The organism is Kosakonia sp. MH5, from assembly GCF_009935945.1.
Lineage (GTDB): Bacteria > Pseudomonadota > Gammaproteobacteria > Enterobacterales > Enterobacteriaceae > Kosakonia > Kosakonia radicincitans.
This window is the reverse complement of the sequence record NZ_QODH01000006.1, coordinates 288,358-346,028: the sequence shown is the minus strand read 5'-3', so window position 1 is coordinate 346,028 and position 57,671 is coordinate 288,358. Positions and strand designations below refer to the sequence as shown.

Sequence of the window (57,671 nt, the reverse complement as noted above, 5' to 3'; positions counted from 1 at the left end):
TTCAAAATCCAGCACACGGTCTACCAGTAAGAACGGGTAACGGTGCGGCAGAAGTTCCAGAATCTCTTCAATGTGCAGAGTATGAGTGTCAGTAGTCAAAATACTCTTCCTGTCTAAATATACTAAAAGGCAATAATAACACGGCCCGCGGCAATCATCAGAAAGCCAACAGGCCGGGAAGTATACACACTTTAGGCTTCTCGTCGCAGAAGCGTTTTGTCGCTTCTCTGATGCCGGGAGGCTTCTGTGTACAAGCGTTATGCAGGTGAATTATTCGTCTTGTTGATTAACCTTGCGCTCGACGGCTTTCAGGCGCTTGCTCATATCATCAATATTCATCACCAGGGCTGCGGTTTTTCGCCACACTTTATTTGGCTGTAGTGGGATACCTGAGGAGTAGACTCCTGGCTCAGTGATAGGACGCATGACCATCCCCATCCCCGTTACGGTAACCTTGTCGCAAATTTCCATATGCCCATTGATTACGCTGGCGCCGCCGATCATGCAATAGCGGCCAATTTTCAGGCTGCCCGCCATGATTACGCCACCGGCAACCGCCGTATTGTCGCCAATCACAACGTTATGTGCAATCTGGCACTGGTTATCAATGATTACGCCGTTGCCAATGCGGGTATCGTCAAGCGCGCCGCGATCGATTGTAGTACAGGCGCCAATCTCAACATTGTTGCCAATGATAACGCGGCCAAGCTGCGGGATTTTAACCCAATTTCCACGATCGTTGGCGTAACCGAAACCATCAGAACCGATCACCGTTCCTGATTGCACCAGGCAATTTTCACCGATCTCAATCTCGTGGTAAACGGTCACATTTGCCCACAAACGCGAACCCGCACCAATTTTCGTCTTTTTCCCAACAAAGCAACCCGCGCCGATAATAACGTTATCGCCCAGGACAACGCCGGATTCGATCACCGCATTTGCGCCGATTGCTACATTGCTACCCAGAGTGGCCGTTGCGTCAATCACCGCGCCAGGCGCGATGCTGCTCGCCGGCTGCGGCGTGGTATCAAGAATTTGGGCCATACGCGCGTAGGTCAGGTACGGATTTTTTACGACCAGCGCTGCGCTTTTGGCAAAAGGAAGATCGTCTTGCGTCATAACGACAGCAGACGCCTGACATCCGGTCAGGTGTTCACGGTACTTGGGGTTGACCATGAAAGTGATATGACCTGCTTCGGCAGATTGCATGGACGCAACGCCGGTGATGACGATATCGCCATCACCGTGTAATTCTGCATCCAACTGCTGAGCTAAATCAGCCAGTCGAATTGAAGGCATTACTTATTTAACCTGTTTCAGTACATCAGCAGTGATGTCTTTTACATCGTTGCTGTTGTAAATAACGGCGTTGGAAGGAATAACCAGATCAACACCCTGATCGGCAGCGACTTTTTTCACTGCAGTCTGAATGCGAGTCACCAGCTTGCCACGTTCTTCGTTAGAACGACGAGCTTGATCCTGCTCGAAAGCCTGTGCTTTCTGAGCAAATGCCTGACGACCTGACGCGATGTCTTTTTCCAGCTTGCTGCGATCGCTCGCCTTCATGGTAGAGCCATCACGTTGCAGACGCTGAGCTTTGGCTTGCAGGTCGGATTCCATGCTCTGCAGTTCGCTTGCGCGACCGCCGAATTCGTTTTTCATCGTCTGAGAAACGCCGGAACTCTGCGCAACCTGTTGCAACAGGCTACCCATATCAACAATTGCAATCTTGTCAGCGGCTTGCGCTGACGCTGCCATTGCTAAACCGAAACCTGCAGCTAATAACAACTTTTTCACAATTAACTCCTTACCATCCCGTTTGTACCCGGAGGTACAGCTCTTTGCGTGGCCGGGCTTCCGGTTGAAAGCCTCAGCCATCACTACACTGCGAATGCATTCCGTTGCTGTGCGGAATTACCAGGTTTTACCAATGTTAAACTGGAACTGTTCCGCTTTGTCTCCATCGTACTTTTTAAACGGCTGGGCGTAGGAGAATACCAACGGCCCCAATGGGGACATCCATTGTAATGCGATACCAGCAGACATGCGGATATTACTCGGATCGCTATAATCCGGAATACCCAGCGCTTTCATTTCTGCTGTATTTTGCCAATTTGTATCCCATACGCTACCAGCATCCCAGAAGAATGAGGTACGTACAGAGTTAGCATATTTGTCGCTGATAAACGGCGTCGGCGTGATGAACTCAACGCTGGCCACGCCCATGGCATTACCACCTACTGCATCATCAGACTTACAGTATTTCGAAGTCGTTGTATTACAGTTATCCAACCCACTGCCGCCGTAATAAACGGCTTTCGGACCGATGTTGTTGGACTGGAAGCCACGAACAGTGCTGGAACCACCGGCGTAGAAGTTCTCATAGAATGGCATCTCTTTGCCACCTAAACCGTCACCATAGCCCCAACGAGTACGACCCAGAATCACCCATTTGTGATCGGCGTCAATCGGGAAATAGGAGGCGGTATCCACCGTCACTTTGTAGAACTCGTTATCGGAGCCAGGAACCGTAACTTTACCGTTCAGGTTTACACGCGAGCCCTTCGTCGGGAAGTACCCACGGTCGAGGTTGTTATACGTCCAACCATAGTTGAAGGTGAAATCGTCCGCCGAGTAACCGTTGTTATCACTCGTGGTGCTGGCATTCTGACCTACGGAATCCAGATAACGCCACATCGCCACCTGAGGTTCCATTTTCGACAGGCTGTTATGAACGTAACCTAAGCCTGCACGCAAGGTGTTGTACTCGTTGATCGGGAACCCGAGGGTACCATCCAGACCGTAGCTCTTGTTGGTATAAGAAGAAAGGTCTGCATCGTCAGCTTTAAAGTCGTTATAGAAGATACGACCACCGAGGCTAACGCCGTCAACCGTGAAGTACGGGTTAGTAACGGAGAATTCAGAGTAGGTCTGGTAGTCGTTTTTGGTCCCACTGATACCCACAGAGTAGCCGGTGCCTAACCAGTTATCCTGCTGTACGCCGACCTGGAAGCTGACGCCGCTCTCAGTACCATAGCCAACACCGAAGTTGAAGCTACCGGTATTACGCTCTTTCACTTTATAGACGACATCAACTTGATCCGGGCTTCCCGGAACACGCTGCGTTTCGGTATCTACCGTCTCGAAATAGCCCAGACGGTTCAGACGCTCTTTACCCTGATCGACCAAATCGCTGCCCAACCACGCCCCTTCCATCTGGCGCATTTCGCGACGCAGAACGGCATCTTTTGAGGTGTCATTGCCTTCAAAGCGGATCTTGCGAACATAAAAACGGTTGCCAGCATCCACATTGATATGCAGCTTAACGGTTTTGTCCGTATCGTTGATTTCAGGTTGAGACTGAACGCGCGGATAAGCGTAACCATAGCGACCAAGAAGCTTTTTAATATCATCTTCCATTTTGGTTACTTTGGTGCCGTTATACAGCTCGCCCGGTTCGATCTTCGTCAGGCTTTCTATCTCTGCGGAGTGACCAGCAAGGTTACCGCTCACCTGCACGCTGGAGAGCTTGTACTGCTCGCCCTCGGTCACGTTGATGGTAATGTAGATGCCTTTTTTATCCGGCGTCAGGCTAACCTGAGTCGAATCAATGTTAAAGCGGGCATAACCACGATCCAGATAGTAGCTGCGCAAACTTTCCAGATCGCCAGCCAGTTTCTGTTTCTGGTATTTGCGATCGCCAATCACGTTCCACCATGGCACTTCATCGCGCAGCTGGAAGCTGGAGATGAGTTGTTCGGTGGTAAATGCGTGGTTACCGACGATATTAATCTGTTGGATTTGCGCGGAAACGCCTTCCTGGAATACCAGTTTCAGGTCAACGCGGTTGCGCGGCAGCGGGGTCACGACAGCTTTAACGCTGGCGCTGTATTTACCTACGCTGTAGTAGAAATCTTCCAGCCCCTTTTCGATATCGGACAGAGTTGTGCGGTCCAGTGATTCACCCACACGCACGCCAGAAGCTTCGAGGTTCTGTTTCAGCATGTCATCTTTCACCGACTTGTTACCGGAGAAAGTAATGCTGGCGATTGTCGGGCGTTCTTTCACCTGGACAAGTAAGGTATCACCATCACGCAGGACGCGAACATCCTCGAAGTTGCCGGTGGCAAACAACGCGCGAATGGTGTTACTGATATCTTCATCATTCACCGTATCGCCAGGGCGTACTGGCATACTGAGGAGGGCCGCACCAACGGCGACACGCTGTAGGCCTTCGAAATGAATGTCTTTCACTACGAACCCTTCAGCACCGTATACGGTGGCGCTGCTAAACAGCAGCGACGCTATGAGCAACTTTTTCATCGCCATCGTTATTATGCGTTCTTCCTAACAAACTCTCTTACAACCGAGAGAAATCATTGAAAAGTGCAAGCCCCATTAACAGCACCAGCAAAATAGAGCCAATGCGATAACTAAAGTCTTGAACTCGCTCGGATACCGGTCCGCCCTTCAGCTTCTCAATCGCCAAAAACAGCAGATGCCCACCATCAAGGACGGGTAATGGGAACAGGTTAATAATGCCTAAGTTCACGCTTATCAATGCGAGGAACATCAGGTAGTAAATCAACCCGAACTCCGCTGACATCCCAGCCCCCTGAGCAATTGAGATTGGCCCACTGAGGTTGTTCAGTTTTACATCACCGGTGATCAATTTCCCCAACATACTGACCGTCAGCTTCATCAATTGCCACGTTTTATCTGTGGCTTCAACAATAGCGCTAAATGGCCCGTACTGGCGTACTGTCTTATATTCATCTGGCAGCGGAATAACTTTAGGCACAACGCCCGCGAAACCCTCTGCTTTGCTACCGGGTTTTGTATCCGGTATCAGTGTTAAAGACAAGGGAGCCCCCTGTCTTTCTACTTCCAACGCTAACGGCGTTCCCGGATTATCCCGCACCAGAGTAACGAACGTCATCCACTGAGTTAACTGCTGACCATCGACTTTAACGATCCTGTCGCCAGCTTGCAAACCTGCTTTACTGGCCGCTGACCCCACCTGCACCTCCGCGAGGATAGGCTCAAGCTGCGCAGCACGTGGTCGAATACCCAGCGCTGCTACCGGATCGTCTTTATCAGGTTGAAAAGCCCAGTGACGTAAATCCACGACCTTTTCCTGACGATTGTTGCTACCGAACGGCGCTACGCTGACCGTCATCTGGCTATCGCCGATTTTTGACACCAACTGTAAGCGCACAGCATCCCAATCAGGCGTTTCGATGCCATCAATCGATTTAAGTTCCATTCCGGGTGCAATTTGCGCGTTTGCGGCAATGGAGTTGGGTGTTATTTCACCAACAACCGGGCGAACACCGGGGACACCGATGATAAACACCAGCCAGTAGGCGAAGATGGCAAAGATAAAATTAGCGATTGGACCTGCGGCAATAACGGCAGCGCGCTGGCCAACCGTTTTATTGTTGAAGGCGTAATGGCGCATTTCCGGAGCAACCGGTTCAACGCGCTCATCCAGCATTTTGACGTAACCACCCAGTGGAATCAGGGCAATCACAAATTCGGTCCCGTGCTTGTCTGTACGACGACAGAGCGCTTTGCCAAAGCCGATGGAAAACCGCTCTACCCGTACGCCACAGCGACGAGCAACCCAGAAATGGCCAAATTCATGCACGGTGATCAACACACCCAGCGCAACTATGAACGCCGCCAGATTCCAGAGAATGCTCAGCATAAAACCTTCCGTCAAATCGTCCTGAAAACCAGCAATAACAGGCAGGCAAATACGGGTACTGCCGCTGTCAGGCTGTCAATGCGATCCAGTATACCGCCATGACCCGGAATAAGATGACCACTATCTTTAATACCGGCTTCACGCTTGAACATACTTTCGGTTAAATCGCCCAGCACGGAGGCCAGTGCAGCCACCACAGAGCAAATCAGCAAAGTAGATGGTGTTATCTCGAGATTCGCCCAAGCGCCGTAACCCCAGGAGATCACCCCGGCAGTCAGCAGGCCGCCGAGAAAACCTTGCCAGGTTTTTCCCGGAGAGACTTTTGGTGCCAGCTTATGTTTGCCGAATAATTTACCAAACATGTATGCGCCGGAATCAGCTCCCCAGACGAGGATCATGACATACAGTAACCACAGCGCGCCATCATAGTGGTTATCGTTGTAGTGCCAGGCGCGCAGTGCCAGCATGCCCCAAAAAAAAGGCACAATCGTTAATATGCCAAACACAAGACGCAAAACTCTGGAGTTGCGCCACAACGCGGCAGACGCCGGGTAACTCAATACCAACAACAGCGCACCCACCCACCAGGCCAGCGAGGCCCAAAGCGAGAGTTCCACCAGCGGTTGATGGATATTATTGTGATATTGCGGCAACAGCAGCAACATGAGCGCCAACAGCAGCCCGCACAATACCGCCAGCCAAACCCGCTGAGAACGGGACGAAAAACCGCTTAGTTGCCCCCACTCCCACGCAGCAAGCATACAAACAGCGAGCGTAACGATCGCAAAACCCACCAGCGGCAACCAAAAAAGGGCTGCGATAACTATGGGAATTAATACAAAAGCAGAAATCAGGCGATACTTCAGCAAAAGCTACCCCCATCAGGCGTTTTCGCCACCAGGCTCGGTGCCGCCGAAACGACGCTCTCGATTGGCAAAGGCATGCAGCGCACCTTCAAAGTCTTGTTCATCAAAATCGGGCCAAAGAACATCAGTAAAGTAAAGTTCGGCATAGGCAATTTGCCAAAGTAAAAAGTTACTTATGCGATGTTCTCCACCAGTCCTAATCACTAAATCAACGGGAGCCAGCTCATGCATGCAGACTTGCTTATTAAGCGTTCCTTCATCAATTTGATCCGGGCGTAACAGCCCTTCCTGCACTTGCACGGCTAATTGCCGGACTCCCTGAACGATATCCCAGCGACCACCATAGTTCGCTGCGATATTCAGCGTCAGCCCGGTATTCTGGGCGGTCAACGCTTCTGCTTTGCGGATACGCTCCTGCAAACGCATATTAAAACGACTGGTATCACCAATGATGCGCAAGCGCACATTGTGGCGGTGCAGGCTTTTTACTTCGCTATCCAGCGCCCACACAAACAGCTCCATCAGCGCGCTAACTTCCTGCGCCGGGCGATTCCAGTTTTCACTACTAAAAGCATAAAGCGTCAGTGCATCGATACCATTGTTGGCGGCAAATGAGACCGCGCGGCGAACAGACTTTGCTCCAGCTCTGTGACCAAAGGCGCGGAGTTTCCCCTGTCTTTTTGCCCAGCGACCATTGCCATCCATGATTATCGCAACATGGCGGCAGCCATGTGTTGGCAAATTTTCGCTTATCGGTTGGTTAACTGACAACATAACGCGTTTTAGTCCCTGAAAAGGATTTAGCGGTACTCAGGAATACAAAGCCCTTACGCAAAAAAGCCGCGTAAACCACGGCTTACACAATCCGCCATATCACAAACTGGCAATTTTGTGGCGCAGACTATATCACCGAAGCCTAACGCTAACAAATAGCACCGTTGCTCATGACTGTAATATCACTAGCTTGCGAGACGCATCACTTGTTTTTGCGCAGCCTCACGAGCTTGCGCATCGACAGCAAGTACATCATCAATACTCTGCGGCTCTCGCAAATCCATCTGCTCAAGCACAGACAGATTAAGGGCTGCGATATCTGTGAAACGGATTGCAGATGCCAGGAATGCCGAGACAGTCACCTCGTTTGCTGCGTTCAGCGCCGTTGTCGCTGCCTGCCCTTCATCGGAGGCATCAATAGCCAGCTTCAGACAAGGATAGCGAGCGAAATCAGGCTCTGCGAAACTTAATGAACTCAGTTTGCAAAAATCGAGGGCATTGACGCCAGACGGCACGCGCTCAGGCCACGCCATCGTATGTGCAATGGGTGTACGCATATCCGGCTCACCCAACTGCGCCAAAACACTGCCATCCTGATAGCGAACCATAGAGTGGATCACCGATTGCGGGTGAATCAGCACTTCCATCTGGCGGGCAGAGGCATTAAACAACCAGCGTGCTTCAATGTATTCCAGACCTTTATTCATCATGGTGGCGGAATCAACGGAGATTTTACGTCCCATTGACCAGTTCGGATGACGACATGCCTGATCCGGCGTCATTGCTGCCAAATCAGACAGCGGCGTCTCCCGGAACGGGCCACCAGACCCGGTAAGCAGAATAGACGAAACCCCATTCAGCTCAAGATCAGCGTACCCCAGGTTCTGCTGAATTGTTTCCGGTAAACTCTGAAAAATCGCGTTATGCTCGCTATCAACCGGCAAAAGCCGCGCGCCGCTCTCTTTCACCGCCTCCATAAACAGACGCCCGCAGGTTACCAGCGCCTCTTTATTAGCAAGCAAAACGGTTTTACCGGCGCGAATGGCAGCCAGTGTAGGCACCAGTCCGGCGGCACCGACAATCGCTGCCATCACCTGATCGACGCCATTTAGCGCGGCCATTTCGCAGGCGGCTTGTTGGCCACTGAGGACTTCCGTACGGCAGCCATGCTCACGCAGCGCCAGTTTCACTTGCTGTGCGCTGTGCGCGTCGTCCATTACGGCGAAACGAGGAGAGAATTCGAGACACTGCTCAATCATAAGGGCAACGTTCTTACCCGCGACAAGCGCAGTAACGGAAAAGCGTTCAGGGTTATGGCGAACCACATCAAGCGTGCTGCAACCAATAGAACCCGTTGAGCCCAGAAGGGTTAAATGCTTCATTAAACGCTCACAATGTTGCGAGGATAAAAAGCAAAACGCCGCCAGCAAAGCCACCGGAATGGCTCTCTGTACGGCGTTTTAGTCGGTTTTTTCGAATCAGAACTGCATCAGTTCTGCTTCTTTGTCCGCCAGCGCCGCTTCCACTTTTTTAATCGCGGCGTCGGTCAGCTTCTGCACGTCTTCTTGTGAACGACGATCGTCATCTTCACTGATTTCTTTATCTTTCAGCAGCGCTTTTACTTTATCGTTCGCGTCACGGCGGACGTTACGTACCGCAACACGCGCCTGTTCAGCTTCGCCGCGCACGACTTTAATCAGATCTTTACGACGTTCTTCCGTCAGCGCCGGCAGCGGAACGCGGATATCGCTACCCGCAGAGCTTGGATTCAGGCCCAGGTCAGAGGTCAGAATCGCTTTCTCAACAGCAGGGCTCATAGAACGATCGAACACGTTGATTTTCAGAGTACGGGAGTCTTCTACCGTCACGCTGGCCAGCTGACGCAGCGGAGTCGGCGTACCGTAATATTCCACAACGATGCCATCCAGCAGGCTCGGGGAAGCGCGGCCAGTGCGCACTTTGCTGATTTGGGTTTTGAACGCTTCAACGCATTTTTCCATGCGTACTTCAGCATCTTTTCTGATATCACTAATCACGTTACGGATCCTTGAAATCTTGTCGCAGACAGGCCATACGGCGGGTGTGCTAAGTATAGCCTGTTCAATTAATGGCACCGCGAAGATGCCAGAAAGGACTGCTTAATAAATTAAAGCGGAATCTTACCTTTATTTATTGCTTACGGGAATTATTCCGTAATCAATGTGCCTTCTTTTTCGCCCATGACAACGCGACGCAGCGCGCCAGGTTTGTTCATGTTAAATACGCGAATCGGCAATTTGTGGTCGCGAGCCAGCGTAAAGGCTGCCAGATCCATCACTTTCAGTTCTTTGTCCAGCACTTCGGTATAGGTCAGTTGCTCACACAGGGTGGCGGTCGGATCCTGTACCGGATCGGCAGTGAATACACCGTCAACTTTCGTCGCTTTCAATACCACATCAGCTTCGATTTCGATGCCGCGCAGACACGCGGCAGAATCGGTGGTAAAGAACGGGTTACCCGTACCTGCACTAAAAATCACAACGCGATTATTACGCAGCAGGCTGATCGCTTCTGCCCAACTGTAATTATCACAGACGCCATTCAGCGGAAAAGCAGACATCAAACGCGCGTTCACATAGGCACGATGCAACGCATCACGCATTGCCAGGCCGTTCATAACCGTCGCCAGCATACCCATGTGGTCGCCCACAACACGGTTCATCCCCGCTTTCGCCAGACCTGCCCCACGGAACAGGTTACCACCGCCAATCACTACGCCAACCTGAACACCCAGTTCAACCAGCTCTTTAATTTCCTGCGCCATACGGTCGAGAATACTTGCGTCGATACCGAAGCCTTCTGATCCCTGGAGCGCTTCGCCGCTAAGCTTAAGCAGAATGCGTTTGTAGACGGGTTTTGCATTGGTAGCCATGTTTCTTTCCTGAGACTGTCAACAATTGGACGGGTTTAATACTGGCGTATGATACGTCGCCTGCCAGCGCAAACACTAGTGTGCTGGCTGATTTTCAGATGAAGGGCATAAAAAGAAGCCGCCCTCAGGCGGCTCCTTTTAATGATTAAGACTGCTTGGACATGGCAGCAACTTCTGCTGCGAAGTCAGTCTCAACTTTCTCGATGCCTTCACCCACTTCGAAGCGAATGAAGCCAGTCACGTCAGCGTTGTGCTCTTTCAGCAGCTGACCAACGGTTTTGCTCGGTTCCATAACGAAAGGCTGGCCGGTCAGAGAAACTTCGCCGGTGAATTTCTTCATGCGGCCTTCAACCATTTTCTCTGCGATTTCTTTCGGCTTGCCAGACTGCATGGCGATATCCAGCTGAACCTGGTACTCTTTTTCTACCACTTCAGCGGACACGTCTTCCGGCTTAACGAATTCCGGCTTGCTTGCAGCGATGTGCATAGCCAGCTGTTTAACCAGCTCTTCGTCAGCATTTTTAGCCGCAACCAGAACACCGATACGTGCGCCGTGCTGGTAAGAGCCCAGAACATCACCTTCCAGAGAAGATACGCGACGGATGTTGATGTTCTCACCGATTTTAGCAACCAGCGCTACACGCTCTTCTTCGAACTGTGCTTTCAGAACTTCAACGTCAGTGATTTTGCCAGCAACAGCTGCGTCCAGAACTTTGTTCGCAAATGCCTGGAAACCGCCATCTTTAGCAACGAAGTCAGTCTGGCAGTTAACTTCCAGAATGATGCCGTAGGTGCCATCGATTTTAGTGATGATCACGCCGTCAGCAGCAACGTTGCCTGCTTTTTTGGCAGCTTTGATCGCACCAGATTTACGCATGTTCTCGATCGCCAGCTCGATGTCGCCGTTCGCTTCAGTCAGCGCTTTTTTGCAATCCATCATGCCTGCGCCAGTACGTTCACGCAGCTCTTTTACCAGGGATGCGGTAATTTCAGCCATTCTTTAATCCTCGGGAGAGATATGACCTGCACGGTTACAGGAACCAAACAGGCTTAAAAGTGAAAAAGGGGGCCATAAACAGGCCCCCTAACCAAACTCGGTACTACCTGCTCAATAAGGGGCTCAGAGAGCGTGCCTTATTATTCAGCTTCTACGAAGCTTTCTTCCGCCTGAGTAGCCAGATCCGAAGAACGGCCTTCACGAACGGTAGCAGCAACGGCATTCAGGTACAGGCTAACAGCACGGATTGCGTCGTCGTTACCCGGGATAACGAAGTCAACGCCGTCCGGATCGGAGTTGGTATCAACGATAGCAAATACCGGAATACCCAGGTTGTTTGCTTCTTTGATTGCGATGTGCTCGTGGTCGGCGTCGATAACGAACAGAGCGTCCGGCAGACCGCCCATGTCTTTGATACCGCCCAGGCTGTTTTCCAGCTTGTCCAGCTCACGAGTGCGCATCAGCGCTTCTTTCTTGGTCAGCTTGTCGAAGGTACCGTCCTGAGACTGAGTTTCCAGGTCTTTCAGACGTTTGATGGACTGACGAACGGTTTTCCAGTTAGTCAGCATACCGCCCAGCCAGCGATGGTTCACGAAGAACTGGTCGCAGTTCAGAGCAGATTCTTTCACCGCTTCGCTTGCAGCGCGTTTAGTACCAACGAACAAAATTTTGCCTTTACGGGCAGCAATTTTTTTCAGCTCATCCAGAGCTTCGTTGAACATCGGTACAGTTTTCTCAAGGTTGATGATGTGAACTTTGTTACGAGCACCGAAGATGAACGGCTTCATTTTCGGGTTCCAGTAACGGGTCTGGTGACCAAAGTGAACACCAGCCTTGAGCATGTCGCGCATGGAAACAGTTGCCATGATTAAAACCTCTATATAAAAGTTGGGGTTATGCCTCCACGTATCCCATATTACCGACCCCGAAGGGCACCCCGGAATATGTGCCGATACGTGTGTGTTATTACACAAAGTGAGATTTGTGGCTCACGTCCCAAAACAGGAACGGAGTCCGGCGCGCTTTATACCACAAAATGCCGCAGGAAACCAATAGTTGTTGACGCAGAGTGCGGTTACTGATTCTCAATTTGGCACAAGCCTCGCCTGACTGTTACCATTGACAGCACTAACCTGGTATAGTCGAAAAATTCGACGCTGACGGACCCATTCCATGGCTATCTCTATTAAAACTCCTGAAGAAATCGAAAAAATGCGCGTCGCCGGCCGTCTCGCCGCCGAAGTGCTCGAAATGATCGCACCGCACATCAAACCGGGCGTCACCACCGGCGAACTGGATCGCATCTGCAACGACTACATCGTTAACGAGCAGCATGCAATCTCTGCCTGCCTCGGTTATCACGGCTTCCCGAAATCCGTGTGCATTTCTATTAATGAAGTGGTTTGCCACGGCATTCCGGATGACGAAAAACACCTGAAAGATGGCGATATCGTCAATATCGACGTGACCGTCATCAAAGACGAATACCACGGCGATACGTCCAAAATGTTTATTGTCGGCAAACCGACCATCCTGGGCGAGCGCCTGTGCCACGTCACTCAAGAGAGCCTTTACCTGGCGCTGCGCATGGTGAAACCGGGTATCCGCCTGCGCACGCTGGGCGCTGCGATCCAAAAATACGTTGAAGCGCAGGGCTTTTCCGTGGTGCGTGAATATTGTGGTCACGGTATTGGCCGTGGCTTCCACGAAGAGCCGCAGGTTCTGCACTATGATGCAGACGACGGCGGCGTTGTGTTGCAGGCCGGTATGACTTTCACGATCGAACCGATGGTCAACGCTGGTGATTATCGTATTCGCACCATGAAAGATGGCTGGACGGTAAAAACCAAAGACCGCAGCCTGTCGGCGCAATATGAACATACCATTGTGGTGACCGAAACCGGCTGCGAGATCCTGACACTGCGTAAAGATGACACCATCGACGCGGTGCTGACCGCCGCCTGAGTCGGTGCGCTTCAGCTACCTCAACGGTCCGCTCTGCGGGCCGTTTTTTTTTGCCCTTTTTGCGCCAGCGTCATAGATATAAACGACTTTTCATTTCTTACCATCTCTTTTAATTTGTCTCTACATAACCCCGCATGCCGAATGGGTGGCGATAATGAGTAATCTCTCTTCCGAACAGTTTGTCAGTACAGTACAACCCACCCTTCCCGGCCAGCCGGCGTATCCTGGTGCCTGGTCTCAGGACGAATTGCAGTGCGCCAACATTAAAGCGCACATTGACGCCTTTCAGCAGTGGTTGGGGCACGTTTTCGACGCAGGCATTTCCGCGGAACAACTGATTGAAGCCCGCACCGAATTTATCGATCAGCTTTTGCAGCGCTTATGGCTGGGGTACGGTTTCGGTGAAGTCGGCGATATCGCGCTGGTTGCGGTAGGCGGTTACGGTCGGGGTGAACTGCACCCCTTATCGGATATCGATCTGTTGATTCTCAGCCGTAACAAACTTCCCGATGAGCAGGCCCAGAAAATCGGCGAGCTACTGACGCTGCTGTGGGATGTGAAACTGGAAGTCGGCCACAGCGTACGCACTCTGAATGAGTGTTTGCAGGAGGGGCTATCGGATCTCACGGTCGCCACGAACCTGATTGAATCGCGGCTATTGATTGGCGATGTCGCGCTGTTTCTGGAATTGCAAAAACACATCTTTAGCGATGACTTCTGGCCTTCCGAAACCTTCTTCCCGGCCAAAGTGGTGGAGCAAAATGAACGCCACCAGCGCTATCATGGCACCAGCTATAATCTTGAACCGGATATAAAAAGTAGCCCCGGAGGGCTGCGCGACATCCATACATTGCAGTGGGTCGCTCGCCGTCATTTTGGCGCAACATCGCTGGACGAAATGGTCGGTTTCGGCTTTTTGACCGAAGCCGAACGCAATGAGCTGAATGAGTGTTTGCACCTGCTGTGGCGGATCCGCTTTGCGCTGCATCTGGAGCTAAATCGCTACGACAACCGCCTGCTTTTTGATCGGCAGCTCAGCGTTGCCCAACGTCTGAATTATGTAGGCGAAGGCAATCAGCCGGTTGAACATATGATGAAAGATTTCTTCCGCGTCACGCGGCGCGTCAGCGAACTGAATCAGATGCTGCTGCAACTCTTTGACGAAGCTATTCTGGCGCTGACTGACGATGAAAGGCCGCGCGCGATTGATGATGAGTTCCAGTTGCGCGGTACGCTGATCGACCTGCGCGATGAGACGCTCTTCATTCGCGAGCCGCAGGCGATTTTGCGCATGTTTTATATCATGGTGCGTAACAGCACGATCACCGGGATTTACTCCACCACCCTGCGCCATCTGCGTCACGCGCGTCGCCATCTGACGCAGCCGCTGTGCTATATCCCGGAAGCGCGCTCAATTTTCCTCAGCATGCTTCGCCACCCCGGCGCGGTCAGCCGCGGGCTACTGCCGATGCATCGCCACAGCGTACTGTGGGCTTATATGCCGCAGTGGTCGCACATTGTTGGTCAGATGCAGTTTGACCTGTTCCACGCCTACACCGTGGACGAACACACCATCCGCGTGCTGCTGAAGCTGGAGAGCTTCGGCAAAGAAGAGACGCGCAATAAGCACCCATTGTGCGTGGAGCTGTGGCCGCGCCTGACGCACCCGGAGTTGATACTGATTGCAGCATTGTTCCATGATATCGCCAAAGGTCGCGGCGGCGATCACTCGGTGCTCGGCGCGCAGGATGTATTGAAATTTGCGGAATTACATGGGCTGAACTCGCGGGAAACCCAGCTCGTTGCCTGGCTGGTACGTCATCACTTGCTGATGTCGGTCACCGCCCAGCGCCGCGATATTCAGGATCCGGAAGTGATCAAACAGTTCGCCGAAGAGGTACAAACGGAGAACCGTCTGCGCTTCCTCGTCTGCCTGACCGTCGCGGACATTTGCGCCACCAATGAAACCCTGTGGAATAGCTGGAAACAGAGCCTGTTGCGCGAACTCTATTTCGCCACCGAAAAACAGCTGCGCCGCGGCATGCAAAACACACCAGATATGCGCGAACGTGTGCGCCACCATCAGTTGCAAGCGCTGGCGCTACTGCGGATGGACAATATTGATGAAGAGCAACTGCATCAGATCTGGGCGCGCTGCCGCGCCAACTATTTTGTTCGCCACAGCCCAAATCAGCTTGCCTGGCATGCGCGACACTTATTGCAGCACGATCTGAGCAAACCGATGATCCTGCTGAGCCCGCAGGCAACGCGCGGCGGTACCGAGATCTTTATCTGGAGCCCGGATCGACCGTACCTGTTTGCCGCCGTCTGCGCCGAACTCGACAGACGCAACCTCAGCGTCCATGACGCGCAAATCTTTACCACGCGCGACGGCATGGCGATGGATACCTTCATCGTGCTGGAACCGGACGGCAGCCCGCTCTCCGCCGATCGTCACGATGCTATCTGCTTTGGGCTGGAACAGGCGATTACCCAGCACAGCTGGCAGCCGCCGCAACCGCGTCGCCAGCCAGCTAAATTACGCCACTTTACGGTGGATACTGAGGTGAATTTCCTGCCGACACACACCGACAGAAAATCATTCCTGGAATTGATTGCTCTTGATCAGCCAGGCCTGCTGGCGCGGGTCGGTCAGGTGTTCGCGGATCTGGGAATTTCGCTGCATGGCGCCCGAATTACAACCATTGGTGAGCGAGTAGAAGATTTATTCATAATCGCAACTGCCGACCGGCGTGGCCTTAATAATGCGCTGCAAAAGGAGGTACAACAACGGTTGACAGAGGCCCTCAATCCAAACGATAAAGGGTGATTGATTTTTTACACTGATGGAAAGAGTAAACAATGCAGCAGTTACAGAACGTTATTGAAGCGGCTTTCGAGCGTCGCGCAGAGATCACCCCGGCAAATGTGGATACCGTAACTCGCGAAGCGGTAAATCAGGTTATTGCCCTGCTCGATTCCGGCGCACTGCGTGTCGCAGAAAAAATCGAAGGCCAGTGGGTCACTCATCAATGGCTGAAAAAGGCCGTTCTGCTCTCTTTCCGCATTAACGATAACCAGGTTATCGACGGTGCGGAAAGCCGCTACTTCGATAAAGTACCGATGAAATTTGCCGACTATGACCAGGCGCGCTTTCAGAAAGAAGGTTTCCGCGTGGTTCCGCCAGCAGCGGTTCGTCAGGGCGCATTTATTGCCCGCAATACTGTGCTGATGCCGTCTTATGTGAACATCGGCGCATATGTTGATGAAGGTACGATGGTGGATACATGGGCGACCGTAGGTTCCTGCGCGCAGATTGGTAAGAATGTTCACCTCTCCGGCGGCGTCGGTATTGGCGGTGTTCTGGAGCCATTACAGGCAAACCCGACTATCATTGAAGATAACTGCTTTATCGGTGCGCGTTCAGAAGTAGTGGAAGGCGTTATTGTTGAAGAAGGTTCGGTTATCTCGATGGGCGTTTATATCGGCCAGAGCACGCGAATTTACGATCGTGAAACTGGCGAAGTGCATTACGGCCGAGTGCCGGCTGGCTCCGTGGTTGTTTCCGGCAATCTGCCATCTAAAGATGGCAAATACAGCCTGTACTGCGCTGTAATCGTGAAGAAAGTTGATGCCAAAACCCGTGGCAAAGTAGGTATTAACGAACTGCTGCGCACCATCGACTAAGTCTTTCCCTCTCCCTGTTTGGGAGAGGGTGATATATCCCGCCTTTTTTGCATTTTCATGTGGCAAAAATAGATTTTTTCGTTAATTATTCATAGGTTATGTTGAGCTTAAGGGTACCGCTATGTACGATAATCTGAAAAGTTTAGGCATCACCAATCCTGATGAAATCGATCGCTATAGCCTCCGCCAGGAAGCGAACAACGATATTCTGAAAATCTATTTTCATAAGGACAAAGGCGAGTTTTTTGCCAAGAGCGTCAAATTCAAATACCCCCGCCAGCGTAAAACAGTCGTCGCCGACGGTGTAGGACAAGGCTATAAAGAGGTGCAGGAGATCAGTCCTAACCTGCGTTATGTGATTGATGAACTGGATCAAATCTGCCAGCGCGATCGCACTGAAGTCGATCTGAAACGTAAGATCCTTGACGATCTACGCCATCTTGAAAGCGTAGTGACCAATAAGATTAATGAAATCGAATCCGATCTTGAGAAACTGACCCGCAATAAATAAGTCCATTTTGCCGGGTGGGGTCTTCCCTCTCCCGGCAAAATATCAGTGTTGTTCATCCAGTTGCAGCGCCACGTACAGCAGCAACCTGTCATCGAAATTGCCTAAATCCAGCCCCGTCAGTTCAGAGATACGATTCAGACGATATTCCAGCGTGTTTCGGTGAATAAACAGCGCTTTCGATGTTGCCAGCGGTTGCACATTATGACGAAACCAGGCCGCCAGCGTACGGCGCAGTAACCCGTTGTTGTCCATCGCTTTTAAACGAGACAATGGACGCGCCAGTTCATTGGCCTGCCAGCCGCCACGCAAACTGTCGAGCAGCACCGGCAGCATTAAATCCTGGTAAAAGTAACTGCGGTTTTCCGGCATACGCTGTTTACCCACCATCATGGTGGTACGCGCCGTACGATACGATCGGGCAATGCTGCCCGGCCCGGTAAAATAGTTGCCCAGCGCGACACGAAAGCGCAGCTGGCCATTCTCTTTCATACGGGTAATCAATTGTTCTACACGTTTGCGGTGATCTTCCGCATCCCAGCGACCAAACTGATTGAGCGCCGGTTTCAGCACCACCATTTCAGTCAGTGAGACAATCGCAATCAGGTTGTTGCGTTCCGGTGTCGTCAGCGCATTTTGTAGCTGTTGTAGCTCAGCCATTGCGCTATCCACACCCAACTGGCCGCTGTCCACTTCCACCACCGCAACGACACGCGGCTGATTTAAATCTATGCCGAGGCGCTGCGCCCACTCAGTTAACGCCGGAGTGTGCTCTTCAGCCTGGATCAGATTCATCACCAATTCTTCACGCAGGCGGCTATCCTGCGCCAGCAGATGCATCAGACGAGACTGTTCCAGCATCATTTCGGCAGTCATACAGACCAGTTCGCCATATTTACGTAACGTTTCCGGTTCGCCGGTCAGACCGATAACGCCAACAATTTCCCCTTCAAGGCGCAGCGGCAAGTTGATGCCCTGGCGTACGCCATGCAGATGGCGGGCAACCGCGTCATCAATATCGACAACACGCCCCTGGGAGAGAACCAATAGCGCGCCTTCGTGCAATTCACCAATTCGTTCACGATCGCCACTACCGATGATGCGACCGCGTGCATCCATGACGTTAATGTTCGTATCGATGATGCGCATCGTCCGCGCCACGATATCCTGTGCCATTTTAGTATCAAGATGCCAGCCAGCCATGTAACCCTCCCCTGTGCAGAGCCCAAGCATATGGGAGAAAGTCCTGGCAATCACTGTGCAAATGCACAAAGCAACATTCGGAAGTATGGAGTTGTGGAAGGCTTCACAAAACGGGAGGAGAGCCCTCTTCCCCGACATGGAGGAAGAGGGTCTGGCAGATTACTGCATCAACAGGTAGATGGAAGTATCACCACGCTGAATGTTCAACGCCAGTACGGAAGGTTTGCTGTCGAGAATTTTGCGCAACTCGGCGATATTTTTCACCGGCTGTTGGTTCGCGCCAACAATGACATCACCTTTTTTCAGGCCAATCTGCGCCGCCTGGGAGTTGGCTTTCACCGAATTCACCACCACGCCGCCATCTTTGCCTTTATTGCTCATTTCCGCGCCATCAATTCCGCTGAAAATAGTGCTGGAATCAACCTGGTTCTGGCTGCTCTGCTGCAGTTCCAGCGTAATGTTCACCGGTTTGCCGTCACGCAACATGCCCAGTTCAACTTTGCTGCCAATCGGCATTGAACCCACTTCAGCACGCAGTGCGGCAAAGCTGCTGATAGGCTTGCCATTAAGCGAAGTAATCACGTCGCCCGCTTTCACACCCGCTTTCGCGGCGGCAGAATTCGGCATCACCTGGCTAACAAACGCCCCGCGCTGCGCATCGACTTTCATCGCTTTTGCCAGCTCAGAGTTCAGCTCGGTGCCCATAATACCCAGTTCTCCACGGCGAACCTGACCGTACTGAACCATCTGCCCGGTAAGGTTTTTCACCATATTACTTGGGATGGCGAAGCCGATACCGATGTTGCCGCCGTCCGGCGCAAGGATCGCGGTGTTGATACCAATCAGCTCACCGTTCAGGTTCACCAGCGCGCCGCCGGAGTTCCCGCGGTTGATCGCCGCATCGGTCTGGATAAAGTTTTCATAGTTCTCCGCATTCAGACCGCTACGGCCCAGCGCGGAAACAATCCCGGAGGTCACGGTTTCGCCCAGACCGAACGGGTTACCAATCGCCACGGTGTAATCGCCCACGCGCAACGCATCAGAGTCGGCAATCTTAATCGCCGTCAGGTTTTTCGGATCCTGGATTTGAATCAGCGCGATATCAGAACGCGGATCTTTACCCACGACTTTGGCGTCAAATTTGCGCCCATCGCTCAGTTGTACCTTGATAGTATTCGCGTTATCCACGACGTGGTTGTTAGTAACGACATAGCCTTTCGCTGCGTCAATAATCACTCCGGAACCCAACGCCATAAATTTCTGCTGCTGGCTATCGGCGCCGCCCTGACCATCCTGGCCGCCGCCCTGGCAGAACGGCGAGCCCTGGAACGGTGATCCATCCTGGCAGAACGGTGAATTATCACCGAAGAACTGCTGGAAGTTGCGCGGCATACGCGGTGTGTTTACCGTGGTGCTGCCTTCAACATTGATACTCACGACCGATGGCATAACTTTTTCCAGCATCGGCGCGAGGCTTGGCATTTGCTGCGATGTGGTCGCTGAAGATGCTGTTTCCGCTGCCATAGCCGACAGAGGGGACAGCGCTAAACTTAAACTCAGAGCCAATGCACTCATTGCTAACGTGGTTTTTTTCATGTCTCTCAATCTCATTACCGATTAACGCAAACTGCTGTGTATGTGTCACTCAGAGTCGATTTATAGCCTGAAGTTCAGGAATCAAGTGTCTGGAAAAAGTAAAAATTTATTGGCTGTCTTTACAATTCAAACACGTTATTCCACGGCCATCATCCGTCTATATTCATCCCATGAATATAGATCTGTCATACCGCTAATATAGTCCTGGATTAATCGACAACGGTGATAATACTCCAGCACCGGATACGCCAAAGCATCGGGCGATAATTTGCTGACCGCCTCGACATACGCGAGCCGGTGGCGCGTCGAAAGTTTATGAAACAGGCGCGATTCAATCGGGAAACGACGCAAACGTTCTTTTTCCACCAGCTCGGTAAAATCCGCCAGTGATAATTGCAACAACGGGCGGTAAATTTCCAGCAGCCCGCTAATCACGCGATAACCCTGTAATTCCAGTTGCTCGACGTCCGGGTGGCTGAACACCTGTTTAATGGCGACATTTTTATATAATTCAAGTAGCTGGCTGAAGTCGCTATCATCTTCCAGCAAAGCATGGTTGAATTCTCCGCTGAAAATCTGCGGCAGATTATCAATAAATCGTTGTGCGGCGTAGGGCACCAGTTTATTCAGCGTGTTCACACGCAAATACATGAAGAACTGATCTTCTGCGCTGCGGCTCATAGAATTAACACGGGATTTGTCCCACGCATTTTCGACAACCTGAGCAAACAGCGATCCTTTTTCATGCTCGCCCCAGGCATCATAAAGATGCTGATAAAGTTGCTCGGCAGTGAAAATACGTTTCTCAACGGCATCTTCCAGATCGGCGACACAATAAGAGATATCGTCGGCAGCCTCCATTATCCACGTCAAAGGGAAGCGGCTGTAAATATCGAGATCTAATTCTTTACGTAAGCGCGCAACATACGCTTCCTCGGAAAAATAATAACCCGGTTTTTTCATTAAATAGCTGTGCGAAGCTGGCGGTTCTCCAACCCACCACGCCGGACGGGTATATTTTAAAATACAGCCAACCTGTGCCCAGGTCAGATTCATGCGCATTAATGTATGCACCAGACGAATACCCTGCGCATTACCTTCAAAATGGCTTAAATCGTGACGAACCTTGCAGCGCAGCGCGTTAAGTTCATCTTCCCCTTCGCGCAGACGTAATGCCACCACTTCGCAGCGATCGTCGGATGATGGCTGTCCGACAGCGTCATCCGGTGATAAACGCTGACGGAACCAGTCATTAATGGCCGCTTCGCCAAAATGACCGAATGGCGGGTTGCCGATATCGTGCATCAGACAGGCCATTTCGACGATGCTCTCGAAGGGCCCGGTCAGTTCATCCAGGCCATAAGTTTCCAGCAGGCGCTGCTCTTTCAAACGGCTGAGGATCTCTTTGGCGATATAGCGCCCCACTTGCTGTACTTCCAGCGAGTGCGTCAACCGCGTACGAACCGCCGCATTTCGCTCCAGCGGGAAAACCTGAGTTTTTTGCTGCAAACGCCGGATAGCGGGAGAGTTGATGATCCGCCCGCGATCGCTTTCAAAAATACGCAGAATTTCACGTTCGGTTTTCACGCCCTGCGGCGAACGATAGCGGCGGCGCCAGTTTATCTTGTTGCGAAAATCGATCTCTGCCATTTCCTCTCCTGTGCGAAGCGTCACGGGATATCATTACAATCCTGTATGCCATGATAGACTATGCCCTGGAAACGTAATTCTGTCCTATCACATTAGCGAGTATCTCCATGAAAATTGGCATTATTGGTGCAATGGAAGAAGAAGTTACGCTGCTGCGTGACAAAATCGAAAACCGTCAAACGCTCAACGTTGGCGGCAGCGAAATCTACACCGGTACGCTGAATGGTACAGACGTCGCGCTGCTGAAATCAGGCATTGGTAAAGTTGCCGCGGCGATGGGCGCGACCCTGCTGCTGGAGCGTTGCCAGCCGGACGTGATTATCAATACCGGTTCCGCTGGTGGCCTTGCACCGACGCTGAAAGTGGGCGATATCGTGGTGTCTGACGAAGCGCGTTATCACGATGCCGATGTCACCGCATTCGGTTATGAGTATGGCCAGCTTCCTGGCTGCCCGGCCGGGTTTAAAGCCGATGGCAAACTGATTGCGGCGGCAGAAGCCTGCATTAATGAACTGGATCTGCATGCTGTGCGCGGGCTGATTGTCAGCGGCGATGCCTTTATTAATGGCTCTGTTGGCCTGGCGAAAATCCGTCACAACTTCCCGCAGGCGATTGCCGTAGAAATGGAAGCCACCGCCATTGCTCACGTTTGCCACAACTATGGCATTCCGTTTGTTGTTGTTCGCGCCATCTCAGACGTTGCCGATCAGCAGTCCCACCTCAGCTTTGATGAGTTCCTGGCCGTGGCGGCGAAGCAGTCCAGCCTGATGGTTGAAACTCTGGTGCAGAAACTGGCTCGTGGTTAATCATTTTTTCAGGGTGCTTGCCGCCCTGCTTGTTCTGATGCCGGCGTGGTTGTTCGCCGCGCCGCGCGTCATCTCCCTCTCCCCGGCCAATACAGAACTGGCATTTGCCGCAGGCATCACTCCCGTTGCCGTCAGCAGCTATTCTGATTACCCGCCCGCAGCGGCAAAAATTGAGCAGGTTGCCAGTTGGCAAGGCATCAACCTCGAACGCATTGTCGCACTAAAGCCCGATTTGGTACTGGCATGGTGCGGCGGCAATACGGAGCGTCAGGTCAACCAGCTAAAACAGTTCGGTATCACCGTAATGTGGGTGGATAGCATTACCATTGAGCAGGTGGCGGATACGCTGCATAAACTGGCTCCCTACAGCCCAAGACCGCAACAGGCTGAACAAGCGGCTCAACATCTGCTTGCCGAATACCAGACGCTAAAATCCCGCTATGCCAGCCGGCCCAAAAAACGGGTCTTTCTGCAATTTGGCGCGCAACCGCTGTTTACCAGTGGAAAAGGGTCAATTCAGAACGAGGTTCTGGAGCTTTGCGGCGGGGAAAATATTTTCGCCGCCAGCCGCGTGCCGTGGCCGCAGGTAAGCCGTGAACAGGTGCTTGCGCGGCAGCCGCAGGCGATTGTTGTGGCAGGAGAAGCGGACGAAATCCCCAAAATTGAACAGTTCTGGCAAAAACAGCTGAATGTACCGATTATTTCTCTGCACGGTGACTGGTTTGAACGGGCAAGCCCGCGTATTATCCTCGCCGCTCAACAACTCTGTACTGCCCTTGCGCAGGTGAAATAACTGGGGAATCAACCATGCTGGTTTACTGGCTGGATATTATTGGCACCGCCGTATTTGCGATCTCGGGCGTTTTGCTGGCCGGGAAATTGCGTATGGACCCTTTCGGCGTGCTGGTACTTGGCGTCGTGACAGCCGTTGGCGGCGGGACCATCCGTGATATGGCATTGGCGCACGGGCCAGTATTCTGGGTGAAAGATCCAACCGATCTCGTCGTCGCCATGGTGACCTGCATGCTGACGATTGTGCTGGTTCGTCAGCCCCGGCGTTTGCCCAAATGGATCCTGCCGGTACTGGATGCGGTGGGATTAGCAGTTTTTGTCGGTATCGGCGTCAACAAAGCGTTTATCGCCGAAACCGGGCCGCTTATCGCTATCTGTATGGGCGTATTGACCGGCGTCGGCGGCGGGATCATTCGCGATGTACTGGCGCGCGAAGTGCCGATGATCCTGCGCACCGAAATTTACGCGACGGCCTGTATCGCCGGGGGGATTGTTCACGCCACGGCGTTTTACTTCTTTGCTGTGCCGCTGGAAACCGCCAGTATGCTGGGCATGGTGGTGACGCTGGTTATTCGCCTGGCCGCAATTCGCTGGCATCTGAAGTTACCGACCTTTGCACTGGATGATTCCGGGCGCTAATCGGCAACCCGGATTAGCGCCTCAGGTGCAGATTGTTCTGCTGTTGATGATCGGCCTGTATTTCAAAGCAGGCTGTGAATATAAAAATATTTAATTAGTTCGCCATTATTACGCAAATTCAGTTTTTTCATTGCATTCATTTTTTGGGTAGCTACGGTACTTATCGCCCGACAACGCTTTTCGGCAATCTCAAGTAGGCTGTATCCCTCAGAGAACATTTTTATCACTTCCCACTCTTTCTTTGACAACCTCTCATATTTACCGCTATACAATTGCTGCGTAATATACGCTGAAATATATTTCTGCTGTATTTCCGGATTTAATACGTGCTCAATTACCCGTTTTAGTTCAGCCGAACTATCGCTCATGCTAATAATTGCATCAACATTCATCTTTACCAGTTGGTCAATGATATGCGCATCGGCTTCCAGCAGAATCAACAGGACCTTGCAGCCAGAGGCAAGCGCATCGTCTGTTGTTTGCCGTAAACTCTGACTTGTATTGCTGATGATTGTAAACCATGTACTGAGGTCGAGAATAATGAGATCAACAGGCTGCGCGCTGGTGATTTGCAAAAGCGCATCGTAATGCTTAAATACGCTAAACGTAATGTCAATATTCTTATTGTCAGGCACGCATTCTATCAGCAGTTTGTTTAGTATGTTGAATTTATTTAGCAGCGCTATATTAATATTTTGAAGACAATTATGCATCCATGCCTCACTAAAGTTCCTTCCTGGTTAAATGTTACTATCGCGGATTTGCCTGCGGATAACAAAAGCAGATACTAACACTTCCCAAAAAGTTGTCGCTGAAATAATCACTGCCACTTTGAAATTAAGAAAATTATATCGTTAAAATTAATTTTTATATTTCTATAGCAAAAATAAAAACAGTTTATATCCATGACATTAATTAGCATGATGCGACATTATACTAATGCTCATAGCCAACGATAAGCACATCAGAATCGGTGAAAACAAAAAAGCCGCGTCGATAAACGCGGCTTTTTTACAGGCAGCAAACGGTTCTCAGATGCTGAAAGAGGAACCACAACCGCAGGTGCTGGTCGCATTCGGGTTAGTTACCACGAAGCGGGAACCTTCCAGGCCTTCGGTATAATCTACCGAGCCGCCTACCAGATATTGCAGGCTCATCGGATCAACCACCAGGCCAACGCCCTGTTTCTCAATGGTCATATCACCATCGTTGATTTGATCGTCAAAGGTAAAACCGTACTGGAAGCCGCTGCAACCACCACCGGTGATGTAGACACGCAGCTTCAGATTCGGGTTATCTTCGTCCGCAATCAGGTTCTTTACTTTGTTGGCTGCTGCGTCGGTAAACTCCAGCGGCAGCGCTACGTCATCACTCATGTCTTGCTCCCAATTGATACTGCGATCTGGGCAAATATTAACCCGATCTTTTCGGCTATTATCCAGTATGCAACTAAATCGTTCAAGTATTCTCCCGCTCCATATGACGATCCTCGCTGGCAGATTGCCTGGCAAGCGTACGTGCCAGAATAGCGGAATAGAGCGGTTTACCTCCAAGAAACTGCGCTAACAGTGTCGCACCAAGGCAGGTAATGATCATTGGCAATATAAGCTGATAATTGTCTGTCATTTCCAGAACCAGCACGATCCCGGTCAGCGGCGCGCGTAACGACGCCGCCAGCAACGCCCCCATTCCGGCAATGGCAAACGTCCCGGCATCTAACTGATAATGCGGGAAGAGAATAGCGCTCGCACTGCCGAACGCCATCCCCAGGACTGTACCCAGCGCCAGCATCGGCGCAAAAATTCCGCCCGGCGCACCGGAACTAAAACAGAGCAAGGTGGTAACAACGCGGGCAAGGAAAATGAACAACAGCATGCCCACGGTATAATTGCCCGCCGTCGCTATCGGGATGAGAGCAAAACCGCCGCCGGAGAGCGCTGGCGCAACCAGTCCTAAAACGCCGCATGCGCCGCCAACGATGCCGCCAATCAGCACCCACTTCCCGGTGTGCCCGCCGTGAAGTCGCTGAAACAGATCCTGGGTACGCAGCACTAACGCATTAAACAGTGGGCCGACACAACCAAACACCATTCCCAGCAGCAGATAGAGCCACAGCGTGTTCACTGGCGCATTGCTGAGTTTGCCGACATCGATCACCGCCGCCTCGCCGTTAAACAACCGGAACACAATGCTCGACATAATCACGCCGGTAAACACCGCTTTAATTGAGATCAGGTTGTAGTGAAACTGTGAGCGCATCTCTTCAATGATGAACAGGATCCCCGCCAGCGGCGCGTTAAATGCCGCTGAAAGCCCGGCCGCTGCACCGGTCGCCAGCAGCGTATGGCGGGCTTCACTGCTGCGCAGGCGAAACAGATCGCCCACCATTCGCCCGATATTGCCGCCGATCTGCACCGTCGGCCCTTCACGCCCCAGCACCATACCCGCCCCCAGCGTTCCCATGCCGCCGATGAATTTCACCGGCAGTACGCGCCACCAGCGCACCGGGCGGAGTTCTTCCAGTGCGCCTTCAATTTCAGGGATACCGGAACCGCCCGCCTCTGGCGCAAAGCGCCGCACCAGCCAGTAGCCAATCATCGCCAGACACGCCGAACCGATAAACGCCAGCGGCCAGACCAGCGCGCTGTTCGCCACCTGTCCCAGTGCGCCGATACGCGCGTTCAACACCGCGTTGACCGCTTTCTCAAACGCCACGCCAACCAAACCCGTCAGCGCACCGGCTATTGCAGCCACCACTAAAATTGCCAGCGGCGTTTTATCGCGTTGCAGCATCTGACGCACGATATTCCGTCGGCGGCGTTGCTCAACCTGTTGTTGTTCGAATGAGGGAGTCTCTGCTTGCATCTGATTTTCTATAGGTCATACAAAAGAGGTATTGTAACCAGCGACTGCCGCCGCGTCGCGGGGGAATGTCCTGCAAAATATGTCGTTTCACCAGGGCAAAACTTTCATAACATTCGTGTAATCACATAGAATGACCGGCATTGAATTTTCCACGAACCAGGTAATGAAAGATGAGTAAGTCTGAAGAACTCTATAACGCAGCGCGCGAACTGATCCCCGGCGGTGTCAATTCACCGGTACGCGCCTTTACCGGCGTCGGTGGTACGCCGCTGTTTATCGAGCGTGCTGACGGTGCTTATTTGTATGACGCCGATGGTAAAGCCTATATCGATTACGTCGGTTCCTGGGGGCCTATGGTGCTGGGGCACAACCACCCGGCCATTCGCAACGCCGTTATTGAGGCGGCCAGCCGCGGGCTGAGCTTTGGTGCACCAACGGAGATGGAAGTCAAAATGGCCGCGCTGGTGACCGAACTGGTACCCACCATGGATATGGTACGCATGGTGAACTCCGGTACGGAAGCCACCATGAGCGCCATCCGCCTGGCGCGCGGCTTTACCGGCCGCGACAAAATCATCAAATTCGAAGGTTGCTACCACGGCCACGCCGACTGCCTGCTGGTGAAAGCTGGTTCCGGCGCGTTGACCTTAGGCCAACCGAACTCACCGGGCGTTCCGGCTGATTTCGCCAAACACACGCTGACCTGCACCTATAACGATCTCGATTCCGTTCGCGCGGCCTTCGAACAGTATCCGCAGGATATCGCCTGTATCATCGTTGAACCGGTTGCCGGCAACATGAACTGCGTACCGCCGCAGCCGGAATTCCTGCCGGGCCTGCGCGCGCTGTGTGACGAATTCGGCGCGCTGTTGATCATTGACGAAGTGATGACCGGCTTCCGCGTTGCGCTGGCAGGCGCGCAGGCTTATTACGGCGTCGAGCCGGATCTGACCTGTCTGGGCAAAATTATCGGCGGCGGCATGCCGGTAGGCGCGTTTGGCGGGCGCCGTGAGGTGATGGACGTACTGGCGCCGACCGGCCCGGTCTATCAGGCTGGCACACTCTCTGGCAACCCGATTGCGATGGCTGCGGGCTATGCCTGCCTGACTGAAGTGGCGCAGCCGGGCGTTCACTCCACGCTAACCGAGCTGACCACGCAGCTGGCCGACGGTCTGCTGGAAGCAGCGCAGCAGGCAGGCATTCCGCTGGTCGTCAACCACGTAGGTGGTATGTTCGGCCTGTTCTTTACCGATGCGCCAGCCGTGACCTGCTATCAGGATGTGGTGAAGTGCGACGTTGAACGCTTTAAGCGTTTCTTCCATCTGATGCTGGAAGAAGGCGTTTATCTTGCGCCGTCAGCGTTTGAGGCGGGCTTTATGTCCGTGGCACATAGTGAAGAGGATATCGATAACACTATCGATGCCGCACGTCGCGTTTTCGCGAAGCTGTAATGTTTTTTGCCGGATAAGGCACAGCCCTCTCCCCGGTGGGGAGAGGGAAAAAATTAGCGGCTCTGCTTTCTCAGCAAATAGATAAAGTACGGCGCGCCGATAAACGTCGACAGCAATCCCGCCGGGATCTGGAACGGAAACATCAGCATCCGCCCGCACCAGTCAGCAAACACCAGCAATATTCCCCCGACCAGCGCCGAAATAACAATATGCGGCATCGTACGACGGAACCCCATCATCCGCGCAATATGCGGCGCCATCAGCCCCACAAAGCTCAACGGACCGATGGTCATGGTCGCGGTAGCTGTCAATGCCGCAGCCAGCAACAACAGCGCGATGCGTGAAGATGTCAGCGCCAGGCCAACCGCACGCGCCGTATCGCCGCCGAGCGGTAAAATCATCAGCCAGCGACGGCAAAACGGTGTCAATGCCAGCAGGATCACCATCATCACGCCACTACGCAGCACCAGCTCGCCCGAGGCGTTATACGTACTGCCGGAAATCCACGTCAGGATCGCCGCCATACGCGGATCCCCGCTGGCCTGCAGCATCATCAGCAACATAGTGAAGGCGGTACTGAGCGCCATCCCCGCCAGCAGCATGCGGTGCGGCGAGAATCCGCCGCGCCCGGCAGCGATCATAATGATCAGCAGCGTCAGCGCCGCGCCAAGGCTCCCGGCGGGCATCAGCCAGCCAAACGCGTTGCCGGGCACGAAGAACAACATCAGTACCACGCCAAAGGCGGCGCCAGAGCTGATCCCCAGCACTTCCGGGCTGGCCATCGGGTTACCGGTCAGACGTTGAATGATGCAACCCGCGACAGCCAGCATCACCCCGGCGGTCAGCGCGGCAACAATGCGCGGCCAGCGCCACGGCAGCAACTCCTGCAACAGCGTGCCGCTGGCCCAGTGCCAGCCCTGCGCATCGCGGCCAAAAGCCAGCGCGGCCCACATCGCCAGCAACAGCACTACCAGCCCGCCCAGCACAAACCACGGCACCTGCTGACGTTCAGCCGCGACATTGTCCCCGGCATCCATGGCGGGGGTATTCATACTCCGCAGACGCGGCAACAGCCACAGCAGCAACGGAGCGCCAATCAGCGCGGTGATCGAACCGGTGGAGACTTCCATCCACACCCGCGTCAACCACCAGATGATCTGGTCGGAGAGCCAGAGGATCAGCGCGCCAATCAGCGGCGCTAACAGCAGACGCGCCAGCAGACGACGTGCGCCAAGCATTTTTGCCAGTAGCGGCGCGAACAGGCCGATAAATCCGATGATCCCCACCGCATTCACCAGCAACGCACTCAGGACAACCGCCAGCGTCAGCGCGGCCAGGCGCGCCATCGACAGTGCAAGCCCCAGATTGCGCGCAACGCCATCATCCAGCCCCATCAGCGTGAGCGGGCGCAGCAACAGCAACGTCAGCACGGCGCAGCCAGCTAGCTGCGGCCACAAACGTTGCACCACGCTCCAGTCGGTTTGCGTCAGCGTTCCGGTGCTCCACAAAAACATGCTTTGCAATTGATCGTGGTGAAACAGCACCAGCAACTGGTTGATCGCGCCGCAATAGAGGCTGACCACCAGACCGGCGAGGATCAGCGTCACCGGCGACAACCGTTTTCCCCACGCCACACCAAATACCAGCGCGCCAACGGCGCCTGCGCCGATCAACGCCGCAAACTGCGAGGCCAGCACGCCTGGAATTGTCCACAGCGTGGTAATCGTGATGCCCAACTGCGCGCCGGTCGCCACGCCCAGCGTGGTCGGTTCGGCCAGCGGGTTACGCAATACCTGCTGGAACAACACGCCAACCAGCCCAAGCCCCGCGCCTACCAGCAGCGAGACGGCCAGACGCGGCAACAGGCTGTAATGGAACAGCATCTGATCGATCAGATTCATATCCGGCGCACGAAACGCCTGCCCCCACTGCACGCACGGCAGTGCAACGTTTAAGTTGCTCCAGGTCAGCCAGGCGGCGGCGACAAACAGCAACGCCAGCAAGAAGGCAGGGAAACGTGCAATACTCTGACTCATGTCCGGCCTCCCAGCGCGTTATCCAGCACGCGGGTGAAGTGCATCGCCGACAGTGTCGCGCCATAGAACCAGACTGCCGGAACGCGCTGGAATCGGCCAGACCGGACAAACGGCATCGCCTGCCACAGCGGCGTCGCCATCAGCTTGCGCATATCCTGCTCATTACCGTGATCGAAACAGAGCACATCCACATCTTTGTACGCTGCCAGCCTGTCGATACCGACCGTCACGCTGCCCCAGAAGGTGGTTTCCCCCTGCCAGGCATTGCGCACACCCAGTTGATCGAGCACCGCCTGGAACAGGCAGTTCTCGGCAAACACCAGCACATGGCGCGGATCGAGCAGGGTAATCATCAATAACGGACGATCGCCGCGCCGGGCGAAATGCGGTTTTGTCCCATCAATTAACGCATCAAACTGATCGAGATGTTTTTTGGCTGCGGCTTCCCGATTCAGCATTTGCGCCATTTCGTTCAGCGAACGTCGGGCCAGCGCCAGCGGTTGTTTACCGTCGCTGAAAGTAAAACCGCGCCCCGGTGCGATCTTCGCCAGTTTGGCCTCATCCGGGCCGTAACCCGCCGACCAGACCAGCAGCGAGGGTTTCATCTGCGTGAGTAATTCGAGGTTCGGTTCGGTACGCAAACCAACGTCAATTACCGAAGCGGGCAGCGACGGTTCGTTAACCCAGATGTTGTAATTATGTACATCGGCAACGCCATACGGCGTAATGCCCAGCGCCAACAGCAGTTCCACAGGCAGCCATTCCAGCGCCACAATACGGTACGGATCAACGGTTGCCGCGCGAGCGCTGCGTAGATGCCACAGCAGCGGAGAAAGCGCCATCGCCGTCAGTAAGCGACGACGGCTAATCGAGTGTAGATCGGCCATCAGTAGACAAAACTCACCGGCGCCGCACCCGCCGGATGCGGCAGGATCCCCATCGGGATACCGTAAATATGTTCAAGCGTATCAGCACGCATCAGCGCGTCCGGTGTGCCTTCGGCGATCATTTCACCGCCGCGCAGCGCCACCAGATAGTCGCAATAACGCGCCGCCATATTGATATCGTGCAGCACGGCAATCACCGTCAGCCCGCGTTGCTGGCTTAAGCGATGCACCAGCGCCAGCACATCAACCTGATGCGCGATATCCAGCGCCGAGGTCGGTTCATCCAGCAACAGGCAGCGGCTGTCCTGCGCCACAAGCATCGCAATCCACGCCCGCTGACGCTCGCCGCCGGAGAGACTATCCACCAGCCGGTGCGCCAGCGGCTTTAGCCCGACCAGCGCTATCGCTTCTTCCACTTTTTCTCTGTCGGCCACGCCAAAACGCCCCAGCGCACCGTGCCACGGGTAGCGGCCAATCGCCACCAGCTCACGCACCGTCATCCCTTCCGCCTGCGGCAACTGCTGCGGCAGATAAGCCACTTTGCGGGCAAACGCCTTGCTGTTCCAGCTCTCCAGCGGCTGCCCGTCGAGCAGAATATCGCCCGCAGAAGGCGGCTGATGACGGCCGAGCATTTTCAGCAATGTGGATTTGCCCGAGCCATTATGGCCAATCAGGCCAGTGACTTTCCCCACCGGGAATGTCAGGGAGAGAGGCTGCAGCAGCGTACGTCCCGGCACGCTAAAAGTAACATCGGTCAGTTGAAAGGTTGTATCGGGAAGCGCTCTGTTTTCCTGCATGATTGCCATCTTATAAAAGGGCGCGGCGAACCGTGCCCGAAGAGAGATTAGAAGCGGAAGGTTGCGGTCGCCACCACCTGACGTTCTGCGCCCCAGAAGCAGCCGTACGTGTTGAAGCAACTGGCAACGTATTCACGATCGAGCAAGTTATTCACGTGAAGCGCGACGTTGGAACCCGCCAGGCCAACACGCGCCAGATCGTAACGCACCAGCGCATCGACAACCGTGTAGCTGCCCACCTTAAAGGAGTTCGCCGGATCGCCATAGCTTGAACCGGTGAGACGTGCGCCGGTGCCTAATGTCAGACCAGACAAAGCTCCGTCGTAGAAGGTGTAGTCGCCCCACAGTGACGCCATATGTTTAGGCACTTGCGCCGGAGTGTTGCCTTTGTAGTTGGTATCAGTGGTGTATTCAGCCTGGGTATAGGTATACGAACTCACCACGTTGATATTCGCTGACAGCGCCGCTTTGGCTTCGATTTCCACGCCGCGCGCGCGAATTTCACCGCCTTCAACAGACCAGAAAGAACCGTTTGGATCGGCCATCAGGTTGTTGCTCTTGGTGAGCTGATAGACGGCACCGGTCATGACAATCGGACGATCTTTCGGGCTGTATTTCACGCCTGCTTCGTACTGCTTGCCTTTGGACGGTGCGAAAATAGCGCCGCTCGCCCCGGTGGTCGATGCCGGTTCAAACGACTCGCTATAGCTAAAGTACGGCGTTACGCCATTGTCGAACAGGTAGTTAACACCGCCACGCCAGGTAAACTGCTTGTCGTCACGTTCCGCAGTGATATTGGTGGTGCGGTTGAATGCGCTCTGTTTAGCCCAGTCATAACGGCCGCCCAGCGTAACCAGCACCTTATCCCACTGCGCCTGATCCTGTGCGTAAAGGCCCGTTTGTTGCTGGCGGTTCAGGATCTGGTAAGCGCCAGAAGGCGTCGGGCGAGCACCGAAATCGAAATCACCGCGATCAAGATCGTAGATATCAGACGGAGCGACAGAGCCTGCATAGCCAAACCATGAATTAATGTCGTTACGCATACGCATGTAATCGACGCCGGTCAGCAGAATGTGATCCACTGAACCGGTAGTAAATTTGCTTTGCAGTTGCGTATCGACGGAGAAGTTCTGCAACTTCTCGTGATCGATCACATACTGACGCGTCAGGTAATGGCCCCACTCAGATTGCGCAATGCCTGCACATGGGCTGCTCGCCGGAGCGCTTGAATAGAGCGGATCAGAACACATTCCATAACCGTAAACGCTGTTTTGCGACGTTTTGTTCTCGGCGTAACGCATGTTCTGGCGCACGGTGAAGGTGTCATCGAATGCATGTTCGAAGCTATAACCCACCATTTTCTGGTTACGGGAATAGGTGTTGTTCTTCGCGCCTTCGTTGAAGTCAGTCGGCAGACGCGAACCATTCGGCAGCGGTTGAACCGTTCCCTCTTTCGGCAACCAGCCGTAATAGCCGGTTTCCGGCTCGTTCTGGAAGTAAGAGAGGAACGTGAAATTCGTTTTGTCATCCGGGCGCCAGGTAAAGGATGGCGCAACGGTGTAGCGCTGCTCTTTTTTGTCTTCCTGCTGTGCATTCGCCGAACGCGCAAGACCGGTTAAGCGATAAGAGAATACGCCGTCATCATCCAGCGCATCGCTGAAATCAAACCCGGTCTGGAACAGGTTGTCTGTGCCTGCCTTGAACTGTATTTCATACAGTGGCGTGGTGGTTGGGCGCTTGCTGACCATATTCAACAGGCCGCCGGGGCTGCTTTTTCCGTAGAGCACCGAGGTTGGGCCGCGCAGGATTTCGGCGCGCTCAATCATGTAAGGATCAATTACCGCGTCATTGTAGAAGTTGCCCTGCATCTTCAGACCGTCGAGGTAGTTGTTCTGGCTCTGACCATCCGCGGCGAAACCACGAATAATCAGGTAGTCGTAGGTGTTGGATGCACCACGCGTCCCCACCGCAACGCCCGGTGTATAGCTGAGGGCTTCTTTTACGGATTTCGGCTGATGCAGCGCGATCTCTTCGCTGGTCACCACGGAAATAGACTGGGGGGTTTTCTCCAGCGGCATATCCGTTTTGGTTGCTGTGGCGGTATGTTTCGCCGCGATGGTAGCCGCCGGACCCCACGCGTTTTCTTGCGCAGCTGGCGCTGTGGTTACGGTGATGGTTTCTTCATTCTGGGTTGTTGCAGCCTGTGCATAAACAGACATGCCGCTAACCGCTGTGGCTACTACAACTGCGATTTTACGCAGCGTAGTGTTGACTGGCTGAGCAGTTTTTGGACGCGCCATTGGTTTATCTCTGAATCAATGAGTGAACGATAACGTAAACGATAATTATTATTATGACCGCAGCATAATATGCGAAGCGTTGTACGCATAGCAAGCAGTAAGCCGCGCGAGAGCGCCTGAGGGATTAAGAAATAACCAGATAAAAAACGTGGGGTTAAAAGGTGTTTAAGAGGTCGTTATCTGAATGTTTGCGATAGCGAAAAAAAGAAAAAACCCCGGCTTTGCGACCGGGGTTTTCAGGGTTAATTACTGCCAAACATCTCTTTGATCCAACCTGCGACGCCATCGCTTTTCTGCTCTTGCTGTGGCTGTTGCTGAGGTTGCTGTTGTTGCGGCTGCTGCTGCTGCGGCTGCGGCTGCGTTGACTGATCAAACGGGTTGCCGGTTTGCGGCTGCACCTGATTCTGCTGGCACAGCGTTTCCGGGCTGGTTGTCCAGACCGGCAGTGAACGCGAACCGCCACCGCCGCAGACAAAGTTGCCCATGTCGTCGACGCCCATTGTGGTGATGTCTTCCGGCGGCGTCAGATCCAGCGGGATCGGCGACTGGTTTTCCAGATAACGCTGATAAATCGCCATCGCGCCGCTTGCACCATACAGCTTCGTCGGCTGGTTATTATCGCGCCCCACCCAGGTGATGGTCACTTCACGCCCGTCGATACCGGCAAACCAGGTATCGACGTTATTATTAGTAGTACCGGTTTTCCCGGCCAGATGCAGACCCGGATATTTCGCGCCCAACTGACGGCCCGTACCGCGCTGAACCACCTGTTGCATGGTCCACAGCGTCATGTACGCCGCCTGCGCCGGCACCGCACGTTCGGCCTGCGGGAAGCTCTGATACAGCACCGTACCGTCTTCAGCAATCACTGAACGCAGTGCGGAAAGCTGCGCGCGGTTACCGCCGCTGGCGATAGTCTGGAACGCCTGCGCCACTTCAATCGGCGTCAGGTTCAGCGCACCGAGCAGCATTGACGGCATGCCGGTGAGCTGATCTTTTGGCGCGCCCAGTTTCAGCCAGGTATCCGTTACCGCAGGCAGACCAACCGCCATCCCGAGATTAACCGTCGGCACGTTCATCGAACGTGTCAGCGCATCCACCAGCATAACCTGACCGCTGAAACGGCGATCATCGTTCTGTGGCGCCCAGACCTGGCCGTTCGACAACCGCAAAGAGATCGGCGCATCGGCAATCCAGGTATTGAGACGATACACATTTGGCTGGCTCAGCGCCGTCAGATAGGTCGCCGGTTTCGCCAGCGAACCAATGGAACGGCGCGCCTGCATGGCGCGGTTATAGCCCGCGAACTGCGGCGTCGCGCCGCCAACCATGGCCCGAACCTCGCCGGTATAGCGGTCTACTACCACCATCGCCGTTTCAAGATCGCTCAGTTTGCGCTGCTTGATCAGCGCCGGAATACCTTCCACGGCAGCTTTTTCTGCCGCGTCCTGCGCGACAGAATCAAAGGTCGTGAAAATCTTCACGCCGGAGAGATCTTTCACTTTATCGCCGAGTTTCGCCTGCAACTCCTGACGCACCATCTGCATAAACGCCGGCTGCGGTGAAATCACCCCACCGCGCGGCTGTACGCCCAGCGGACGGGCACTCAGCATGTCATACAGTTCCTGATCGATGACGTTTTGCTGTTGCAACAGACGTAACACCAGGTTACGGCGCTCCAGTGCCAGTTTCGGGTTGCGCCACGGGTTATAAACCGACGCCCCTTTCACCATTCCCACCAGCAACGCCTGCTGATCGAGGCTCAGCTCCTCCACCGGACGGCCAAAATAGTAGAGGCTCGCCAGCGGGAAACCGCGGATCTCGTTGTCGCCGCTCTGACCGAGGTAAACCTCGTTCATATACAGTTCAAGAATACGATCCTTGCTGTAACGGGCATCCATAATCAGCGCCATATAGGCTTCGTTGGCTTTACGCCAGTACGACCGTTCGCTGCTCAGGAACAGGTTCTTCACCAACTGCTGCGTCAGCGTACTTGCCCCCTGCACCGTGCGTCCGGCGGTCAGGTTTGCCAGCACCGCACGGCCAATGGAGTAGAAGCTGATACCGTCATGTTCATAGAAATGACGGTCTTCGGTTGCCAGCAGCGTATCAACCAGCAGATCCGGGAAACCGTTACGCGGCACGAACAGACGCTGCTCGCCGTTCGGCGAAGAGAGCATAGTGATGAGACGCGGATCGAGACGGAAGAAACCGAACTGGCGATTGCTGTCCATGTTCTCAATGGTTTCCAGACGATCGCCATCAAAGGTTAGACGCGCGCGCACCTGCCCCTCTTTGCTGTCCGGGAAATCAAATGGACGGCGGATCATCTCAATGCTTTTCGCCTGCACGGTAAACTCGCCGGGACGCGTCATCTTCGTCACCTGGCGGTACTGCGTGGCTTCCAGCAGTTTTACCATTTCGTTTTTGCTGATCGCCATATCCGGCTCAAGGTTGACCATGCGGCCATAAACCGCAGCCGGCAACTGCCAGACTTTGCCATCGATACGGGCGCGGATTTTTTGATCCAGATAAACGCCATAAATGGCGCACAGCACGGCTAAAACGATGAAAATTTTCAATAGCAGCCAGAACCAACCGCGTTTGCCGCGTGGCTTCCCGCCTTTGCCTTTACCTTTTTTCGGCATCGGTTCTTCATCCTCATCATCATCGTCGTAATCGTCGTACTCCTCTTCCCGGAGTCGGCGACGACTGATTTTTTCTTTCACCGGATGCACAGGTTTCCCCTTACGTCCAATTGGCTCGCGGTCATTCCCCGCCATGCTTTACTCTCCGCAACATTCAGGCGCAAGGGCCTGATTCTCAGTTCTTTTGCCAACGGGCAGAAGAAGAAATCTCTCAATTTTTAGCGCACCGCGCTGCTCAGCCGGGTTTACGAATACTTCTTCGTACGCCGGGTCGGCGCGGTATTCGCCGGATCGTCCGGCCAGACATGTTTCGGATAGCGCCCTTTCATCTCTTTTTGCACTTCACGATAAGCGCCGTTCCAGAATGCGCTTAAATCCCGCGTAATTTGCAGCGGCCGCTGCGCCGGGGAAAGCAGCTCCAGCACCAGCGCGACGCGCCCTTGAGCAATCGTCGGCGTGGCCGCTTCACCAAACATCTCCTGCATGCGAACCGCCAGCGCCGGTGGGTTATCTTCATGATAACGGATGGCAATCCGGCTTCCCGTCGGCACAGTGTAATGCCCCGGCAGTTCACTATCCAGCCGTTGACGTAATGACCACGGCAGGGTGTTTTGTAATGCCTGCGTAACATCCAGCGCTTTTAAATCGCGCAGCGATCGGATACCGCCCATTTGTGGCAGTAACCATTGCTCCAGATTCTCCAGTAAAGAGGCCTCATCCACGGCGGGCCAGCCCTCTTCCGGCAGCCATTTCGCCGCGCAGTGTAAACGTAAACGGTACTGCACAGCCTCCGGTGTCCAGTTCAAAACTTGCAAGCCTTTATCGCGGATGCCGTTAAGCATCGCCTGATGCAGCTCCTCTTCTGAGGGTTTAGCCAGCGGCTGCACTTTCACCGTTAACTGGCCGATCCGGCTACGGCGAAAGGCTTTTAATGTGCCTTGCGCCTCGTCCCATTCGACGGTATCCGATTGCTGCAACAGTTGTGGGCAGCGAGCGATCAGCGCCTCAATATCGAGCGGCAAGGCCAGTAAAATGCGCGCATCCGGTGACTGGCTTCCCTGCAATAACAACGGCGCAAGCAGCCACTCATGGCGATTTAGCGCATCGTCGGCATCCAGCGTCGCCCCCATACCGTTCGCCAGTTGATAACGCCCTTCCTGCCCGCGCCTGCGCGCAATACGATCGGCAAACGCACCGGCAAGCAACGGCGCCACCGCGCTGATATCCACTTCTCCCCCGCTGCTTTTTAGCCTACGAGCAAGCTGGCGCGCACGCTGCTGCCAGTTTGGCTGCGTGCGTGAAAAGGCCGCGTTTAAATCACTGTTTCCACCACGAGGTGGTTCTTCAAGGATGGCGGCCAGCGTCGCCGCCGTCGCGATCTCGTCATCCCCTTCAGCCGCCGCCAGCATTGCGGCCAGACGCGGATCATTACCCAGCGCGGCCATCCGCTGACCAAACGCTGTTAAACGACCCTCTTCCAGCGCCCGCAGTTGCGTAAGCAGCGTGCGCGCCGCCGCCAGATTAGTCGCCGGAGGCAGATCCAGCCAGCAAAGTTGCGCAGAATCCTGGCATCCCCAGAGTAATAATTCCATCAACAGACCGGATAAATCGCTGTGCAGAATTTCCGGGCTACTTTGCGCCGCTGCACGTTCAGCCTGCTCTTTACTTAATAAATGTACGCAAATCCCCGCTTCCAGACGCCCGGCGCGACCGGCACGCTGCGTCATCGACGCCACGCTGATGCGCTGTGTCATCAGCCGGGTTAAACCGCTGCGGGGATCAAAACGCGCCACGCGCTCCTGCGCGCTATCCACCACCAGGCGAATACCTTCGATGGTCAGACTGGTTTCGGCAATATTGGTGGCGAGCACCACTTTGCGCTGCCCGGCGGGCGTAGGCAAAATCGCCTTGCGTTGCTCGCTGAGCGGCAATGCGCCATAGAGAGGGCAAAGCAGCACATCGCTGCCGACGCGGGCGGCCAGTTGCTCCTGCACGCGCTGGATCTCACCCACGCCTGGTAAAAACAGTAATAAGGAACCACGTTCCTCGCGCAGTAATCCGCTAACGACCTGCGCCACGGCTTCATCAAAGCGCTGATGCGCTGCCAGCGCCTGATAACGTTGCTCGACCGGGTATGCCCGCCCGGCAGAAACAATGGCAGGAGCCTGCGGCAAAAGGGTTTGCAGACGTTCGTTATCCAGCGTAGCGGACATCACCAACAATTTAAGATCGTCGCGCAGCCCCTGCTGGAGATCCAGCAGCAGCGCCAGCGCCAGATCCGCCTGCAAGCTACGTTCATGGAATTCATCGAGGATCACCAGCCCAATGCCGTTCAGCTCCGGATCCTGCTGGATGAGGCGCGTTAAAATTCCTTCAGTGACCACTTCGAGGCGCGTGTTCGGCCCTACGCAGGTCTCTGCACGCATGCGGTAACCCACGGTCTCGCCAGGTTTCTCATTCAGCAGTTCCGCCAGACGCTGCGCCACATTGCGCGCCGCCAGGCGACGCGGCTCCAGCAGCAAAATCCGCCCGTTGATCTCACCCTGTTGCAGCAGTTGTAACGGCAGCCAGGTGGATTTGCCGGCACCGGTCGGCGCGCTCAACAACACCTGAGAAGAGGAACGTAACGCAGCAAGGATATCGGGCAGAACAGCAGCAACCGGCAGTGAGGACACAAAAGCTCCAGAGGATTCACATAAGAAGGCCAGCTAGTATACCATCGCCATAATTCATTACCGAGAACACGCCATGCCCGAATCAAAAAGGCTGTTTTTCGCCCTCGAATTGCCTGCCGACATCCAGACGCAGGTCATTCACTGGCGCGCGCAGCACTTTCCTCCCGAAGCCGGACGCCCGGTGGCAGCAGCAAACCTGCATCTGACGCTGGCATTCCTCGGCGAGATCAGCGCGGAAAAGCAGCGTGCACTGGAAGGGCTGGCCGGGCGCATTCGCCAGCCGGGTTTTACACTTCATCTGGATGACGCTGGCCAGTGGCTGCGCTCCAGAGTGATATGGCTCGGCTCGCGCCAGCCGCCGCGCGGGTTGCTGCAACTGGCCGATATGCTGCGAGCGCAGGCTTCGCGCAGCGGGTGTTATCAAAGCCCCCAACCGTTTCATCCGCATATTACGCTGCTGCGTGACGCCAACCGCGCAGTGACGCTCCCGCCGCCGGGGTTTCGCTGGTCTTTCCCGGTCAACGAATTTGCCCTGTATGAATCGCAGTTTATCCAGGGACGCACGCGTTACACGCCGCTGAACCGCTGGACGCTTAAAACAGAATAATAAGGATTTCCTATGGAATTTATTCCGCCGCTTAAATCCGCCACGCTGATCCAGCGCTATAAACGTTTCCTGGCGGATGTGATTACCCCGGAAGGAGAAACCCTGACATTGCACTGTCCTAATACCGGAGCGATGACAGGTTGCGCGACGCCAGGCGATACGGTGTGGTATTCCACTTCGACAAATCTGAAGCGCAAATATGCACACACCTGGGAATTAACTCAAACCCAGCAGGGCGCATTTATTTGCGTCAACACTCAACAGGCCAATGCATTAACAAAAGAAGCCATTCTCGCCGATCGCCTGCCGGAACTGACGGGATATAGCTCGCTGAAAAGCGAAGTAAAATATGGTGCGGAGCGTAGCAGAATTGACTTTCTGTTACAGGCAGAGGATCGTCGCAACTGCTATATTGAAGTAAAATCGGTCACGCTCGCCGAGCAGCAGTCAGGCTACTTTCCGGATGCCGTCACCCTGCGAGGACAAAAGCATCTGCGGGAGTTAATGAGCGTCGCGGCCAGCGGCGATCGCGCGGTAATTCTGTTTGCCGTCCTGCACTCTGCCGTTGAACATTTTTCTCCTGCACGCCATATTGACGAGGAATACGCACGATTATTGAGTGACGCACAACGTCAGGGGGTAGAAGTAATCGCTTATAAAGCGGAACTTTCTGCCGATAATATCACTCTTAGGTTGCCGCTACCTTTTACGGTATAAAGGGCAAGCAGTTGACAGGTCAGTGATTTGTTCGCGTGCGCAAATACGCTTTTCCTCACAGCGTTGTCAAGTGTTACGTTTAGATATTTGCCATCTGTAAAAGCATCTGTTATTTATAGCGGCCTGATTTTTCCCCCACACGGGGATCGATAGTGCGTGTTAAGGAGAAGCAACATGCAAGAAGGGCAAAACCGTAAAACATCGTCCCTGAGTATTCTCGCCATCGCTGGGGTGGAGCCGTATCAAGAGAAACCGGGCGAAGAGTATATGAACGAAGCCCAGCTGGCGCACTTCAAGCGAATTCTTGAAGCATGGCGTAATCAACTCAGGGATGAAGTCGATCGCACCGTTACGCATATGCAGGACGAAGCTGCTAACTTCCCGGATCCGGTTGACCGTGCCGCCCAGGAAGAAGAGTTCAGCCTCGAACTGCGTAACCGCGATCGCGAGCGCAAGCTGATTAAAAAGATCGAGAAGACGTTGAAAAAAGTAGAAGACGAAGATTTCGGCTTCTGTGAATCCTGCGGCGTGGAAATTGGTATCCGTCGTCTGGAAGCGCGTCCAACCGCCGATCTGTGCATCGACTGTAAAACGCTGGCGGAAATCCGCGAAAAACAGATGGCGGGTTAATCCCCCGTTATCACTGATGACGCATCACTTAGGCGTGGTGCGCCTTATACGGCGGGAGTGATTCCCGCCCTATATTTCTTTGCCTGTCGATATGCCTGAATCTCACTATATTGGGCGCTTTGCGCCATCTCCTTCCGGTGAACTGCACTTTGGCTCATTGATTGCTGCGCTTGGCAGCTACCTGCAGGCCCGCGCCAATCAGGGCGCCTGGCTCGTCCGTATCGAAGATATTGATCCCCCTCGTGAGGTTCCCGGTGCAGCAGCGACGATTTTGCGTCAGCTGGAACACTATGGTCTGCACTGGGACGGTGAAGTGCTGTGGCAATCGCAACGACATGATGCCTACCGTGAAGTACTCGCTACTTTGCAACGTGACGGTTTAAGTTACTTCTGTACCTGCACCCGCGCGCGTATCCAGAGTATCGGCGGCATCTACGACGGCTACTGCCGCACCCGACACAACGGCCCGGAAAATGCCGCGCTACGTCTGTTGCAACATCATCCGGTACTGCATTTTGACGATCGGCTACGCGGTCGCATTGTGACCGATGAAAAACTGGCGCGGGAAGATTTTATTATTCATCGTCGTGATGGGTTGTTCGCTTATAACCTGGCCGTCGTGGTCGACGATCATTTTCAGGGCGTGACGGAGATCGTTCGCGGCGCGGATCTGATTGAACCGACAGTGCGGCAAATCTCGCTCTATCAGCAGCTTGGCTGGCCTGTGCCTGGGTATATTCATCTACCTCTGGCACTTAACGAGCAAGGGAATAAGCTCTCCAAGCAAAACCATGCTCCTGCCTTGCCTGGCGGCGATCCCCGCCCCATAATAATCAGGGCTTTACAATTTCTGAACCAGGATGTAACAAATGAGTGGCAGGATCTCAGCATCGAAGTGTTGCTGAACCAGGCGGTCGAAAATTGGTCACTTTCCCGCGTGTCTGAGGGGCAGATGTGAATACATCATTCTCAAATGCGTCGCGCTGAGCTATGATTAGCCGCTATTTTTTTGTCCTGACGTTTGACACTACCGAGGTGTACTATTTTTACCCGAGTCGCTAATTTTTGCCGCAAGGTGCTAAGCCGCGAAGAGAGCATCGCCGTCGAGGCGTTGGCTCAACCGCAGATGACGGTTATTCCGCGTGAGCAGCACGCTATTTCCCGCAAAGATATCAGTGAAAATGCGCTCAAGGTGCTCTATCGTCTGAATAAAGCGGGCTACGACGCTTACCTGGTAGGCGGCGGCGTGCGCGACTTATTGCTGGGCAAAAAACCAAAAGATTTTGACGTCACCACCAGCGCCACGCCGGATCAGGTACGCAAACTGTTCCGCAACTGCCGGCTGGTCGGCCGCCGTTTCCGCCTCGCACATGTCATGTTCGGCCCGGAAATTATTGAAGTTGCCACCTTCCGCGGCCACCACGACGAACAGCAAACCGATCGTTCTATTTCCCAGCGCGGCCAGAACGGCATGCTGCTGCGTGACAATATCTTCGGTTCTATCGAAGAAGATGCCCAGCGTCGCGACTTCACCATCAATAGCCTTTATTACAGCGTTGCCGATTTTACCGTGCGTGATTACGTCGGGGGCATGCGCGATCTGGAAGAGGGCGTGATTCGCCTGATTGGCAACCCGGAAACCCGCTACCGTGAAGATCCGGTGCGCATGCTGCGCGCGGTGCGCTTCGCCGCCAAGCTGGGGATGCGCATCAGTGAAGAGACAGCCGAGCCTATCCCGCGTCTGGCCACATTAATTAACGACGTTCCGCCCGCGCGTCTGTTTGAGGAATCCCTCAAGCTGCTGCAGGCTGGCTATGGTTACGACACCTGCCGCTTGCTGCGCGAATATGGCCTGTTCCAGCCCCTGTTCCCGACCATCACCCGCTACTTCACCGAAAAAGGTGACAGCCCGATGGAGCGCATTATTGAGCAGGTGCTGAAGAATACCGACAACCGTATCCACAATGATATGCGCGTCAACCCGGCGTTCCTGTTTGCCGCTATGTTCTGGTATCCACTGCTGGAGGATGCCCAGCGCATTGCGCAGGAAGGCGGTCTTGCCTATTACGATGCGTTCGCGCTGGCGATGAATGACGTGCTGGATGAAGCCTGTCGTTCGCTGGCCATTCCAAAACGCATTACGACGCTTATCCGTGATATCTGGCAGCTACAGCTGCGGATGTCCCGCCGCCAGGGTAAACGCGCCTGGAAGCTGATGGAGCATCCGAAATTCCGCGCCGCTTACGATCTGCTGGTGCTGCGCGCCGAAGCGGAAAACAACGGCGAGCTGCAACGTCTGGCGAAATGGTGGGGTGAATTCCAGGTTTCTGCGCCGCCCACACAAAAAGATATGCTGGATGATTTAGGCGAAGAGCCAGCCGAACGCCGCCGTCATCGCCGCCCGCGCAAACGTACGCCGCGCCGTGAGGGCAGTGCGTGACTCTCGCTTACATCGCGCTGGGCAGCAATCTCGCATCGCCGCTTGATCAGGTCAACGCGGCGATCGCCGCCCTCGGCGAAATCCCACAAAGCCGCATTGTGGCGGTCTCTTCGCTCTATCGCACTCCCCCGCTCGGGCCGCCGGATCAGCCGGATTATCTCAACGCTGCCGTGGCGCTGGAAACAACGCTTGCGCCTGAAGCGCTGCTCGATCACACCCAACGGATTGAGTTACAGCAGGGCCGCGTACGTAAAGCGGAGCGCTGGGGGCCACGCACACTCGATCTCGATATCATGCTGTTCGGTTCCTTAACGCTGAATACGCAACGCCTGACGGTTCCGCATTACGATATGAAAAACCGTGGTTTTATGCTGTGGCCGCTGTTTGAAATCGCCCCCGATCTGCACTTCCCGGATGGCGCTTCGCTGCGCGCCACGCTGGAACAGATCAACGCGCCAAAACCCGACGCCTGGTAATTCCCTCTGCCGCCTCTTTGCGACGGCCTAAAATCATTGCCCGCCTGAATGTTACTGATAGAATGCGCCAGAACACGCTTTGAACTATCAGGAAACACTATGAAACCTACCACCATCTCCTGGCTGCATAAGTGTAAACAGGATAAGAAACGCTTCGCGACAATCACCGCTTACGACTACAGCTTCGCCAAACTGTTTGCCGAAGAAGGGATTAACGTGATGCTGGTTGGCGACTCGTTAGGGATGACGGTACAAGGTCATGATTCCACCCTGCCCGTTACCGTGGCAGATATCGCTTATCACACACAGGCGGTGCGCCGCGGTGCTCCATCATGCCTGCTGCTCGCCGATCTGCCGTTTATGGCGTATGCCACACCGGAACAGGCCTTTGAGAATTCCGCCATCGTGATGCGCGCGGGCGCCAATATGGTGAAAATCGAAGGTGGCCGCTGGCTGGCGCCGACGGTAAAAATGCTCACCGAACGCGCGGTGCCAGTGTGCGGTCATCTCGGCCTGACACCGCAATCGGTCAATATTTTCGGCGGTTACAAAGTTCAGGGGCGCGGCGATGCGGCTCAGGGGCTGCTTGACGATGCGCTGGCACTGGAAGCCGCCGGAGCGCAACTGCTGGTGCTGGAGTGCGTGCCGGTGGAACTGGCGCAGCGTATTACCGCCGCATTAACCATCCCGGTGATCGGAATTGGCGCAGGCAATGTTACCGACGGCCAGATTCTGGTTATGCATGACGCGTTTGGCATCACTGGCGGCCATATTCCTAAATTTGCTAAAAATTTCCTCAATGATGCAGGCGACATGCGCGCAGCGGTCAGGCAATATGTTGCCGAAGTCGAGTCCGGCGTCTATCCGGGCGAAGAACACAGTTTCCATTAAGGAGTCCTGTTGTGTTGATTATTGAAACCCTCCCGCTGCTGCGTCAGCATATTCGCCGACTGCATCAGGAAGGGAAACGCATTGCGCTGGTCCCGACCATGGGTAACCTGCACGATGGCCATATGAAGCTGGTAGATGAAGCGAAAGCCCGCGCCGACGCGGTAGTGGTGAGCATTTTTGTTAACCCGATGCAATTCGACCGTCCGGACGACCTGGCGCGCTACCCGCGTACTTTGCAGGATGATTGCGAGAAGCTGAACAAGCGCAAGGTGGATTTTGTTTTCGCGCCTGCGCCTGCCGATATCTATCCGCAGGGCACCGAAGGTCAAACCTATGTTGACGTTCCGGGCCTCTCCACCATGCTGGAGGGCGCCAGCCGTCCGGGGCATTTCCGCGGCGTTTCCACCATCGTCAGCAAGTTGTTTAATCTGGTACAGCCGGATATCGCCTGCTTCGGCGAGAAGGATTATCAGCAGTTGCAGCTGATCCGCAAAATGGTTGCTGATATGGGCTATGACATCGAGATCGTCGGCGTGCCGACGGTACGCGCGAAAGATGGTCTGGCACTGAGTTCACGCAACGGTTACCTCACCGCTGACGAGCGTAAAATCGCCCCGGCGTTGAGCAAAGTGATGAATGCCACTGCAGAAAAATTGCAGGCAGGCGCGAGCGACGAAGAAGAGCTGATCGCCATTGCAGCCCAGGAAATCAACGATGCTGGTCTGCGCGCTGACGATATTCAGATCCGCGATGCCGACACGCTGGAGGCGCTCTCGAGCAAAAGCCAGCGCGCGGTGATTTTAATGGCGGCCTGGCTCGGACAGGCGCGCCTTATCGACAATAAAGTGGTTGAACTTGCCCGTCAGGCAGGGTAAAAATTTCGCCAAGACTCCGCTCCCGCTAAGACTTTTCACGGTCTGCGGGAGTGAAATGAGCATGCGGGGAAATGCAGGATGCCGCCCCTCATTTTTAGCTGACTTATCCGTAATGAAGGTTTAACTCATGATTCGCACAATGCTGCAAGGCAAGCTCCACCGCGTCAAAGTGACACAGGCCGACCTGCACTATGAAGGTTCCTGCGCAATTGACCAGGATTTCCTTGAGGCGGCTGGTATTCTCGAATATGAAGCCATCGATATCTATAACGTGACCAACGGCAAACGCTTCTCAACCTACGCGATTGCCGGGGAACGCGGTTCCAGAATTATTTCGGTTAACGGCGCAGCGGCGCACTGCGCAGACGTGGGCGATATCCTGATTATCGCCAGCTACGTTACCGTACCGGATGAGGTTGCCCGTAGCTGGCAGCCGAAAATGGCCTATTTTGACGGCGACAACGAAATGAAACGCACCGCGAAAGCCGTGCCGGTTCAGGTTGCCTGATTCCCCTACCCCTGCGGCTGGTTACTGATCAGCCGCGCCATCGTTTCCAGCGAATCCGTTCTTAGCACGTACAAACGCTTCAGCAAGAACGGATTATCACCCGGCTTCACTTTCCCGCGTACGGTCGTGACCGCCATATGAAAACCGGCGTCATTGGCCGCTTTTATCGCCGTGTCGTTATAACCGCCAAACGGGTATGAAAGATAGAGCACGTGCGGGTTGAACTGTGCCAGCGCCCGGCGGGAGCGTTTAAAATCAAACAGGATGTTGTGGTAGCTGCGGCTGAGCAATATCGGGTGCATGGCGTCATCGACACGGTGCAGGAAGTGCGTATGCGACTGCACGTCAAACACGTCGCGCATGCTGTTCAGTTCCGACACGCTCATAAACTGTAACGACTTCGGATCCCATTTCTGCGGCTTCAATTTAATGCGCGAGGAGATAATAAACGCCGTCGCTTTAAAACCGTATTCGCGCAGGATCGGGTAAGCGTAACGGTTGACCGATTTCAGGCCATCATCAAAGGTGATCACCACCGAACGTGCGGGCAGATTCATTCGGTTACGCACATAGCCTTCCAGTTGATACATCGACAGCGTGGTATATCCCTGATCGCGTAGCCAGGTCATCTGGTTAGTAAAAGCGCGCACCGACGTGGTGGTGGAGGTATGACGGAAACGGGTATTTTCCTCGTCGCGCAGAATATGGTGATAAGTCAGCACCGGAATACCGCTGTCTTCCTGCGCATCCAGGCTGCTTACCCAGGCCAGCCGGTTGCCGATGCGGATCTGGAACCAGGTCTGGTTCAGGCGGTCTTTCAGCTTATCGATAATGGGATAACGCAGGTTCTCCGCCAGCGTACCAAACTGTTCGCTGCGGTTATCCGGCGCCGTATACAGCGGCGTATCCTGCCACGTCACCAGATTCTGGTTACTCAGCGGCTTATTCAGATCGCCAAGGCTGTCCTCAACCCGCAGCTTGCCTTCCACCGCACTCAGGTGGCCTTTATCGATAAAACCGCTGCCAAAGCCGAAGCGAAACGCATAATAATCCTCTGCGCCCGGTACCACCGCCAGAATTTGCCCGGCGCGAATATTGCCGACCGTCACCACTCTGTCGCCGACCTGCGCCCAGATATCGGCATCTTCGGTAGTTTGCATATAGCGCGCAGGAATGCGCTGTTCACTGACAATGCTGGCAGAAGCGCTACAGGTAACCAGTAGCAGCAGAAGGGTAATCAAACGCGACATGAGACGAACCGGGTTGAGAGACTGTCATTAGTGTAACAAAACTGCACATATTCAAAGGCCGGAGTAAGTACAAAAAATAGCCCGTTCAGATAAGCTGGCTCTCATGTGCGGGAGAGCCAGCCCGAAGAGATTAACTGCGCAGCCCGCGGCCGCGATTGATCAAGTACCAGCAAACCAAATAGAAAGCGATGATAAACACCACCAGCACGGCAACAGTGGTGAACAGCGGAACGTCGGTAATGCCGAGGAAACCAAAACGGAAGCCGCTGATCATATAGACTATCGGGTTCAGGTGCGACAGCGCCTGCCAGAACGGCGGCAGCAGCGTCAGGGAGTAAAATACCCCGCCCAGATAGGTCAACGGCGTCAGCACAAAGGTCGGGATCAGGCTGATATCGTCAAAGGTTTTGGCAAACACCGCATTCAGCAAACCAGCCAGCGAAAACAGCACGGCGGTCAGCAGCAACGTTAAACCGACAAACAACCATGAATGCACCTGAAACGGCACGAAAAACAGCGAAACGGCAGTAACCAGAATACCGACGCACAGCCCGCGCGCCACGCCGCCGCCAACATAGCCAGCAATAATCACATGCGTCGGAACCGGCGCGACCAGCAGCTCTTCAATATTGCGCTGAAACTTAGCGCTGAAGAATGACGATGCGACGTTGGCGTAAGCGTTGGTGATCACTGCCATCATGATCAGCCCCGGCACGATAAACTGCATGTAGGTGAAACCGTGCATTTCACCAATCCGCGAACCGATCAAATTACCGAAAATAATAAAGTAGAGCGTCATGGTGATCACTGGCGGCACCAGCGTTTGCACCCAAATTCGCATGAAACGCTGGATCTCTTTGTACCAGATACTCTTCAGCGCCACCCAATAGAGCTGCATCATGCGCTTTCTCCTTTTCTGTCATGAACCAGCGTGACAAACAGCTCTTCGAGACGGTTGGCTTTGTTACGCATACTCAACACCTGTACACCCTGCGCGCTGAGCTGGCTGAAGACGCTGTTCACTCCCTGCTCGCGCAGGACTTCAACTTCCAGCGTGGAGGTGTCTACCAGCCGGTACTGATACCCCTCCAGCTTCGGCAGCGGGCATTTCGGCGCCAAATCGAGAATAAAAGTTTCCGATTTCAGTTTGGAAAGCAGCGCTTTCATCGAAGTGTTTTCGATCAAATCGCCGCGCTGAATGATGCCGATATTGCGGCACAGCATCTCCGCCTCTTCCAGATAGTGAGTGGTGAGGATAATGGTGGTGCCTTTATCGTTCAGATCTTTCAGGAAGCCCCACATGGAACGACGCAGTTCAATATCCACGCCTGCGGTCGGCTCATCGAGGATCAGCAGTTTCGGTTCATGCATCAGCGCACGGGCGATCATCAGGCGACGCTTCATACCACCGGAGAGCATCCGCGCGCGTTCGTTGCGTTTTTCCCACAGATCGAGCTGGTTCAGGTATTTTTCGCTGCGCACCAGCGCTTCTTTGCGATCCACACCGTAGTAGCCCGCCTGGTTCACCACGATCTGCTGGACGGTTTCAAACGGGTTAAAGTTAAACTCCTGCGGGACCAGCCCCAGCTGGCGTTTGGCGTTGACCACATCTTTTTCCAGGTCATAGCCAAAGACGCTGACGCGCCCGGACGTTTTATTGACCAGCGAACTGATGATGCCGATAGTGGTGGATTTCCCTGCGCCATTCGGTCCAAGGAGCGCGTAGAAATCACCGGCTTCTACTTTCAGGTCAATACCGCGCAGCGCCTGGACGCCGCCCGGATAGGTTTTTTTAAGCTGCTCAAGCTCCAGTGCAATGGTCATGAAATATCGCTTACCTTTTTTACACTCGATGTGTAGTTTTAAAAGAGGAAGAGTTCACCTATATTAGCGCAACGCACTTACCGTTACAGGTCATCCACTTCCATGAAGGACATAGATACACTCATCAGCAATAACGCACTATGGTCAAAAATGCTGGTGGAAGAAGATCCCGGTTTTTTTGCCACGCTGGCACAAGCACAAAAACCGCGTTTCCTCTGGATTGGATGCTCCGATTCCCGCGTACCGGCCGAGCGCCTTACCGGCCTCGAACCCGGCGAGCTGTTTGTTCACCGTAATGTCGCCAATCTGGTGATTCATACCGATCTGAACTGCCTCTCCGTTGTGCAGTACGCGGTGGATGTGCTGGAAGTCGAACACATCATCATCTGCGGTCACTACGGCTGCGGCGGCGTGCAGGCGGCGGTTGAAAATCCTGAACTTGGGCTTATCGACAACTGGCTGCTGCACATCCGCGATATCTGGTTTAAACATAGCTCGCTGCTCGGCGAGATACCGGCAGAGCGCCGCTTCGATACCCTGTGCGAGTTGAACGTCATGGAACAGGTTTACAACCTGGGCCATTCAACAATCATGCGATCCGCCTGGAAACGCGGCCAAAAAGTGACGATTCACGGCTGGGCCTACGGCATTCACGACGGTCTGCTGCGCAATCTGGAAGTGAGCGCTACCAACCGCGAATCGCTGGAGCAGCGTTATCGCCAGGGTGTCTCCAACCTCAGTAAGAAGCACAACAACCACAAATAATCACTCGGGGCCAGCGGCCCCGATTTTTTTATTCGTCCAGCAGAACCACTTTGCCGACATACGGCAGATGACGGTAGCGCTGAGCGTAGTCAATCCCGTAGCCCACCACAAACTCGTCAGGAATAGCAAAGCCGACAAACTCCACCGGCACATCCACTTCGCGGCGGGAAGGTTTATCCAGCAGCGTACAGATCGCCAGCGATTTCGGTTCGCGCAGGCTAAGAATTTCACGCACTTTCGACAGTGTGTTGCCGGAATCAATAATATCTTCGACGATCAACACATCTTTGCCGCGAATATCTTCATCAAGATCTTTCAGGATTTTCACGTCACGCGTGGTGGACATACCGCTGCCATAGCTGGAGGCGGTCATAAAATCGACTTCGTGAGAAACCTGCACTTCACGGCATAAATCCGCCATGAACATAAATGATCCGCGCAGCAGGCCCACCAGCACCATTTCGCTGCCGCTGTCTTTGTAACGCTCAGTGATTTGACGGCCCAGTTCAGCGATACGCGCTTTGATCTCCGCTTCCGGGATCATCACTTCCACAGTGTGTTTCATTTTACTAACCATTTGATTTAAAGAGTAAATTACTCAAGTTCAGGAGATTTCCCGAAGAATTGAGAATTAAGACGCAAAGTATACCAGCAAATTGATTTCCATTGGCTATCGAACAAGAAAGCTCATTTTGTGATGACGGTCACATTTGTTAATGACTATAATTAATTGCTATCAAAAAATTAACAACTTAGATGAGTGTCTTTTATGGCGGAAACAAAAACTCAACAGCCACGGCTCCTGATTACGCTGACAACGCTGTTTGCAGCGCTTTGCGGGCTGTATCTGTTAATCGGTGGAGCCTGGCTTGTCGCCATTGGTGGCTCCTGGTACTACCCGATCGCCGGTCTGGTGATGCTGGGTGTCACCTGGCTATTGTGGAAAGGGAAGCGCGCTGCGCTGTGGCTGTATGCCGCACTGCTGCTTGCTACCATGATCTGGGGCGTGTGGGAAGTCGGTTTCGATTTCTGGGCGCTGACGCCGCGAAGCGATATCCTCGTCTTCTTTGGCATCTGGCTGATTCTCCCCTTCGTCTGGCGGCGACTGGTTATACCATCCGGCGGGGCCGTCGCAGCGCTGGTAGTTGCCCTGCTGATTAGCGGCGGGATCCTCACCTGGGCGGGCTTTAACGATCCGCAAGAAGTAAATGGCACCCTGAGTGCTGATTCAACGCCAGCCGCACCTATTTCGCAGGTAGCGGATGGCGACTGGCCGGCCTATGGCCGCAACCAGGAAGGCCAACGTTACTCGCCGCTGAAGCAGATCAACGCCGACAACGTGAAGAACCTGAAGGAAGCCTGGGTGTTCCGCACTGGCGATCTGAAGCTGCCGACCGATCCGGGCGAACTGACCAATGAAGTGACGCCAATTAAAGTCGGCGACACGCTGTATCTGTGTACTGCGCACCAGCGTCTGTTTGCCGTTGATGCCGCAACCGGTAAAGAGAAGTGGCATTTCGATCCGCAACTGAATGCCAATCAATCATTCCAGCATGTCACATGCCGCGGCGTTTCTTACCATGAAGCGCGCGCCGACAATGCCAGCCCGGACGTGGTTGCCGATTGTCCACGCCGTATTATCCTGCCGGTGAACGATGGCCGTCTGTTTGCCATCAACGCTGACAACGGTAAGCCGTGTGAAACCTTTGCCAACAAAGGTATCCTGAATCTGCAAACCAACATGCCGGACACCACGCCTGGCCTGTATGAGCCGACTTCGCCGCCGATCATCACGGATAAAACCATCGTGATTGCCGGTTCGGTGACTGATAACTTCTCTACCCGTGAAACCTCCGGCGTTATCCGTGGTTTCGATGTCAACACCGGCAAACTGCTGTGGGCCTTCGATCCGGGTGCGAAAGATCCGAACGCGATTCCGTCGGACGAACATACCTTCACCTTTAACTCGCCGAACTCCTGGGCACCTGCGGCCTATGACGCGAAACTGGATTTAGTCTATCTGCCAATGGGCGTTACCACGCCGGATATCTGGGGCGGTAATCGCACGCCGGAGCAGGAACGCTATGCCAGTTCAATCGTGGCACTGAATGCCACCACCGGGAAACTGGTGTGGAGCTACCAGACGGTTCACCACGATCTGTGGGATATGGATATGCCGTCGCAGCCAACGCTGGCAGATATTACCGTTAACGGCAAAAACGTTCCGGTCATCTACGCGCCGGCGAAAACCGGTAACATCTTCGTGCTGGATCGCACCAACGGCAAGTTGGTTGTTCCGGCGCCGGAAAAACCGGTACCGCAAGGCGCAGCGAAAGGTGATTACGTCAGCAAAACCCAGCCTTTCTCTGACCTGAGTTTCCGTCCGAAGCAAAACCTGAGCGGCGCGGACATGTGGGGCGCCACCATGTTCGACCAACTGGTGTGCCGCGTGATGTTCCAGAAACTACGCTATGAAGGCATCTTCACTCCGCCGTCTGAGCAGGGCACGCTGGTCTTCCCGGGTAACCTGGGTATGTTCGAATGGGGCGGCATCTCTGTCGATCCCGCTCGTCAGGTAGCCATTGCTAACCCGATGGCGCTGCCGTTTGTGTCGAAGCTGATCCCGCGCGGTCCTGGTAACCCGATGGAACCGCCGAAAGATGCAAAAGGTACCGGTACAGAATCAGGTATTCAGCCGCAGTATGGTGTGCCGTTTGGCGTGACGCTGAACCCGTTCCTGTCACCGTTTGGCCTGCCGTGTAAACAACCGGCGTGGGGCTACATTTCCGCACTGGATCTGAAAACCAACCAGGTGGTATGGAAAAAACGTATTGGTACGCCGCAGGACAGCATGCCGTTCCCGATGCCGGTTCCTGTACCGTTCAATATGGGTATGCCGATGCTGGGCGGCCCGATCTCCACTGCCGGTAACGTGCTGTTTATCGCCGCAACTGCAGATAACTACCTGCGCGCATACAATATGAGCAACGGTGAGAAACTGTGGCAAGGTCGGTTACCGGCAGGTGGCCAGGCAACACCGATGACCTATGAAGTGAATGGCAAACAGTATGTTGTCATTTCCGCAGGCGGTCATGGCTCGTTCGGCACGAAGATGGGCGACTATATCGTGGCCTATGCGCTGCCGGATGACGCAAAGTAAATAAAAATGCCGGATGAGATTACGCATCCGGCATGCTGATAATAAAAGCCCGGTAAGCCTCACGCTTCCGGGCTTTTAACGTTATGCGTTTTTTACACCGTAAACCCTAACATCATGCCGGTATCTTCATGCTCCAGCAGATGGCAGTGCGCCATATAAGCGTGCTCTTTCGGCGCATCATGCTGAAAACGGACTAACACTTCACTGCGCGCGCCATAGACATTAACCGTGTCTTTCCAGCCTGCACGATGTGCGGCCGGTGGCTTGCCGTTCTCCGATAAAATACGGAACTGAGTGCCGTGAATATGGAAAGGATGCAACATCATGTCGCCCTCACCGGAAATCACCCAGCGCTCATACTCACCTTTTTTTGCCGCGAAAGCGGGCGTGTTCATATCGAAAGCTTTACCGTTGATGCGGTTGGCATTGTGGAAATCAAACCCCTGCGCGCCATGATTCATCTGCCCATGGTCCATATTCATCATCTTGCTGTGATCCATGTTCATCATCTGACCATGTCCCATCTGCCCGTTCCCCATCATCATCCCGGCCATCGCACCATCGCCATACTTCTTCTGCAACGCCTGCATGCCCATCATGTCGAGCATCGGATCCATCGATAACTGCAACGTCCGCTGCGTTAAGCCTGTCAGCACTGGTAAACCCGGCACTGAGGCCAGCGAATCCGGCAACGTACCAGAAGCGGCGATCTGTAGCGGTTGAATATGTAATACCGGCTGCGGTTTATCGAAAGGTGCGACCGTCATCCCTATCTGTTGCACAGGCAGCGTCACGATATCAAAGGGTTTACCATCGCGCGTATCCACCAGCACTTCAAAACGCTCGCCCATCAACATCGGCAGTTCGCTCACTTTCACCGGTTCACTTAATAAACCGCCATCGCTCGCCACCACATACAACGGGCGCTTATCGCTGGTTGAGAAGTTCAGCGAGCGCGCATTACACCCATTCAGCAAGCGCAGACGCAGCCAGCCGCGCGGAACGGCATGTTGCGGGTTGATAGCGCCATTGGTCAGCAGCGTATCGCCGAACCAACCGACCGCAGCGCTCATCACATCCAGCTGATAATCGATCTGCCCCTGCGCGGTAAACCTTTTGTCCTGCACGATGACCGGCACATCATCAATGCCCCACTGTGTCGGCAGCCGCAACTGGCGAATAGCGTCATCTTCTATCAGCACCAACCCCGCCAGTCCCATCGCAACCTGACGGCCGGTTTTGCCATGCTGATGCGGATGGAACCAGCAGGTCGCGGCCTGCTGCGTGGGTGTAAAGGTAACAGAACGGCGACCACCAGCTTTGATGACACCCTGCGGCCCGCCGTCAACGTCGCCAGACACTTCCACCCCGTGCCAGTGGACGGTCGTCTCTTCCGCCAGAGTGTTACGAATATCAATCGTCACCTGCTTTCCCTGACGCAGTTGCAACGCGGGTCCTAACAGTGCGCCGTTATACCCCCAGGTGGTGGCTTTGTTCGCGCCAAACAGCGTTTCTCCTGATTGCATCGTCAGCGCGATACGGCCTTGCGCATCGGCACTGAGCAGCGGGGGAATGGGCAGCGCCGGGCGTTCGGCGGCAAACAGCGAGCGGCTCCACAGCGGTAGCGCGCTTAGCACGCCCAGCGTGGCGGAATATTTCAAAAAATCTCGACGTTGCATGGCATTTCCTTATCTGTTGCAGACGATATTTTGAGCTTAAACCTTTCCCCTGCCGGAAGGTCAAGAAAAGAGGTAAATAATAAATATCGTCGCCTTATGCGGACTGTGCTAACGTTTAAATTCCGTTACGCCGTGGTAGAAATAATGAAGACGTTTTTCAGAACAGTACTCCTTGGCAGCCTGCTGGCTGTCTCCGTGAACAGTTATGCGCTAAGCGAATCCGAAGCCGAAGATATGGCCGATCTCACGGCGGTATTTGTCTTTCTGAAAAATGACTGCGGTTATAACAATTTACCCAACGGGCAGATCCGCCGTGCGCTGGTATTTTTCGCCCAGCAAAACCAGTGGGATCTCGGCAACTATGATGCATGGGACATGAAGTCGCTTGGCGAAGATAGCTACCGCGATTTGAGTGGCATTGGCATTCCCACCGCCAAAAAATGCAAAGCGCTGGCCCGCGACTCCTTAAGCCTGCTCGCCTACGTGAAGTAAGCTGTCGCCATGGTTAAACTCTGACCGTGCAACCACGGGCAGAGTTAGCTATTATGTTGCGCCCGTTTCGCGGGCGTTAACAAAGGAGCAACCAATGGCCGACAACACGATGTGGCAAGAGACGCTGCATGACCATTTTGGTCAGTACTTTGCCGTGGATAAGGTGCTTTATCACGAAAAGACCGATCACCAGGATCTGATCATTTTCGAGAACGCCGCCTTTGGCCGCGTAATGGCGCTGGATGGCGTGGTACAAACCACCGAACGCGACGAATTTATCTACCACGAAATGATGACCCATGTTCCGCTGCTGGCGCACGGCCACGCGAAACATGTGCTGATCATCGGCGGCGGCGACGGCGCAATGCTGCGTGAAGTAACCCGCCACAAAAACATCGAAACCATTACCATGGTAGAAATCGACGCGGGCGTCGTCTCTTTCTGTCGCCAGTACCTGCCGAAGCACAACGCAGGCGCGTACGACGATCCGCGGTTCCAGCTGGTGATCGATGACGGCGTTAACTTTGTTAATCAGACCGACAAGACGTTCGACGTGATCATTTCCGACTGTACCGATCCTATTGGTCCCGGCGAGAGCCTGTTCACTTCAGCGTTCTACGAAGGCTGCAAACGCTGCCTGAATGCTGGCGGGATCTTTGTCGCGCAAAACGGCGTCAGCTTCCTGCAACAGGATGAAGCCGTCGGCAGTCATCGTAAACTGAGCCACTATTTTAGCGACGTCAGCTTCTACCAGGCCGCAGTACCGACCTATTACGGCGGTATTATGACCTTCGCCTGGGCCACGGATAACGAGGTGTTGCGCCATCTTTCGACCGAGATCATCGCTGCCCGTTTCCACAATGCCGCACTCACCTGCCGTTACTACAATCCGGCGATTCATACCGCAGCATTCGCTCTGCCACAATATCTGCAAGACGCGTTGTCTGCACAGTGACTCTAAGGGGTGATAAAAATTGAAAAAGCTTAAACTACATGGCTTTAACAACCTGACCAAAAGCCTGAGTTTTTGTATCTACGACATCTGCTATGCCAAAACCGCAGAAGAGCGTGACGGCTATATTGCCTACATTGATGAACTCTATAACGCCAACCGTTTGACCGAGATCCTGACGGAAACCTGTAACATCATCGGTGCCAATATCCTGAATATTGCGCGTCAGGATTACGAACCGCAGGGTGCAAGCGTCACCATTCTGGTGAGCGAAGAACCTGTCGATCCTCACTTGATCGACAAAACAGAGCACCCTGGTCCGCTGCCGGAAGCGGTGGTGGCGCATCTGGATAAGAGCCACATCTGCGTGCATACCTACCCGGAAAGCCACCCGGAAGGCGGTTTGTGTACGTTCCGCGCCGACATCGAAGTGTCCACCTGCGGCGTGATTTCACCGCTGAAAGCGCTGAATTACCTGATCCACCAGCTTGAGTCCGATATTGTCACCGTCGATTATCGCGTTCGCGGCTTCACGCGTGACGTAAACGGCATGAAGCACTTTATCGATCACGAGATTAATTCGATTCAGAACTTTATGTCTGACGACATGAAATCGCTGTATGACATGGTGGACGTTAACGT

51 protein-coding genes (2 of these 51 only partly in view) are annotated in these 57,671 nt (G+C 54.1%); 22 read left to right on the top strand and 29 right to left on the bottom strand.

Annotated features, from left to right (window positions below):
* The 12 genes from fabZ to rpsB all read right to left on the bottom strand — a co-directional run.
* A protein-coding gene (fabZ, locus tag DK872_RS17715; RefSeq protein WP_007373234.1) for a 3-hydroxyacyl-ACP dehydratase FabZ crosses the window boundary here: on the bottom strand, nucleotides 1-99 show its start. 357 nt of this gene lie to the left of the window's left edge; 99 of the gene's 456 nt are visible here — the first part of the coding sequence; its start codon is at nucleotides 97-99; its stop codon lies off the left edge, out of view.
* A gap of 171 nt (nucleotides 100-270) precedes the next feature.
* Entirely contained in the window at nucleotides 271-1,299 is a 1,029-nt protein-coding gene (gene lpxD / locus DK872_RS17710; protein WP_079516933.1) for a UDP-3-O-(3-hydroxymyristoyl)glucosamine N-acyltransferase, read from the bottom strand.
* Between the two features lie 3 nt (nucleotides 1,300-1,302).
* Nucleotides 1,303-1,797 (bottom strand): molecular chaperone Skp, encoded by a 495-nt coding sequence (gene skp, locus DK872_RS17705; protein WP_007373232.1) that lies wholly within the window; start codon nucleotides 1,795-1,797, stop codon nucleotides 1,303-1,305.
* A gap of 117 nt (nucleotides 1,798-1,914) precedes the next feature.
* Nucleotides 1,915-4,329 (bottom strand): outer membrane protein assembly factor BamA, encoded by a 2,415-nt coding sequence (gene bamA / locus DK872_RS17700; protein WP_007373231.1) that lies wholly within the window; start codon nucleotides 4,327-4,329, stop codon nucleotides 1,915-1,917.
* A 31-nt stretch (nucleotides 4,330-4,360) separates the two neighbouring features.
* Complete coding sequence (gene rseP / locus DK872_RS17695) at nucleotides 4,361-5,710, bottom strand: sigma E protease regulator RseP (protein ID WP_007373230.1); 1,350 nt, start codon at nucleotides 5,708-5,710, stop codon at nucleotides 4,361-4,363.
* A gap of 11 nt (nucleotides 5,711-5,721) precedes the next feature.
* Nucleotides 5,722-6,579: a phosphatidate cytidylyltransferase gene (cdsA, locus tag DK872_RS17690; protein ID WP_007373229.1), complete on the bottom strand. Its 858-nt coding sequence runs from the start codon at nucleotides 6,577-6,579 to the stop codon at nucleotides 5,722-5,724.
* A 12-nt stretch (nucleotides 6,580-6,591) separates the two neighbouring features.
* Nucleotides 6,592-7,350, bottom strand: a complete 759-nt coding sequence (gene ispU / locus DK872_RS17685) for a (2E,6E)-farnesyl-diphosphate-specific ditrans,polycis-undecaprenyl-diphosphate synthase (protein ID WP_035886484.1) — start codon at nucleotides 7,348-7,350, stop codon at nucleotides 6,592-6,594.
* Between the two features lie 185 nt (nucleotides 7,351-7,535).
* Complete coding sequence (gene ispC, locus DK872_RS17680) at nucleotides 7,536-8,732, bottom strand: 1-deoxy-D-xylulose-5-phosphate reductoisomerase (RefSeq protein WP_035886486.1); 1,197 nt, start codon at nucleotides 8,730-8,732, stop codon at nucleotides 7,536-7,538.
* A gap of 96 nt (nucleotides 8,733-8,828) precedes the next feature.
* Entirely contained in the window at nucleotides 8,829-9,386 is a 558-nt protein-coding gene (frr, locus tag DK872_RS17675; RefSeq protein WP_007373226.1) for a ribosome recycling factor, read from the bottom strand.
* Between the two features lie 149 nt (nucleotides 9,387-9,535).
* A complete protein-coding gene (pyrH, locus tag DK872_RS17670; RefSeq protein ID WP_007373225.1) occupies nucleotides 9,536-10,261 on the bottom strand; it encodes a UMP kinase in 726 nt (241 codons plus the stop codon).
* Nucleotides 10,262-10,406: 145 nt separating this feature from the next.
* The gene (tsf, locus tag DK872_RS17665) at nucleotides 10,407-11,258 is read right to left on the bottom strand and encodes a translation elongation factor Ts (RefSeq protein WP_007373224.1); all 852 of its coding nucleotides are present in this window, start codon (nucleotides 11,256-11,258) and stop codon (nucleotides 10,407-10,409) included.
* A gap of 140 nt (nucleotides 11,259-11,398) precedes the next feature.
* Nucleotides 11,399-12,124: a 30S ribosomal protein S2 gene (gene rpsB / locus DK872_RS17660; RefSeq protein ID WP_007373223.1), complete on the bottom strand. Its 726-nt coding sequence runs from the start codon at nucleotides 12,122-12,124 to the stop codon at nucleotides 11,399-11,401.
* Nucleotides 12,125-12,431: 307 nt separating this feature from the next.
* Between rpsB and map the strand changes: the two genes are divergently transcribed.
* The 4 genes from map (at nucleotide 12,432) to DK872_RS17640 (ending at nucleotide 17,421) form a co-directional block, all read left to right on the top strand.
* On the top strand, nucleotides 12,432-13,223 hold the full coding sequence (gene map / locus DK872_RS17655) for a type I methionyl aminopeptidase (RefSeq protein ID WP_007373222.1): 792 nt from the start codon (nucleotides 12,432-12,434) through the stop codon (nucleotides 13,221-13,223).
* A gap of 154 nt (nucleotides 13,224-13,377) precedes the next feature.
* On the top strand, nucleotides 13,378-16,053 hold the full coding sequence (gene glnD, locus DK872_RS17650) for a bifunctional uridylyltransferase/uridylyl-removing protein GlnD (RefSeq protein ID WP_071920231.1): 2,676 nt from the start codon (nucleotides 13,378-13,380) through the stop codon (nucleotides 16,051-16,053).
* A 32-nt stretch (nucleotides 16,054-16,085) separates the two neighbouring features.
* Entirely contained in the window at nucleotides 16,086-16,910 is an 825-nt protein-coding gene (gene dapD / locus DK872_RS17645; protein ID WP_007373220.1) for a 2,3,4,5-tetrahydropyridine-2,6-dicarboxylate N-succinyltransferase, read from the top strand.
* Nucleotides 16,911-17,031: 121 nt separating this feature from the next.
* Entirely contained in the window at nucleotides 17,032-17,421 is a 390-nt protein-coding gene (locus DK872_RS17640) for a DUF3461 family protein (RefSeq protein WP_007373219.1), read from the top strand.
* Nucleotides 17,422-17,463: 42 nt separating this feature from the next.
* Here the strand turns inward: DK872_RS17640 and cdaR are convergent, their stop codons facing one another.
* The 3 genes from cdaR to dgt all read right to left on the bottom strand — a co-directional run bounded on the left by cdaR (nucleotide 17,464) and on the right by dgt (nucleotide 21,867).
* Nucleotides 17,464-18,621 carry a DNA-binding transcriptional regulator CdaR gene (cdaR, locus tag DK872_RS17635; protein WP_007373218.1) on the bottom strand — a complete coding sequence of 386 codons (1,158 nt, stop codon included), beginning with the start codon at nucleotides 18,619-18,621 and terminating at the stop codon, nucleotides 17,464-17,466.
* 159 nt (nucleotides 18,622-18,780) lie between these two features.
* A complete protein-coding gene (gene degP / locus DK872_RS17630; RefSeq protein ID WP_035886488.1) occupies nucleotides 18,781-20,217 on the bottom strand; it encodes a serine endoprotease DegP in 1,437 nt (478 codons plus the stop codon).
* 135 nt (nucleotides 20,218-20,352) lie between these two features.
* The gene (dgt, locus tag DK872_RS17625; protein ID WP_072440174.1) at nucleotides 20,353-21,867 is read right to left on the bottom strand and encodes a dGTPase; all 1,515 of its coding nucleotides are present in this window, start codon (nucleotides 21,865-21,867) and stop codon (nucleotides 20,353-20,355) included.
* Between the two features lie 107 nt (nucleotides 21,868-21,974).
* Here dgt and mtnN point away from each other — a divergent pair, with 107 nt between their 5' ends.
* Genes mtnN through DK872_RS17610 form a run of 3 tightly spaced genes read left to right on the top strand, consistent with a single transcriptional unit; the run spans nucleotide 21,975 to nucleotide 24,104 of the window.
* Nucleotides 21,975-22,673, top strand: coding sequence for a 5'-methylthioadenosine/S-adenosylhomocysteine nucleosidase (gene mtnN / locus DK872_RS17620; RefSeq protein ID WP_035886489.1), 699 nt, complete (start codon nucleotides 21,975-21,977; stop codon nucleotides 22,671-22,673).
* A complete protein-coding gene (gene btuF / locus DK872_RS17615) occupies nucleotides 22,666-23,466 on the top strand; it encodes a vitamin B12 ABC transporter substrate-binding protein BtuF (RefSeq protein ID WP_161518616.1) in 801 nt (266 codons plus the stop codon). The genes mtnN and btuF overlap by 8 nt, the downstream gene beginning before the upstream one ends.
* 14 nt (nucleotides 23,467-23,480) lie before the next feature.
* Nucleotides 23,481-24,104: a TRIC cation channel family protein gene (locus DK872_RS17610; protein WP_007373212.1), complete on the top strand. Its 624-nt coding sequence runs from the start codon at nucleotides 23,481-23,483 to the stop codon at nucleotides 24,102-24,104.
* A gap of 62 nt (nucleotides 24,105-24,166) precedes the next feature.
* On the opposite strand, the gene DK872_RS17605 is transcribed toward DK872_RS17610, so the two are convergent.
* From DK872_RS17605 to clcA, 3 genes are all read right to left on the bottom strand, one after another.
* Nucleotides 24,167-24,817: a LuxR C-terminal-related transcriptional regulator gene (locus tag DK872_RS17605; protein ID WP_007373211.1), complete on the bottom strand. Its 651-nt coding sequence runs from the start codon at nucleotides 24,815-24,817 to the stop codon at nucleotides 24,167-24,169.
* Between the two features lie 318 nt (nucleotides 24,818-25,135).
* Complete coding sequence (gene erpA, locus DK872_RS17600; RefSeq protein WP_007373210.1) at nucleotides 25,136-25,480, bottom strand: iron-sulfur cluster insertion protein ErpA; 345 nt, start codon at nucleotides 25,478-25,480, stop codon at nucleotides 25,136-25,138.
* A gap of 82 nt (nucleotides 25,481-25,562) precedes the next feature.
* The gene (clcA, locus tag DK872_RS17595) at nucleotides 25,563-26,969 is read right to left on the bottom strand and encodes a H(+)/Cl(-) exchange transporter ClcA (protein WP_035886492.1); all 1,407 of its coding nucleotides are present in this window, start codon (nucleotides 26,967-26,969) and stop codon (nucleotides 25,563-25,565) included.
* Nucleotides 26,970-27,139: 170 nt separating this feature from the next.
* Here clcA and hemL point away from each other — a divergent pair, with 170 nt between their 5' ends.
* The gene (gene hemL / locus DK872_RS17590; protein ID WP_007373208.1) at nucleotides 27,140-28,420 is read left to right on the top strand and encodes a glutamate-1-semialdehyde 2,1-aminomutase; all 1,281 of its coding nucleotides are present in this window, start codon (nucleotides 27,140-27,142) and stop codon (nucleotides 28,418-28,420) included.
* Between the two features lie 53 nt (nucleotides 28,421-28,473).
* On the opposite strand, the gene fhuB is transcribed toward hemL, so the two are convergent.
* The 6 genes from fhuB to hrpB form a co-directional block, all read right to left on the bottom strand.
* A complete protein-coding gene (gene fhuB / locus DK872_RS17585; protein ID WP_007373207.1) occupies nucleotides 28,474-30,456 on the bottom strand; it encodes a Fe(3+)-hydroxamate ABC transporter permease FhuB in 1,983 nt (660 codons plus the stop codon).
* Nucleotides 30,453-31,343 (bottom strand): Fe(3+)-hydroxamate ABC transporter substrate-binding protein FhuD, encoded by an 891-nt coding sequence (fhuD, locus tag DK872_RS17580; RefSeq protein WP_007373206.1) that lies wholly within the window; start codon nucleotides 31,341-31,343, stop codon nucleotides 30,453-30,455. The genes fhuB and fhuD overlap by 4 nt, the downstream gene beginning before the upstream one ends.
* Nucleotides 31,343-32,140: a Fe3+-hydroxamate ABC transporter ATP-binding protein FhuC gene (fhuC, locus tag DK872_RS17575; RefSeq protein WP_007373205.1), complete on the bottom strand. Its 798-nt coding sequence runs from the start codon at nucleotides 32,138-32,140 to the stop codon at nucleotides 31,343-31,345. Before fhuC ends, fhuD begins: the two co-directional genes overlap by 1 nt.
* A gap of 47 nt (nucleotides 32,141-32,187) precedes the next feature.
* Nucleotides 32,188-34,440 (bottom strand): ferrichrome porin FhuA, encoded by a 2,253-nt coding sequence (fhuA, locus tag DK872_RS17570; RefSeq protein ID WP_035943163.1) that lies wholly within the window; start codon nucleotides 34,438-34,440, stop codon nucleotides 32,188-32,190.
* Between the two features lie 242 nt (nucleotides 34,441-34,682).
* On the bottom strand, nucleotides 34,683-37,223 hold the full coding sequence (gene mrcB / locus DK872_RS17565; protein ID WP_161518612.1) for a bifunctional glycosyl transferase/transpeptidase: 2,541 nt from the start codon (nucleotides 37,221-37,223) through the stop codon (nucleotides 34,683-34,685).
* 110 nt (nucleotides 37,224-37,333) lie between these two features.
* Complete coding sequence (gene hrpB / locus DK872_RS17560) at nucleotides 37,334-39,763, bottom strand: ATP-dependent helicase HrpB (protein WP_161518611.1); 2,430 nt, start codon at nucleotides 39,761-39,763, stop codon at nucleotides 37,334-37,336.
* 73 nt (nucleotides 39,764-39,836) lie between these two features.
* On the opposite strand from hrpB, the gene thpR reads away from it, so the two are divergent.
* From thpR to panD, 9 genes are all read left to right on the top strand, one after another.
* On the top strand, nucleotides 39,837-40,370 hold the full coding sequence (gene thpR / locus DK872_RS17555; protein ID WP_007373201.1) for an RNA 2',3'-cyclic phosphodiesterase: 534 nt from the start codon (nucleotides 39,837-39,839) through the stop codon (nucleotides 40,368-40,370).
* 12 nt (nucleotides 40,371-40,382) lie between these two features.
* A complete protein-coding gene (sfsA, locus tag DK872_RS17550; RefSeq protein ID WP_007373200.1) occupies nucleotides 40,383-41,087 on the top strand; it encodes a DNA/RNA nuclease SfsA in 705 nt (234 codons plus the stop codon).
* 174 nt (nucleotides 41,088-41,261) lie between these two features.
* The gene (dksA, locus tag DK872_RS17545; RefSeq protein WP_007373199.1) at nucleotides 41,262-41,717 is read left to right on the top strand and encodes an RNA polymerase-binding protein DksA; all 456 of its coding nucleotides are present in this window, start codon (nucleotides 41,262-41,264) and stop codon (nucleotides 41,715-41,717) included.
* A gap of 91 nt (nucleotides 41,718-41,808) precedes the next feature.
* Nucleotides 41,809-42,675 carry a tRNA glutamyl-Q(34) synthetase GluQRS gene (gene gluQRS / locus DK872_RS17540; protein ID WP_007373198.1) on the top strand — a complete coding sequence of 289 codons (867 nt, stop codon included), beginning with the start codon at nucleotides 41,809-41,811 and terminating at the stop codon, nucleotides 42,673-42,675.
* Between the two features lie 84 nt (nucleotides 42,676-42,759).
* Nucleotides 42,760-44,157, top strand: a complete 1,398-nt coding sequence (gene pcnB / locus DK872_RS17535) for a polynucleotide adenylyltransferase PcnB (protein ID WP_204368018.1) — start codon at nucleotides 42,760-42,762, stop codon at nucleotides 44,155-44,157.
* A complete protein-coding gene (gene folK / locus DK872_RS17530; protein ID WP_161518609.1) occupies nucleotides 44,154-44,633 on the top strand; it encodes a 2-amino-4-hydroxy-6-hydroxymethyldihydropteridine diphosphokinase in 480 nt (159 codons plus the stop codon). The genes pcnB and folK overlap by 4 nt, the downstream gene beginning before the upstream one ends.
* 99 nt (nucleotides 44,634-44,732) lie before the next feature.
* The gene (gene panB, locus DK872_RS17525) at nucleotides 44,733-45,524 is read left to right on the top strand and encodes a 3-methyl-2-oxobutanoate hydroxymethyltransferase (RefSeq protein WP_071920222.1); all 792 of its coding nucleotides are present in this window, start codon (nucleotides 44,733-44,735) and stop codon (nucleotides 45,522-45,524) included.
* Between the two features lie 11 nt (nucleotides 45,525-45,535).
* A complete protein-coding gene (gene panC / locus DK872_RS17520) occupies nucleotides 45,536-46,399 on the top strand; it encodes a pantoate--beta-alanine ligase (protein ID WP_007373194.1) in 864 nt (287 codons plus the stop codon).
* Between the two features lie 127 nt (nucleotides 46,400-46,526).
* Nucleotides 46,527-46,907, top strand: a complete 381-nt coding sequence (gene panD / locus DK872_RS17515; RefSeq protein WP_007373193.1) for an aspartate 1-decarboxylase — start codon at nucleotides 46,527-46,529, stop codon at nucleotides 46,905-46,907.
* Between the two features lie 5 nt (nucleotides 46,908-46,912).
* Here panD and DK872_RS17510 read toward each other — a convergent pair whose 3' ends face one another.
* From DK872_RS17510 to DK872_RS17500, 3 genes are all read right to left on the bottom strand, one after another.
* Entirely contained in the window at nucleotides 46,913-48,157 is a 1,245-nt protein-coding gene (locus DK872_RS17510) for a polysaccharide deacetylase family protein (protein ID WP_161518607.1), read from the bottom strand.
* A gap of 130 nt (nucleotides 48,158-48,287) precedes the next feature.
* The gene (locus DK872_RS17505; protein WP_007373191.1) at nucleotides 48,288-49,058 is read right to left on the bottom strand and encodes an ABC transporter permease; all 771 of its coding nucleotides are present in this window, start codon (nucleotides 49,056-49,058) and stop codon (nucleotides 48,288-48,290) included.
* The gene (locus tag DK872_RS17500; RefSeq protein WP_007373190.1) at nucleotides 49,055-49,981 is read right to left on the bottom strand and encodes an ABC transporter ATP-binding protein; all 927 of its coding nucleotides are present in this window, start codon (nucleotides 49,979-49,981) and stop codon (nucleotides 49,055-49,057) included. Before DK872_RS17500 ends, DK872_RS17505 begins: the two co-directional genes overlap by 4 nt.
* Nucleotides 49,982-50,083: 102 nt before the next feature.
* Here DK872_RS17500 and can point away from each other — a divergent pair, with 102 nt between their 5' ends.
* Nucleotides 50,084-50,746, top strand: a complete 663-nt coding sequence (can, locus tag DK872_RS17495; protein WP_007373189.1) for a carbonate dehydratase — start codon at nucleotides 50,084-50,086, stop codon at nucleotides 50,744-50,746.
* A gap of 28 nt (nucleotides 50,747-50,774) precedes the next feature.
* Here the strand turns inward: can and hpt are convergent, their stop codons facing one another.
* Entirely contained in the window at nucleotides 50,775-51,311 is a 537-nt protein-coding gene (gene hpt / locus DK872_RS17490; RefSeq protein ID WP_051643997.1) for a hypoxanthine phosphoribosyltransferase, read from the bottom strand.
* A gap of 204 nt (nucleotides 51,312-51,515) precedes the next feature.
* On the opposite strand from hpt, the gene DK872_RS17485 reads away from it, so the two are divergent.
* Nucleotides 51,516-53,906: a glucose/quinate/shikimate family membrane-bound PQQ-dependent dehydrogenase gene (locus DK872_RS17485; RefSeq protein ID WP_161518602.1), complete on the top strand. Its 2,391-nt coding sequence runs from the start codon at nucleotides 51,516-51,518 to the stop codon at nucleotides 53,904-53,906.
* A gap of 92 nt (nucleotides 53,907-53,998) precedes the next feature.
* Here DK872_RS17485 and cueO read toward each other — a convergent pair whose 3' ends face one another.
* Complete coding sequence (cueO, locus tag DK872_RS17480) at nucleotides 53,999-55,585, bottom strand: multicopper oxidase CueO (RefSeq protein WP_161518600.1); 1,587 nt, start codon at nucleotides 55,583-55,585, stop codon at nucleotides 53,999-54,001.
* Between the two features lie 144 nt (nucleotides 55,586-55,729).
* Between cueO and DK872_RS17475 the strand changes: the two genes are divergently transcribed.
* From DK872_RS17475 to speD, 3 genes are all read left to right on the top strand, one after another.
* Nucleotides 55,730-56,077 carry a YacC family pilotin-like protein gene (locus DK872_RS17475; protein WP_161518597.1) on the top strand — a complete coding sequence of 116 codons (348 nt, stop codon included), beginning with the start codon at nucleotides 55,730-55,732 and terminating at the stop codon, nucleotides 56,075-56,077.
* A 94-nt stretch (nucleotides 56,078-56,171) separates the two neighbouring features.
* Nucleotides 56,172-57,032, top strand: a complete 861-nt coding sequence (gene speE / locus DK872_RS17470) for a polyamine aminopropyltransferase (RefSeq protein WP_072440151.1) — start codon at nucleotides 56,172-56,174, stop codon at nucleotides 57,030-57,032.
* Nucleotides 57,033-57,051: 19 nt separating this feature from the next.
* Nucleotides 57,052-57,671, top strand: partial view of an adenosylmethionine decarboxylase gene (speD, locus tag DK872_RS17465; RefSeq protein ID WP_007373183.1) — the 5' portion only. Its footprint extends 175 nt past the window's final position; the window shows 620 of its 795 coding nt (coding positions 1-620); it begins with the start codon at nucleotides 57,052-57,054; its stop codon lies off the right edge, out of view.

Bases quoted from the DNA above. Each gene is read 5' to 3' on its own strand.
- hemL (WP_007373208.1), top strand. From the start codon at position 27,140: ATGAGTAAGTCTGAAGAACTCTATAACGCAGCGCGCGAACTGATCCCC.
- dgt (WP_072440174.1), bottom strand. From the start codon at position 21,867: ATGGCAGAGATCGATTTTCGCAACAAGATAAACTGGCGCCGCCGCTAT.
- lpxD (WP_079516933.1), bottom strand. From the start codon at position 1,299: ATGCCTTCAATTCGACTGGCTGATTTAGCTCAGCAGTTGGATGCAGAA.
- DK872_RS17510 (WP_161518607.1), bottom strand. From the start codon at position 48,157: ATGTCGCGTTTGATTACCCTTCTGCTGCTACTGGTTACCTGTAGCGCT.
- rseP (WP_007373230.1), bottom strand. From the start codon at position 5,710: ATGCTGAGCATTCTCTGGAATCTGGCGGCGTTCATAGTTGCGCTGGGT.
- dapD (WP_007373220.1), top strand. From the start codon at position 16,086: ATGCAGCAGTTACAGAACGTTATTGAAGCGGCTTTCGAGCGTCGCGCA.
- DK872_RS17500 (WP_007373190.1), bottom strand. From the start codon at position 49,981: ATGACCATTGCACTGGAGCTTGAGCAGCTTAAAAAAACCTATCCGGGC.
- degP (WP_035886488.1), bottom strand. From the start codon at position 20,217: ATGAAAAAAACCACGTTAGCAATGAGTGCATTGGCTCTGAGTTTAAGT.
- DK872_RS17485 (WP_161518602.1), top strand. From the start codon at position 51,516: ATGGCGGAAACAAAAACTCAACAGCCACGGCTCCTGATTACGCTGACA.
- panB (WP_071920222.1), top strand. From the start codon at position 44,733: ATGAAACCTACCACCATCTCCTGGCTGCATAAGTGTAAACAGGATAAG.
- DK872_RS17605 (WP_007373211.1), bottom strand. From the start codon at position 24,817: ATGCATAATTGTCTTCAAAATATTAATATAGCGCTGCTAAATAAATTC.
- DK872_RS17475 (WP_161518597.1), top strand. From the start codon at position 55,730: ATGAAGACGTTTTTCAGAACAGTACTCCTTGGCAGCCTGCTGGCTGTC.
- speE (WP_072440151.1), top strand. From the start codon at position 56,172: ATGGCCGACAACACGATGTGGCAAGAGACGCTGCATGACCATTTTGGT.
- ispC (WP_035886486.1), bottom strand. From the start codon at position 8,732: ATGAAGCATTTAACCCTTCTGGGCTCAACGGGTTCTATTGGTTGCAGC.
- ispU (WP_035886484.1), bottom strand. From the start codon at position 7,350: ATGTTGTCAGTTAACCAACCGATAAGCGAAAATTTGCCAACACATGGC.
- thpR (WP_007373201.1), top strand. From the start codon at position 39,837: ATGCCCGAATCAAAAAGGCTGTTTTTCGCCCTCGAATTGCCTGCCGAC.
- gluQRS (WP_007373198.1), top strand. From the start codon at position 41,809: ATGCCTGAATCTCACTATATTGGGCGCTTTGCGCCATCTCCTTCCGGT.
- dksA (WP_007373199.1), top strand. From the start codon at position 41,262: ATGCAAGAAGGGCAAAACCGTAAAACATCGTCCCTGAGTATTCTCGCC.
- rpsB (WP_007373223.1), bottom strand. From the start codon at position 12,124: ATGGCAACTGTTTCCATGCGCGACATGCTCAAGGCTGGTGTTCACTTT.
- DK872_RS17610 (WP_007373212.1), top strand. From the start codon at position 23,481: ATGCTGGTTTACTGGCTGGATATTATTGGCACCGCCGTATTTGCGATC.
- pyrH (WP_007373225.1), bottom strand. From the start codon at position 10,261: ATGGCTACCAATGCAAAACCCGTCTACAAACGCATTCTGCTTAAGCTT.
- fhuA (WP_035943163.1), bottom strand. From the start codon at position 34,440: ATGGCGCGTCCAAAAACTGCTCAGCCAGTCAACACTACGCTGCGTAAA.
- map (WP_007373222.1), top strand. From the start codon at position 12,432: ATGGCTATCTCTATTAAAACTCCTGAAGAAATCGAAAAAATGCGCGTC.
- hpt (WP_051643997.1), bottom strand. From the start codon at position 51,311: ATGAAACACACTGTGGAAGTGATGATCCCGGAAGCGGAGATCAAAGCG.
- DK872_RS17505 (WP_007373191.1), bottom strand. From the start codon at position 49,058: ATGATGCAGCTCTATTGGGTGGCGCTGAAGAGTATCTGGTACAAAGAG.
- bamA (WP_007373231.1), bottom strand. From the start codon at position 4,329: ATGGCGATGAAAAAGTTGCTCATAGCGTCGCTGCTGTTTAGCAGCGCC.
- mrcB (WP_161518612.1), bottom strand. From the start codon at position 37,223: ATGGCGGGGAATGACCGCGAGCCAATTGGACGTAAGGGGAAACCTGTG.
- tsf (WP_007373224.1), bottom strand. From the start codon at position 11,258: ATGGCTGAAATTACCGCATCCCTGGTAAAAGAGCTGCGTGAACGTACT.
- cueO (WP_161518600.1), bottom strand. From the start codon at position 55,585: ATGCAACGTCGAGATTTTTTGAAATATTCCGCCACGCTGGGCGTGCTA.
- fhuD (WP_007373206.1), bottom strand. From the start codon at position 31,343: ATGGCCGATCTACACTCGATTAGCCGTCGTCGCTTACTGACGGCGATG.
- erpA (WP_007373210.1), bottom strand. From the start codon at position 25,480: ATGAGTGATGACGTAGCGCTGCCGCTGGAGTTTACCGACGCAGCAGCC.
- clcA (WP_035886492.1), bottom strand. From the start codon at position 26,969: ATGCAAGCAGAGACTCCCTCATTCGAACAACAACAGGTTGAGCAACGC.
- fhuB (WP_007373207.1), bottom strand. From the start codon at position 30,456: ATGAGTCAGAGTATTGCACGTTTCCCTGCCTTCTTGCTGGCGTTGCTG.
- can (WP_007373189.1), top strand. From the start codon at position 50,084: ATGAAGGACATAGATACACTCATCAGCAATAACGCACTATGGTCAAAA.
- fhuC (WP_007373205.1), bottom strand. From the start codon at position 32,140: ATGCAGGAAAACAGAGCGCTTCCCGATACAACCTTTCAACTGACCGAT.
- panD (WP_007373193.1), top strand. From the start codon at position 46,527: ATGATTCGCACAATGCTGCAAGGCAAGCTCCACCGCGTCAAAGTGACA.
- sfsA (WP_007373200.1), top strand. From the start codon at position 40,383: ATGGAATTTATTCCGCCGCTTAAATCCGCCACGCTGATCCAGCGCTAT.
- glnD (WP_071920231.1), top strand. From the start codon at position 13,378: ATGAGTAATCTCTCTTCCGAACAGTTTGTCAGTACAGTACAACCCACC.
- DK872_RS17640 (WP_007373219.1), top strand. From the start codon at position 17,032: ATGTACGATAATCTGAAAAGTTTAGGCATCACCAATCCTGATGAAATC.
- cdaR (WP_007373218.1), bottom strand. From the start codon at position 18,621: ATGGCTGGCTGGCATCTTGATACTAAAATGGCACAGGATATCGTGGCG.
- mtnN (WP_035886489.1), top strand. From the start codon at position 21,975: ATGAAAATTGGCATTATTGGTGCAATGGAAGAAGAAGTTACGCTGCTG.